The sequence below is a fragment of the Streptomyces krungchingensis genome (assembly GCF_054729265.1).
In genome coordinates this window covers 5,310,929-5,365,893 of sequence record NZ_JBPUKY010000001.1, presented here as the reverse complement: position 1 = coordinate 5,365,893, position 54,965 = coordinate 5,310,929, and the positions used below count along the sequence as shown (strand labels likewise).

Annotated in this window: 51 protein-coding genes, 6 tRNA genes and 1 other RNA gene (2 of these 58 running past the window's edge); 25 read left to right on the top strand and 33 right to left on the bottom strand. The window is 71.8% G+C overall.

The window, feature by feature from the left end; genetic code table 11:
• Window positions 1–1,448 carry the 3' portion of an MFS transporter gene (locus tag ACSYGO_RS23610; protein ID WP_460387530.1) on the top strand. The gene continues 40 nt to the left of window position 1, outside the view, so only the last 1,448 of its 1,488 coding nucleotides appear in the window; its start codon lies beyond the left edge, outside the window; it ends in the stop codon at window positions 1,446–1,448.
• Window positions 1,449–1,630: 182 nt separating this feature from the next.
• Window positions 1,631–2,404 (top strand): TetR/AcrR family transcriptional regulator, encoded by a 774-nt coding sequence (locus ACSYGO_RS23605; protein WP_359494871.1) that lies wholly within the window; start codon window positions 1,631–1,633, stop codon window positions 2,402–2,404.
• Between the two features lie 679 nt (window positions 2,405–3,083).
• On the opposite strand, the gene ACSYGO_RS23600 is transcribed toward ACSYGO_RS23605, so the two are convergent.
• The gene (locus ACSYGO_RS23600) at window positions 3,084–3,551 is read right to left on the bottom strand and encodes a PPOX class F420-dependent oxidoreductase (RefSeq protein ID WP_460387528.1); all 468 of its coding nucleotides are present in this window, start codon (window positions 3,549–3,551) and stop codon (window positions 3,084–3,086) included.
• Window positions 3,552–3,706: 155 nt separating this feature from the next.
• On the opposite strand from ACSYGO_RS23600, the gene ACSYGO_RS23595 reads away from it, so the two are divergent.
• Window positions 3,707–4,429: a GAF and ANTAR domain-containing protein gene (locus ACSYGO_RS23595; RefSeq protein ID WP_426677157.1), complete on the top strand. Its 723-nt coding sequence runs from the start codon at window positions 3,707–3,709 to the stop codon at window positions 4,427–4,429.
• Window positions 4,430–4,444: 15 nt separating this feature from the next.
• Here the strand turns inward: ACSYGO_RS23595 and ACSYGO_RS23590 are convergent, their stop codons facing one another.
• The 3 genes from ACSYGO_RS23590 to ACSYGO_RS23580 form a co-directional block, all read right to left on the bottom strand.
• A complete protein-coding gene (locus ACSYGO_RS23590; protein WP_426677158.1) occupies window positions 4,445–5,266 on the bottom strand; it encodes a YceI family protein in 822 nt (273 codons plus the stop codon).
• 91 nt (window positions 5,267–5,357) lie between these two features.
• Window positions 5,358–7,826 carry an MFS transporter gene (locus ACSYGO_RS23585; RefSeq protein ID WP_460389753.1) on the bottom strand — a complete coding sequence of 823 codons (2,469 nt, stop codon included), beginning with the start codon at window positions 7,824–7,826 and terminating at the stop codon, window positions 5,358–5,360.
• 93 nt (window positions 7,827–7,919) lie between these two features.
• The gene (locus ACSYGO_RS23580; RefSeq protein ID WP_426677160.1) at window positions 7,920–8,417 is read right to left on the bottom strand and encodes a MarR family winged helix-turn-helix transcriptional regulator; all 498 of its coding nucleotides are present in this window, start codon (window positions 8,415–8,417) and stop codon (window positions 7,920–7,922) included.
• A gap of 311 nt (window positions 8,418–8,728) precedes the next feature.
• Here ACSYGO_RS23580 and ACSYGO_RS23575 point away from each other — a divergent pair, with 311 nt between their 5' ends.
• Window positions 8,729–8,926 (top strand): hypothetical protein, encoded by a 198-nt coding sequence (locus tag ACSYGO_RS23575; RefSeq protein ID WP_388874859.1) that lies wholly within the window; start codon window positions 8,729–8,731, stop codon window positions 8,924–8,926.
• Window positions 8,927–9,026: 100 nt separating this feature from the next.
• Here the strand turns inward: ACSYGO_RS23575 and ACSYGO_RS23570 are convergent, their stop codons facing one another.
• The 9 genes from ACSYGO_RS23570 to ACSYGO_RS23530 form a co-directional block, all read right to left on the bottom strand.
• Window positions 9,027–9,809: a hypothetical protein gene (locus ACSYGO_RS23570; protein ID WP_460387526.1), complete on the bottom strand. Its 783-nt coding sequence runs from the start codon at window positions 9,807–9,809 to the stop codon at window positions 9,027–9,029.
• Between the two features lie 50 nt (window positions 9,810–9,859).
• A complete protein-coding gene (locus ACSYGO_RS23565; RefSeq protein WP_028804497.1) occupies window positions 9,860–10,756 on the bottom strand; it encodes an RNA polymerase sigma factor SigF in 897 nt (298 codons plus the stop codon).
• A gap of 244 nt (window positions 10,757–11,000) precedes the next feature.
• Window positions 11,001–11,906 (bottom strand): RNA polymerase sigma factor SigF, encoded by a 906-nt coding sequence (locus ACSYGO_RS23560; RefSeq protein WP_426677162.1) that lies wholly within the window; start codon window positions 11,904–11,906, stop codon window positions 11,001–11,003.
• A gap of 185 nt (window positions 11,907–12,091) precedes the next feature.
• Complete coding sequence (locus tag ACSYGO_RS23555) at window positions 12,092–12,385, bottom strand: Dabb family protein (RefSeq protein ID WP_095935328.1); 294 nt, start codon at window positions 12,383–12,385, stop codon at window positions 12,092–12,094.
• Window positions 12,386–12,437: 52 nt separating this feature from the next.
• Window positions 12,438–12,617 (bottom strand): hypothetical protein, encoded by a 180-nt coding sequence (locus ACSYGO_RS23550; RefSeq protein ID WP_028804500.1) that lies wholly within the window; start codon window positions 12,615–12,617, stop codon window positions 12,438–12,440.
• A 528-nt stretch (window positions 12,618–13,145) separates the two neighbouring features.
• A tRNA-Ser gene (locus ACSYGO_RS23545) sits at window positions 13,146–13,230 on the bottom strand.
• Window positions 13,231–13,297: 67 nt separating this feature from the next.
• Complete coding sequence (gene tadA / locus ACSYGO_RS23540) at window positions 13,298–13,729, bottom strand: tRNA adenosine(34) deaminase TadA (protein ID WP_037766299.1); 432 nt, start codon at window positions 13,727–13,729, stop codon at window positions 13,298–13,300.
• Between the two features lie 70 nt (window positions 13,730–13,799).
• Window positions 13,800–14,333, bottom strand: coding sequence for a tRNA adenosine deaminase-associated protein (locus ACSYGO_RS23535; RefSeq protein ID WP_426677226.1), 534 nt, complete (start codon window positions 14,331–14,333; stop codon window positions 13,800–13,802).
• A gap of 260 nt (window positions 14,334–14,593) precedes the next feature.
• Window positions 14,594–14,776 carry a hypothetical protein gene (locus ACSYGO_RS23530; protein ID WP_095935326.1) on the bottom strand — a complete coding sequence of 61 codons (183 nt, stop codon included), beginning with the start codon at window positions 14,774–14,776 and terminating at the stop codon, window positions 14,594–14,596.
• Window positions 14,777–14,914: 138 nt separating this feature from the next.
• Between ACSYGO_RS23530 and upp the strand changes: the two genes are divergently transcribed.
• Window positions 14,915–15,550, top strand: a complete 636-nt coding sequence (gene upp / locus ACSYGO_RS23525) for a uracil phosphoribosyltransferase (protein ID WP_028804504.1) — start codon at window positions 14,915–14,917, stop codon at window positions 15,548–15,550.
• Window positions 15,551–15,605: 55 nt separating this feature from the next.
• Here upp and ACSYGO_RS23520 read toward each other — a convergent pair whose 3' ends face one another.
• Window positions 15,606–16,250, bottom strand: coding sequence for a LytR C-terminal domain-containing protein (locus tag ACSYGO_RS23520; RefSeq protein ID WP_426677227.1), 645 nt, complete (start codon window positions 16,248–16,250; stop codon window positions 15,606–15,608).
• 270 nt (window positions 16,251–16,520) lie between these two features.
• A complete protein-coding gene (locus ACSYGO_RS23515) occupies window positions 16,521–16,817 on the bottom strand; it encodes a type II toxin-antitoxin system VapB family antitoxin (protein WP_003999914.1) in 297 nt (98 codons plus the stop codon).
• A 105-nt stretch (window positions 16,818–16,922) separates the two neighbouring features.
• Here ACSYGO_RS23515 and ACSYGO_RS23510 point away from each other — a divergent pair, with 105 nt between their 5' ends.
• Window positions 16,923–18,620 (top strand): helicase HerA-like domain-containing protein, encoded by a 1,698-nt coding sequence (locus ACSYGO_RS23510; RefSeq protein ID WP_426677170.1) that lies wholly within the window; start codon window positions 16,923–16,925, stop codon window positions 18,618–18,620.
• A 36-nt stretch (window positions 18,621–18,656) separates the two neighbouring features.
• Here the strand turns inward: ACSYGO_RS23510 and ACSYGO_RS23505 are convergent, their stop codons facing one another.
• The 3 genes from ACSYGO_RS23505 to ACSYGO_RS23495 all read right to left on the bottom strand — a co-directional run bounded on the left by ACSYGO_RS23505 (window position 18,657) and on the right by ACSYGO_RS23495 (window position 20,291).
• Complete coding sequence (locus ACSYGO_RS23505; protein WP_426677171.1) at window positions 18,657–18,809, bottom strand: hypothetical protein; 153 nt, start codon at window positions 18,807–18,809, stop codon at window positions 18,657–18,659.
• Window positions 18,810–18,879: 70 nt separating this feature from the next.
• Entirely contained in the window at window positions 18,880–19,254 is a 375-nt protein-coding gene (locus tag ACSYGO_RS23500) for a hypothetical protein (RefSeq protein ID WP_432175912.1), read from the bottom strand.
• Between the two features lie 443 nt (window positions 19,255–19,697).
• Window positions 19,698–20,291: an HhH-GPD-type base excision DNA repair protein gene (locus ACSYGO_RS23495; RefSeq protein ID WP_460387523.1), complete on the bottom strand. Its 594-nt coding sequence runs from the start codon at window positions 20,289–20,291 to the stop codon at window positions 19,698–19,700.
• Window positions 20,292–20,422: 131 nt separating this feature from the next.
• On the opposite strand from ACSYGO_RS23495, the gene ACSYGO_RS23490 reads away from it, so the two are divergent.
• From ACSYGO_RS23490 to ACSYGO_RS23480, 3 genes are all read left to right on the top strand, one after another.
• On the top strand, window positions 20,423–22,558 hold the full coding sequence (locus ACSYGO_RS23490; RefSeq protein ID WP_460387521.1) for a penicillin acylase family protein: 2,136 nt from the start codon (window positions 20,423–20,425) through the stop codon (window positions 22,556–22,558).
• Entirely contained in the window at window positions 22,551–23,180 is a 630-nt protein-coding gene (locus tag ACSYGO_RS23485) for a GNAT family N-acetyltransferase (protein WP_426677175.1), read from the top strand. Before ACSYGO_RS23490 ends, ACSYGO_RS23485 begins: the two co-directional genes overlap by 8 nt.
• A 63-nt stretch (window positions 23,181–23,243) precedes the next feature.
• Window positions 23,244–25,175, top strand: coding sequence for a copper resistance CopC family protein (locus tag ACSYGO_RS23480; protein WP_426677176.1), 1,932 nt, complete (start codon window positions 23,244–23,246; stop codon window positions 25,173–25,175).
• A 245-nt stretch (window positions 25,176–25,420) separates the two neighbouring features.
• Here ACSYGO_RS23480 and ACSYGO_RS23475 read toward each other — a convergent pair.
• Window positions 25,421–25,508, bottom strand: a tRNA-Ser gene (locus ACSYGO_RS23475).
• A gap of 71 nt (window positions 25,509–25,579) precedes the next feature.
• Between ACSYGO_RS23475 and ffs the strand changes: the two genes are divergently transcribed.
• The 6 genes from ffs (at window position 25,580) to ACSYGO_RS23445 (ending at window position 34,698) form a co-directional block, all read left to right on the top strand.
• An RNA gene (gene ffs, locus ACSYGO_RS23470) (signal recognition particle sRNA small type) lies at window positions 25,580–25,678 on the top strand.
• A 202-nt stretch (window positions 25,679–25,880) separates the two neighbouring features.
• On the top strand, window positions 25,881–28,112 hold the full coding sequence (locus ACSYGO_RS23465) for a DNA polymerase III subunit gamma and tau (RefSeq protein ID WP_432188923.1): 2,232 nt from the start codon (window positions 25,881–25,883) through the stop codon (window positions 28,110–28,112).
• Between the two features lie 114 nt (window positions 28,113–28,226).
• On the top strand, window positions 28,227–29,480 hold the full coding sequence (gene purD / locus ACSYGO_RS23460; protein WP_460387518.1) for a phosphoribosylamine--glycine ligase: 1,254 nt from the start codon (window positions 28,227–28,229) through the stop codon (window positions 29,478–29,480).
• 378 nt (window positions 29,481–29,858) lie between these two features.
• Complete coding sequence (locus tag ACSYGO_RS23455) at window positions 29,859–31,700, top strand: hypothetical protein (protein ID WP_460389752.1); 1,842 nt, start codon at window positions 29,859–29,861, stop codon at window positions 31,698–31,700.
• A gap of 460 nt (window positions 31,701–32,160) precedes the next feature.
• Window positions 32,161–33,687: a N,N-dimethylformamidase beta subunit family domain-containing protein gene (locus tag ACSYGO_RS23450; RefSeq protein WP_460387516.1), complete on the top strand. Its 1,527-nt coding sequence runs from the start codon at window positions 32,161–32,163 to the stop codon at window positions 33,685–33,687.
• A gap of 111 nt (window positions 33,688–33,798) precedes the next feature.
• Complete coding sequence (locus ACSYGO_RS23445) at window positions 33,799–34,698, top strand: phosphoribosylaminoimidazolesuccinocarboxamide synthase (RefSeq protein WP_426677180.1); 900 nt, start codon at window positions 33,799–33,801, stop codon at window positions 34,696–34,698.
• Window positions 34,699–34,906: 208 nt separating this feature from the next.
• Here ACSYGO_RS23445 and ACSYGO_RS23440 read toward each other — a convergent pair.
• The 8 genes from ACSYGO_RS23440 to ACSYGO_RS23405 all read right to left on the bottom strand — a co-directional run bounded on the left by ACSYGO_RS23440 (window position 34,907) and on the right by ACSYGO_RS23405 (window position 39,666).
• Window positions 34,907–34,979 (bottom strand) — tRNA-Gly (locus ACSYGO_RS23440).
• 23 nt (window positions 34,980–35,002) lie between these two features.
• Complete coding sequence (locus tag ACSYGO_RS23435) at window positions 35,003–35,659, bottom strand: response regulator transcription factor (protein ID WP_095935313.1); 657 nt, start codon at window positions 35,657–35,659, stop codon at window positions 35,003–35,005.
• A complete protein-coding gene (locus ACSYGO_RS23430) occupies window positions 35,656–36,951 on the bottom strand; it encodes a sensor histidine kinase (RefSeq protein ID WP_432175937.1) in 1,296 nt (431 codons plus the stop codon). The genes ACSYGO_RS23435 and ACSYGO_RS23430 overlap by 4 nt, the downstream gene beginning before the upstream one ends.
• A gap of 113 nt (window positions 36,952–37,064) precedes the next feature.
• Window positions 37,065–37,868 (bottom strand): ABC transporter permease, encoded by an 804-nt coding sequence (locus ACSYGO_RS23425; RefSeq protein ID WP_432188920.1) that lies wholly within the window; start codon window positions 37,866–37,868, stop codon window positions 37,065–37,067.
• Window positions 37,865–38,851: an ABC transporter ATP-binding protein gene (locus ACSYGO_RS23420; protein ID WP_460387514.1), complete on the bottom strand. Its 987-nt coding sequence runs from the start codon at window positions 38,849–38,851 to the stop codon at window positions 37,865–37,867. The genes ACSYGO_RS23425 and ACSYGO_RS23420 overlap by 4 nt, the downstream gene beginning before the upstream one ends.
• Window positions 38,852–38,979: 128 nt before the next feature.
• Window positions 38,980–39,055, bottom strand: a tRNA-Gly gene (locus ACSYGO_RS23415).
• Between the two features lie 79 nt (window positions 39,056–39,134).
• Window positions 39,135–39,206: transfer RNA gene (locus ACSYGO_RS23410), tRNA-Gly, on the bottom strand.
• A 142-nt stretch (window positions 39,207–39,348) separates the two neighbouring features.
• The gene (locus ACSYGO_RS23405) at window positions 39,349–39,666 is read right to left on the bottom strand and encodes a histone-like nucleoid-structuring protein Lsr2 (protein ID WP_028804521.1); all 318 of its coding nucleotides are present in this window, start codon (window positions 39,664–39,666) and stop codon (window positions 39,349–39,351) included.
• Window positions 39,667–40,027: 361 nt separating this feature from the next.
• On the opposite strand from ACSYGO_RS23405, the gene purS reads away from it, so the two are divergent.
• Genes purS through purL form a run of 3 tightly spaced genes read left to right on the top strand, consistent with a single transcriptional unit; the run spans window position 40,028 to window position 43,226 of the window.
• On the top strand, window positions 40,028–40,294 hold the full coding sequence (purS, locus tag ACSYGO_RS23400) for a phosphoribosylformylglycinamidine synthase subunit PurS (protein ID WP_028804522.1): 267 nt from the start codon (window positions 40,028–40,030) through the stop codon (window positions 40,292–40,294).
• Entirely contained in the window at window positions 40,291–40,971 is a 681-nt protein-coding gene (gene purQ / locus ACSYGO_RS23395; protein ID WP_426677183.1) for a phosphoribosylformylglycinamidine synthase subunit PurQ, read from the top strand. Before purS ends, purQ begins: the two co-directional genes overlap by 4 nt.
• A complete protein-coding gene (purL, locus tag ACSYGO_RS23390; protein ID WP_037766284.1) occupies window positions 40,968–43,226 on the top strand; it encodes a phosphoribosylformylglycinamidine synthase subunit PurL in 2,259 nt (752 codons plus the stop codon). Before purQ ends, purL begins: the two co-directional genes overlap by 4 nt.
• Window positions 43,227–43,284: 58 nt before the next feature.
• Here the strand turns inward: purL and ACSYGO_RS23385 are convergent, their stop codons facing one another.
• Window positions 43,285–44,778 (bottom strand): MFS transporter, encoded by a 1,494-nt coding sequence (locus ACSYGO_RS23385; RefSeq protein ID WP_426677184.1) that lies wholly within the window; start codon window positions 44,776–44,778, stop codon window positions 43,285–43,287.
• Between the two features lie 96 nt (window positions 44,779–44,874).
• On the opposite strand from ACSYGO_RS23385, the gene ACSYGO_RS23380 reads away from it, so the two are divergent.
• The 5 genes from ACSYGO_RS23380 to purM all read left to right on the top strand — a co-directional run bounded on the left by ACSYGO_RS23380 (window position 44,875) and on the right by purM (window position 49,898).
• Complete coding sequence (locus ACSYGO_RS23380; protein ID WP_426677185.1) at window positions 44,875–45,513, top strand: TetR/AcrR family transcriptional regulator; 639 nt, start codon at window positions 44,875–44,877, stop codon at window positions 45,511–45,513.
• Window positions 45,514–45,523: 10 nt separating this feature from the next.
• Complete coding sequence (locus ACSYGO_RS23375; RefSeq protein WP_460387510.1) at window positions 45,524–46,321, top strand: maleylpyruvate isomerase family mycothiol-dependent enzyme; 798 nt, start codon at window positions 45,524–45,526, stop codon at window positions 46,319–46,321.
• A 77-nt stretch (window positions 46,322–46,398) separates the two neighbouring features.
• Entirely contained in the window at window positions 46,399–47,193 is a 795-nt protein-coding gene (locus ACSYGO_RS23370) for an META domain-containing protein (RefSeq protein ID WP_426677187.1), read from the top strand.
• Between the two features lie 61 nt (window positions 47,194–47,254).
• Window positions 47,255–48,781 carry an amidophosphoribosyltransferase gene (gene purF, locus ACSYGO_RS23365; RefSeq protein WP_426677188.1) on the top strand — a complete coding sequence of 509 codons (1,527 nt, stop codon included), beginning with the start codon at window positions 47,255–47,257 and terminating at the stop codon, window positions 48,779–48,781.
• A 43-nt stretch (window positions 48,782–48,824) separates the two neighbouring features.
• The gene (gene purM / locus ACSYGO_RS23360) at window positions 48,825–49,898 is read left to right on the top strand and encodes a phosphoribosylformylglycinamidine cyclo-ligase (RefSeq protein ID WP_432175922.1); all 1,074 of its coding nucleotides are present in this window, start codon (window positions 48,825–48,827) and stop codon (window positions 49,896–49,898) included.
• Window positions 49,899–50,046: 148 nt separating this feature from the next.
• Here purM and ACSYGO_RS23355 read toward each other — a convergent pair whose 3' ends face one another.
• Both ACSYGO_RS23355 and ACSYGO_RS23350 read right to left on the bottom strand, forming a co-directional pair.
• Entirely contained in the window at window positions 50,047–50,301 is a 255-nt protein-coding gene (locus tag ACSYGO_RS23355) for a DUF3073 domain-containing protein (RefSeq protein ID WP_095935302.1), read from the bottom strand.
• A gap of 312 nt (window positions 50,302–50,613) precedes the next feature.
• Window positions 50,614–51,699 carry a Leu/Phe/Val dehydrogenase gene (locus ACSYGO_RS23350; protein WP_345657451.1) on the bottom strand — a complete coding sequence of 362 codons (1,086 nt, stop codon included), beginning with the start codon at window positions 51,697–51,699 and terminating at the stop codon, window positions 50,614–50,616.
• Between the two features lie 222 nt (window positions 51,700–51,921).
• Here ACSYGO_RS23350 and ACSYGO_RS23345 point away from each other — a divergent pair, with 222 nt between their 5' ends.
• Complete coding sequence (locus tag ACSYGO_RS23345; RefSeq protein ID WP_426677190.1) at window positions 51,922–52,770, top strand: hypothetical protein; 849 nt, start codon at window positions 51,922–51,924, stop codon at window positions 52,768–52,770.
• 568 nt (window positions 52,771–53,338) lie between these two features.
• A complete protein-coding gene (gene bldC, locus ACSYGO_RS23340) occupies window positions 53,339–53,545 on the top strand; it encodes a developmental transcriptional regulator BldC (RefSeq protein WP_003949541.1) in 207 nt (68 codons plus the stop codon).
• 468 nt (window positions 53,546–54,013) lie between these two features.
• On the opposite strand, the gene ACSYGO_RS23335 is transcribed toward bldC, so the two are convergent.
• The 3 genes from ACSYGO_RS23335 to hrpA form a co-directional block, all read right to left on the bottom strand.
• Complete coding sequence (locus ACSYGO_RS23335; protein WP_426677191.1) at window positions 54,014–54,205, bottom strand: DUF6274 family protein; 192 nt, start codon at window positions 54,203–54,205, stop codon at window positions 54,014–54,016.
• A 234-nt stretch (window positions 54,206–54,439) separates the two neighbouring features.
• A tRNA-Asp gene (locus ACSYGO_RS23330) sits at window positions 54,440–54,514 on the bottom strand.
• A 93-nt stretch (window positions 54,515–54,607) separates the two neighbouring features.
• On the bottom strand, window positions 54,608–54,965 hold the 3' end of the coding sequence (hrpA, locus tag ACSYGO_RS23325) for an ATP-dependent RNA helicase HrpA (RefSeq protein WP_460387506.1). Its footprint extends 3,587 nt past the window's final position; the window shows 358 of its 3,945 coding nt (coding positions 3,588–3,945); its start codon lies off the right edge, out of view — the gene reads right to left on this strand; the stop codon is at window positions 54,608–54,610.

Here is a 54,965-nt window from a genome sequence, read left to right as displayed (position 1 = left end):
GGCTGATCCTCGGCGTCATCTGTCTCGCGCAGCTCACCGTGCTGCTCGACAACACCGTCCTGAACGTGGCCATCCCCTCCCTCACCCGGGAGCTCGGCGCGGCGACCTCCGACATCCAGTGGATGATCAACGCGTACTCGCTGGTGCAGTCCGGGCTGCTGCTCTCAGCGGGCAGCGCGGCCGACCGCTACGGCCGCAAGAAGATGCTGATCGCGGGCCTCGCGCTGTTCGGCCTGGGGTCGCTCGTCGCCGGACTCGCCGACTCCACCCCGCAGTTGATCGCCGCGCGGGCGGGCATGGGCGTGGGCGGCGCGCTGCTGCTCACCACCACCCTCGCCGTCGCGATGCAGATCTTCACGCCCGACGAGCAGCCCAAGGCGATCGGCATCTGGAGCGCGGTGAACGCCCTCGGCTTCGCCGCGGGGCCGTTGCTCGGCGGCTTCATGCTCAACCACTACTGGTGGGGGGCGATCTTCCTGATCAACCTGCCGGTGGCCGCGCTCGGTCTCGCCGCCGTGGTCGCCCTCGTGCCGGAGTCCAAGGCCCCTCGCGGGGACCGCCCCGACCTGCTCGGCGCGCTGCTGTCCACCATCGGCATGACCGCGCTCGTCTACGCGATCATCTCCGGGCCCGAGCACGGCTGGACCTCGGGACGAGTGCTGCTGACCGCGGCGGTCGCGCTCCTGGTGCTCGGCGGCTTCGCGTACTGGGAGTCCCGGATTCCCCACCCCATGCTCGACCTGCACTTCTTCCGGGACCGGCGCTTCACCGGCGCCGTCGCGGGCGCCGTGCTCATCACCTTCGGCATGGGCGGTGCGCTGTTCCTGCTCACGCAGCACCTCCAGTTCGTCCTGGGGTACGGGCCGTTGGAGGCCGGCCTGCGGACCGCTCCGCTCGCGCTGTCCGTCGTCGCGCTGAACTTCACCGGGCTCTCGGCGAAGTGGACGGCGCGGCTCGGCACGCCCCTGTCCATCGCGCTCGGCATGGTGCTGATGTCGGCCGGACTCGTGTCCGTCGCGACGCTGGCCGGGCACGGCTACGGCGGCACGCTGCTCGGGCTGCTGCTCATCGGCGCGGGCTGTGCGGTGGCCAATCCCGCCATGGCGCACGCGATCATGAGCGCGATCCCGCGGGAGAAGGCGGGCGTCGGCGCCGGGATCAACGGCACGCTCGCCGAGTTCGGCAACGGCCTGGGGGTGGCGGTGCTCGGCGCCATCCTCAACTCGCGGTTCGCGGCGCTGATTCCGGTCGCGGCCACGTCGCTGCCGGCCGCGCTGTCCTCGGCGGGTTCGGGGGACGAGCGGGAGCGGATCACGGACGCGTTCTCGTCGGGGCTGGAGACCAGCCAGTTGGTCGGTGCGGTCGCGGTGCTTCTCGGCGGGCTGCTCGCGGCCGCGTTGCTGCGGCGGGCGGAGAGGGCAGACTCCGCGGTGGCGGTCTCCGCGTAGCGTTTTCGCGCGGCGCTCTTCGGGAGGTCTTCTTCGCGAGGTCTTCTTCGCGAGGGTGCTCGCGCGTGGCGCTGCGCGATCTCCGTAGCGGTTTCGCCGAAACGCGCGCTTAGCATCATGTGGGAGGGCGGACCGGGGAATTCCGGACCGTCCCGCGGTACGAGCTCCGAGGAAGGTGCGCCATGGTGAGGGCAGCCGACCGGGCCAAGCGTCCGGCGCGGACCAGTGTCTGGCTGGAGGGCAAGGCGTCCCGGGGCGGGTCGGCCCGCGGTGGCGGCCAGCCGTCGGGGCTCGACCGGGAGCGGATCACCGAGGCCACGGTGCGGCTGCTGGACGCGGAGGGTCTGGCGAAGTTCTCCATGCGGCGGCTGGCGGCGGAGCTGAACGTCACCGCGATGTCCGTGTACTGGTACGTCGACACCAAGGACGACCTGCTCGAACTCGCCCTCGACGCCGTCTTCGGTGAACTGGGGCTGCCGGATCCGGAGTCGGGCGAGGACTGGCGGGAGCAGCTGCGCGCGCTCGCGGTCGGGTACCGGGCGCTGCTGGTGCGTCATCCCTGGGTGTCGCCGCTCATCGGCAACTTCCTGAACATCGGGCCGTGCTCGATGTCCTTCTCGCTCTGTGTGCAGCAGGTGGTCCGCAACACCGGGCTGCCGCCGCACGGGCAGATGGGGGCGCTCTCGGCCGTCTTCCAGTTCGTCTACGGCTTCGGCACGATCGAGGGGCACTTCGTGCAGCGCTGCGCGTCGGCGGGGATGTCGCAGGACGAGTACTTCCGGCAGGCCATGAGCACGATCAGCGAGCAGCCGCAGTTCGCCGCCAACCTGGCGAGCGCCGCCGATCTCATGGAGGCGCGGGGTGGTGACACGGTCGAGGAGATGCGTGAGCGGGACTTCACGTTCGCGCTGGAGATGCTGGTCGCCGGGATCGAGACGATGGTCGCCCGGGGCTGAGCGTGGCCGTTTCGGCTCCGGGCCGGTGGGCCTGGCCTCGCCTCTGGTCCGGTGGGTGGGTCGCGCCTTCGGTGCGGTGGGTGGGTCGGGTCCGTGCCGGTGATCCGCCCGTTGCAGCCGTCGTGTGGTCCGGTGGATCAGTGCGGTGGGTTCGTGTCACCGTCCGCAACGGGCATGTGATGCACCGGCACGGCCCCTTCGGTGACAGGGCGACTGCGGGCGCGTCCGGGGCACGGCCCCTGCGGGGAGAGGGCGACTGCGGGTGCGTCCGGGTTACGGCCCCTGCGGGGAGAGGGCGACTGCGGGTGCGTCCGGGTTACGGCCCCTGCGGGGAGAGGGCGACTGCGGGTGCGTCCGGGTTACGGCCCCTGCGGGGAGAGGGCGACTGCGGATGCGAGTGGGGCTGGGGTCCACCCTCCGGTAGCTCTCGCTCTGCTCCGTCCCGCTCCGTCCCATCCCGCTCCGCTCCGTCCCGCTCCGTCCTGTCCCGCTCCGTCCCGCTCCGCTCCGACTCGCCCTCGCTCCGCCCCGTCCCGCCCCGTCCGCTTGAGGGCAGAGAGCCACCTTCCAGCCCGTCCGGCGTTTGAGGACGAGGCCGTCTAGGCCGAACGGGGGTGCGGGGGCGGAGCCCCCGGGGGTTCGGGTCGGGTAGGGGCGGAGGGGGCGAGGGAACCCGGGGTCAGTCCTGGGACAGGTGCGCGGGGAAACCGCCCGTCGCCACCGGCCCCCACCGCGTGGGGGTGACGCGAATGATCGACTTCCCCTGCTTCCGCATCGCCGCGCGATACTCGTCCCAGTCCGGATGCTCCCCAGCGATGTTCCGGTAGTACTCGACGAGCGGCTCGACGGAGTCGGGGGAGTCGATCACCTCGGCCGTACCGTCGACCTGGACCCAGGGACCGTTCCACTCGTCGCTCAGAATGATCAGGCTGACCCGCTCGTCGCGCTTCGCGTTGCGGGTCTTGGCCCGCTCCGGGTAGGTCGACACGACGATACGGCCCGAGTCGTCGACACCACAGGTCAGCGGCGAGCCCTGCGGGCTTCCGTCGGCACGGCGGGTCAGCAGGACGGCGCGGTGCCGGGGACGCACGAAGTCCAGCAACTCGTCCCGGGAGACACCGGTGTTCGTCGCGATGTTGGGAGCCATGCGGACAGCCTACGGCGCGGGCGCGGACGGCAGCCGTGGCAGCCTCCCGGCGGGTCGCGCCCGGCCGCGCCGGAACGGCTAAAGTGCTGCTCGTCCTGTGCTCGCAGTCAGGAATGTGCTGCGGAGCTCTCCTGCGCACGGCCGCTCGGCCGTGCATGCCGAAGAGGTTCGTGGTGACTGCGTCCGAGTTTTCTGAATTGTCCCGTTTTGCGGCGGGTGTTGAGCTGGCCGAAGCACTGACGGCGGCCGCTCAGCGACTGCACGAGACGCCGAGCCCCCACGGCACCCTGCGCACCGCGGCCCGGCTCGCCGTGCACCTGCTGCCCGGTGCCGAGCACGCCGGCATCTCGGTCATCGAGCGCGACACGCACCGGACCCTCGTGTGGACCGACGAGGTCGTGCGTCTGGCCGACTCCCTGAACACGGGCCGGGAGGACCATCCGTACTGGAGCCGGCTGTGGACCGCGCCCGTCGCCGGCATCGAGGACAGCGCGTCCGCGGACGGCGGGCTCGGGCTCTCCGGTCTTGGGCTGCGCTCGGTGCTGTCGCTGCGGCTGCGCGCCGACCGGCGCCGGATCACCGTACTGACGGCGTACGCGCGCAAGCCGCGGGCCTTCGACGACTCGGCCACCCGGATCGGCCGGCTGTTCACCGCGCACGTCAGCATCGCCCTGGAGTCGGCGACGGTGCGCGAACAGCTCACCGAGGCCATGCGCACCCGCGACCTGATCGGACAGGCCACGGGCATCCTCATGGAGCGGCTCGACACCGACGCGGCGGAGGCCTTCGACAGCCTGGTGCGGATATCCCAGCGGGAGAACGTCAAGCTGCGCGAACTGGCCCGGCGGATCGTCGACGCGGGCCGGGGCGACGCCTGAGCCGGGCCCGGCGGCTCAGGCGGCCGGCAGCGACTCGCCCTGCACCGCCTGGATGTCCAGCTCCACCTTGAGCGTCGTACCGATCGCCGAGATGCCTGCCTGGACCACCTGGTTGTAGTTCATGGCGAAGTCCTCCCGGTGGAGCTCGGCGGTGGCCCGGAAGGCGGCGCGCGTGCCGCCCCACGGGTCGGCGCCGGTTCCGAGGTAGGCGAGGTCGAGATCGACCGGGCGTACGACGCCGTGCATGGTGAGCTCGCCGTGCACCGTCCAGCGGTCGGAGCCGGCGGGGCTCACCCCCACCGACCGGTAGGTGATCACCGGGTACTGCTCGACGTCGAGGAAGTCCGGCGACCTGAGGTGCCCGTCGCGCATGCCGTTGCCGGTGTCGATCGACGCGGCGGAGATCGTCGCCTCGACCCGGGACTTGGCCACGTGATCGGGTGCGATCTCGATCGTGCCGGAGAAGTCGGTGAAGCGGCCGTGGACGCTGGAGATCCCGAGGTGCTGGGCCACCGCGCCGACGGAGGAGTGGGCCGGGTCGATGGTCCAGGGGCCGGGCGGCGGGAGTTCGGTGCCGCCCTGCCGGGCGAGGGTGACCTGGCCGATCTCGGCACGGCCGCTCGCCGTGACGATGGCGCTGGACGCGGCGGGCGCGTATCCGACCGCGGTGACGATCACCGTGTAGGCGCCGGGGGCCAGGGCGGTGGTGTCCTGGACGGCTCCGTCCGCGTCGGCCTCGGCCCGCACCACCTGGCTGCCCGTCGTGTCGGTCACCGTGACGACCGCGTGCGACACGGCCCATCCGTCCCGCGTACGGATCTTCGCGGTCAGTCCCATGGTCAAACTCCTCGCGATGCTGCAATGAGACCGGCCCGTGGGGGCGCACCTCCGCTCAGAGTGCGCGCGTCCCCACGGGCCGGGGTTCGAACTACTCGCCGGGGTGGGCGAGTTCGATGGTGTGGTCGTCGACGCCGGAACCGTTGACGGTCAGCGCCGTCGCCACCGGCGGGTAGCCCGTGGCGATGACGGTGTACTCGCCGCCGTCCAGGTCGGTGAAGGCGTACGCGCCGTCCGCACCGGTCCTGGCCGTGCCGACCACGTTGCCCGCCGCGTCCACCAGGGTCACGCGGGCGTCCGCGAGGGGACCGAACGGCGCCCGTACGACGCCTTGGACCTGGGCACCCGCGCTGAGCTCGACCTCGACCCGGGTGACCCCGGTGCCGCCGACCTCGACGGGCAGGGCCTGCGGACGGTGGCCCGCCGCGTTCACCGCGATGGTCACCGGGCCCGGGATCAGCTCGGCGAAGGTGAACTCGCCCTGCTGACCGGTGGTGCCGGTGGCCAGCACATCACCGCGCACGTCGGTCACGATGACCATGGCGTCCTTGACCGGGGTGCCGCTGTCGGCGGCCCGCACGACACCGCTCAGCCCGCTCGTGCCGCTCAGCAGGATGTCGTAGGCGACCGGCTCGTCGTTCACGACGATCGTCGAGGCCTGCGGCTGGAAGCCGTCGGCGGACGCGATCAGGACGTAGGAGCCGACACCGGGAGCGTCGAGCGCGTAGGAGCCGTCGAGCTGTGCGACCGAACGTCCCAGCTGGCGTCCCGCGAGCGAGATCAGCGTGACGGCGGCCTGCGGGACGGGGGAGCTCTCCGCGCCGCGGACGTAGCCGCGGACCGGTATGCCGCCGGACGCGGGCAGCGGGGTGGCCCCCTGCGTCGCGGTGGCGACGGCGGCGAGCCGCTGGGTGCCCTCGGGGGCGGTCTCCGCGTCCGACCCGGCGACGGCCGCCGCCCAGCTCGGGATCTTCTCGGCGGGGGCCTCCGCGGCGGGCGCAGCGGCGGCGGTCGCCTCGGCGGCCGGGGTGCCGGTCTGCTCGGCCGCGGCCTGGGCCAGTGCGCCCGAGGTCCGCAGCGGGACCTCCTTGATGAACAGCACGATCAGGAAGGCGATCAGCGCCATGCCGGCGGCGATCATGAAGACGTCCGCGATGCCGTGGCCGTACGCGCTCTCCATCACGGTGCGCAGCGGCCGGGGCAGCTTGTCCATGTCCGGGATGCTCGCGTCGGAGCCGGAACCGGCCAGGGAGGCGTACTTCGGGCCGAGGTCGGTCAGGCCGTCCTTGACGTAGTCCGTGATCCGGTGGGCCATGATCGCGCCGAGCGCGGACACGCCGATCGCACCGCCGAGGGAACGGAAGAACGTCACCGTGGAGCTGGCCGCGCCGAGGTCGGCCGGCGTCACCTGGTTCTGCGTGGACAGCACCAGGTTCTGCATCATCATGCCGATGCCGAGGCCCAGCAGCGCCATGAAGATCGCGATGTGCCAGTAGGTCGTGTCGTAGCGGATGGTGCCGAGCAGGCCGAGGCCCGCCGTGACCAGGAGGCCGCCGGTGACCAGCCAGACCTTCCACTTGCCGGTCTTGGTGATGACCTGGCCGGAGACCGTGGAGGAGACGAACAGGCCGCCGATCATCGGGATGGTCATGACGCCCGACATCGTCGGGGACTTGTCGCGGGCCAGCTGGAAGTACTGGCTGAAGAAGACCGTGCCGGTGAACATCGCGACACCGACGAAGAGGGACGCGAGGGACGACAGGGTGATGGTGCGGTTGCGGAACAGCCGCAGCGGGATGATCGGCTCGCTGGCCTTCGACTCGACCAGGATGAACAGCAGACCGAGGACGACCGCGCCGCCGACCATCGCGTAGGTCTGCCACGAGATCCAGTCGTACTTGTCACCGGCGAAGGTGACCCAGACCAGCAGCAGCGAGACCGCGGCGGAGATGAAGAACGCGCCGCTCCAGTCGACCTTGACCTCGCGCTTCACGACGGGCAGGTGCAGGGTCTTCTGGAGCACGATCAGCGCGATGACCGCGAAGGGCACACCGACGTAGAAGCACCAGCGCCAGCCGAGCCAGCTGGTGTCGGTGATGACACCGCCCAGCAGCGGTCCGCCGACGGTTGCGACGGCGAACGTGGCGCCGAGGTAGCCGGAGTAGCGGCCGCGCTCACGCGGGGAGATCATCGCGGCCATCACGATCTGCGCGAGGGCGGACAGACCGCCGACGCCGATGCCCTGGACGACACGGCAGGCGATGAGCATGCCGGCGTTCTGGGAGAGACCGGCCGCGGCCGAGCCCAGCACATAGATGATCAGCGCTATCTGGACGAGCGCCTTCTTGCTGTACAGGTCGGCGAGCTTGCCCCACAGGGGCGTCGCCGCGGTCATGGACAGCAGGGCGGCCGTGACGACCCAGGTGTAGGCGGACTGGCCGCCGCCCAGGTCACCGATGATCTCGGGGAGCGCGTTGGAGACGATCGTCGACGACAGGATCGCGACGAACATGCCGAGCAGCAGCCCGGAGAGCGCCTCCATGATCTGCCGGTGCGTCATCGGGGCGCCGTCGGCGGCGCCTCCGTGCTTGGCGTGAGAGCCCCGCACACCGGTTGGTGTGGTCGTTGCCATGGGCTTCCTTTTCTTACGTACTTACGCGGGTGTACGGGTGGTCAGTTCTGTTGCGTCTGTCGCATGCGGGTGCGGAGGCCGCGGTGTGGCCCGGCAGTCGCCGAAGCTCTCGCGCAGCCGGCCCATGAGCTCGATGAGCAGTCCGACCTCGTGGTCGGACCAGTCGCTCAGCCGGTCGGCGAGGAGTCGCGACGTGCGCAGGGACAACTCGTCGAGCTGCTCCTGGCCCGCGACGGTGAGGCGCAGGATGCGTGAGCGCTTGTCGGCCGGGTCGGGGAACCGTTCGATCCAACCCCGGTCGGCGACGTGCGCGACATGGCGGCTGGTCACCGACATGTCCACGGAGAGAAGCTCCGCGAGCCGGCTCATCCGCATCTCGCCGTTGTGCCCGAGCAGGGTGAGCACGGCGGCGGACCCCCCTGGGCAGTCGGGCGGCAGGATGCGGCCCATGTCCCTCTTCACGGCACCGATGGCGCTGAGCTGACGAGCCAACTCCTCGTACTGCTCCTGCCCGGCCATCGCACCTCCCGTATTCGTTGCTTAGGGCAACCATAAAAAGGTTGGTTGCCGCAGGCAAACTAAATGGGGCCCGCCGGGCTAAAAACTTGGCAAAGGTAAGTATTGGCGAACGTAAACCCGCAGGTGGGGACGGGTGCCTTCGTTTCGCCTCGCCGTGAGCCCCACGGGCGGTCCGTCGGGCCGTATCGGCGGACCCGCGCGGACAGGGGCGGACGGGGGCGGCCGGCCGCAGGGCCGGGAAGCGCGTCACGTGCGATGAAGGGGAACCCGGCACTTGGGCAGGCCCCGCGTATTCGCTAGGGTCCTGGCTCATGGCTAACACCCAGGGCCCCGAGGGCAACTACGACCCCGCGGGCAGCACCCAGATGTTCCGCGCCTTCGTCGACGAGGCCCCCCAGGGCCGGCAGCAGCAGGCGGCCGCTCCGGCGGGTCCCCGCGTCGGTCTGATCGTCGGCGTCGTCCTCGCCGTGGCGGTCGTGGCCGCCGTGGCCTGGCTCGCGCTCAAGTAGTCCGGCCGGCAGCTGTCCCGGGCCGGACGGACGGCCCGGGGAGGGCTGCGCAACGGCCCGGGCACGCCCTCGTGCCCCTGACGGCCGGGCCCGCCTCGGCCTACTTCCAGTGGACGGACACGTCCTGCGTCTCGATGTGCATGCCCAGGGGCACGCGCCAGGCGTCGACGCACACCGTCCACGTCTTGTCCTTCTTCGCGCCGGCGGCGATCGGCGTGGGGAGGTCCTCGGACGACTCGATCGTCGCCCAGTCGATCCCGAGTGCCCCGATGATGTGCGTCCCGAAGGTCACCGTGCCCGAACGCACCGCTGTCCCACCGCTGTTGCGGAAGGAGACGGTCACCTTCTCGCACCACCGCCGATCGGTGGCCTCGCGCCTGGGATCGCCCACGCCGAGCGCCGCGGGCGCCGCGGACCCGCCGGGCGCCGTGGACGATCCGGACGGGGGCGTGGCGGGCGACGACGGGCCCTGGCCGGAGGCCCCGCCCGAACCCGTGCCCGTGCGGCCCGGTCCGCCGGTCCCGGACGACGGGGTCGACGTGCTCCCGGAGTGACCGGAGGCGGCGGGGCCCGGAAGCCCGCCGGACGAGCCCGAGCCGGGCGCCGACGCCGTGACGTCCGCTCCCCCGGAGTCCGCACCCTGCTTGCCGCCGGCCGTCCCGGAACCCTCGGCCGCGCCGTCCAGCGGCATCAGTGACACGTCCCCCGTGGGGGCCACGACGGCTCCGGAGGCCCCGGGCGTCCCCCCGGCGGCCCCTACGGCGACATAACCGTCGCCGTCCCCGCCGCTCCCGCAGGCGGCCAGGACGGCACCCAGGCAGACCACGGTCGCCGAGGCGGCCACAAGGGCACCACGGCGACCGCGTATCGACTCTCGACGCATCGCGCCAGTGTGGCTGACGATCCGTCAATTATGAACCCTCGGTCGGGGCTTCAGTCCGAGATCAGGCCTTCGCGCAGCTGCGCCAGGGTCCTGGTCAGCAGTCGCGAGACGTGCATCTGCGAGATGCCGACCTCCTCGCCGATCTGCGACTGGGTCATGTTGGCGAAGAAGCGCAGCATGATGATCCGGCGCTCACGGGGCGGCAGCTTGGCCAGCAGCGGCTTGAGCGACTCGCGGTACTCCACGCCCTCCAGGGCCGTGTCCTCGTAGCCGAGGCGGTCCGCGAGGGAGCCCTCGCCGCCGTCGTCCTCGGGGGCCGGCGAGTCGAGGGAGGACGCGGTGTACGCGTTGCCGACGGCGAGGCCGTCGACCACGTCCTCCTCGGACACGCCGAGCACGGAGGCGAGTTCGGTGACGGTCGGGGAGCGGTCGAGCTTCTGCGAGAGCTCGTCGCTGGCCTTGGTGAGGGCCAGGCGCAGCTCCTGGAGGCGGCGCGGGACGCGGACCGACCACGACGTGTCGCGGAAGAACCTTTTGATCTCGCCGACCACCGTGGGCATCGCGAACGTCGGGAACTCCACGCCGCGTTCGCAGTCGAAGCGGTCGATCGCCTTGATCAGGCCGATGGTGCCGACCTGGACGATGTCCTCCATCGGCTCGTTGCGGGAGCGGAAGCGGGCTGCCGCGTACCGCACGAGCGGGAGGTTGAGCTCGATGAGGGTGTCGCGTACGTAGGCACGCTCGGGGCTGTTCTCGTCGAGCGCGGTCAGCCGCAGGAACAGGGAGCGGGACAGGGTGCGGGTGTCGATGGCTTCCGGGGCCGGGAGGGCCGTGACGGCTTCCGGGGCCTCGGCGGCAGGGACGTCGTGAAGCGCGTCGTGCGCCTCGGGCGCTGCCTCGCTCTTCGTGAGCGTGAGCACCTTCGAGCTGCCCTGGTCTGCGGACATGCCACCCCCTTTGGGTCGCGGACGGTCGCGGCAGTCGCTCCCGTCGGAGGAACGCAGCCTCCACCTGAATACCGGAGGCGGGGCCGCGGCAAACGCGCTTCCGGCAGAATGTCACATGTCGGCAACACGCTGTAGTGACATGTCGACATGGGGAGGGTGAATCGGCCCTGGAAAGAGGGGGTCTGACGGTTTTTCAGCACTCAACTGTCGGAAAAGGCGCCGTTGAGCGATTCGCTCGCGTCGGTTACGCCTCGATCCTGTTTGCGGATCGAAGACGCGCGAAGCTACGGGCGAGCAGCCTTGACACATGCATCTGCGAGACACCCAGTTCGGCGCTGATCTGGGACTGGGTGAGGTTGCTGTAGTAGCGCAGCAGCAGGATCCGCTGCTCGCGTTCGGGCAGCTGTACGAGCAGATGCCGTACGAGGTCGCGGTGTTCGACTCCGTCGAGCGCCGGGTCCTCGTAGCCGAGCCGGTCGAGCAGGCCCGGCAGTCCGTCGCCCTCCTGGGCCGCTTCGAGGGAGGTGGCGTGGTACGAGCGCCCCGCCTCGATGCAGGAGAGCACCTCGTCCTCGGTGATGCGCAGCCGCTCGGCGATCTCGGCGGTCGTCGGCGAACGCCCGAAGGCGGTCGTCAGGTCCTCCGTCGCGCTGTTCACCTGCACCCACAGCTCGTGCAGACGGCGCGGTACGTGGACGGTGCGGACGTTGTCGCGGAAGTACCGCTTGATCTCGCCGACGACCGTCGGCATCGCGAAGGTCGGGAACTGCACGCCCCGGTCGGGGTCGAAGCGGTCGATCGCGTTGATCAGCCCGATCGTGCCGACCTGGACGACGTCCTCCATCGGCTCGTTGCGGGAGCGGAAGCGGGCGGCCGCGTACCGCACGAGCGGGAGGTTCGCCTCGATGAGCGCCCCGCGTACGCGGTTGTGCTCCGGCGTACCCGGTTCCAGGGTCCTGAGCTGGCCGAAGAGGACCTGTGTGAGGGCCCGGGTGTCGGCGCCGCGGCGCCGTTCCGGCGTGACGTCCTGGGGTGGCGCCTGGGCCGGAGCCGAGGCCCCCTCCTGGGGCGGCGCAGTACTGGCCGACACGGTCAACGCCACCTCTTCATCCGTCAACTCATCCGTCAACTCTCCGTCAAAAGCGGTCATAGCATCACAAGACATGTGCACTGTGTGCAAGCACCGCATAACGCCGTGTTGAGGGTCAGTTGGGGCGCGGGACGCGAAAGGCCCCCCGCCCGTTGCGGCGCGGGGCCGGCGAGGTGGTGAGGGGGCCGAGGAGGAGGTGGAGCGTGGGCGGAGCGCGGCCGGGGAGCCGTGGCCGCCGGGAGGGCTCAGAAGGGGTAGTCGGCGATCACCCAGGTCGCGAACTCACGCCACAGGGTGACACCCGCCTGGTGGGCAGGGTGCTCCAGGTAGCGCTTGAGGGCGTCGGTGTCCTCGACGGCGGAGTTGATCGCGAAGTCGTACGCGATGGGCCGGTCGGTGATGTTCCAGTCGCATTCCCAGAACCGGAGCTCGGGGATCTGGTCGCCGAGCGCGCGGAAAGCGGCGACACCCTCGACGACGCGCGGGTCGTCGCGCTCGACGCCCTCGTTGAGCTTGAAGAGGACCAGATGGCGGATCACGGGCACTCCCTGGTGGTGCGGTTCTGTGCGCCGCCCGCGGGCCCGGTTCTTCTCAGTTCTTCGCCCCGTCGGCGATCCAGGTCATGAAGTCGCCGATGGCCTGAGCGGCACTCGATATGCCCTCGAACCCTATCTGCACGTAGTCCGCGGCCTTGGCCGGATCGGTGATGATCACGTACAGGATGAAGACCACGAGCACATAGATGGCGATCTTCTTCGAGTTCACCGCCATCGCGGCCTCCCTGTGACTTCTGCGCCCGGTGGGCCCCCTGTTGCCGGCGGCGAGTGTAACCTTCACGCCGCTTTTAAGGACCAACGGCCCGCTGGTCCAGGTCTTTTGCCGGGCCCGTCCGGGCGCTCCGCGGCCCAGGATGGAAGGAGCCCGGCGACTCGACCAGGAGTCCGCGGGGCCGGGACGGACTCCACTGCGGGGTCCGCGCCGCTGCCTCCCCGATGGCGCGGCGTGGACTTGTGGGTCCTCTCCGTCGGGGGAAGCGGCTTGTCCCCCCGATGCCGCTTCCCCCGTTCTCCTCGGGCGAGGGAAGAAAGAGCCCCGGCGACTGAGCGGCGCCGGGGCTCTTTCCGTGCGGCGGCCCGGGTGCGCGGACACGGCGGTGGGCCGTGGCGCCGGCGCGGCGGCACCGGCGCGCGGACCACGGCGGCGCGAGGTGAGGACGCGACGGCACGGTGTGCGCGGCCGGACGTCGAAGGGGTGCTGGACGCACGAAGGGCCCCGTCTTTCGACGGGGCCCTTCTCAAGCGGTAGCGGAGGGATTTGAACCCTCGGTGACTTGCGCCACACTCGCTTTCGAGGCGAGCTCCTTCGGCCGCTCGGACACGCTACCGAGGGAGACCCTACCCCAAGGTGGGCCGTGGTCCGAAATCCGTTTCCGGGGCCCGAGCGATCGGCGGTCAGCGGTCGCGGAAGAAGTCGGTGAGCAGCCGGGCGCACTCGTCCGCGAGGACGCCCTCGATCACCTCGGGGCGGTGGTTGAGCCGGCGGTCGCGCACGAGGTCCCAGAGGGAGCCGGCCGCGCCCGCCTTCTCGTCGCGGGCGCCGTACACGACCCGGTCCACCCGGGACTGCACGAGCGCGCCCGCGCACATCGTGCAGGGCTCCAGGGTGACGACGAGCGTGCACCCGGACAGCCGCCACTCGCCGACCTCGGCGGCGGCTCGGCGCAGCGCGAGGATCTCGGCGTGCGCCGTCGGGTCGTGGGTGACCTCGCGCTCGTTGTGCCCGGTCGCGAGCACCGTCGTACCGTCCGCGGACAGCACGACGGCGCCGACGGGAACGTCCCCGCCCCGGACGGCCCGGTGGGCCTCGTCCAGGGCGAGCCGCATCGCGGCCCGCCAGCGGTCGCGCACGGGATCGGGTCGGGGTGCCTGATGAGTGGTGCTCACCCGGGGGAACCTAGCGGACGGTCTCCAGGACCTCGGCCGCTCCCAGGGCGTCGGCGATCGTGCTGAGCGCGTCGCCTTCGTCCAGGGCGAGCAGTTCCTTCTCGCTCACTCCGAGGTCCGCGAGGATGTCGCGGTCCCCGACGGGGCTGTGCGACACGGCGTCGCCTGCCTCGTTCTCGTCCTCGTCGCCGTCGGAGGACTCGGGCTCGCCGTCCTCCGTGCCGTCGAGGTCGAGGGAGTCCAGGTCGGCGTCGTCGTCGCCGGGCTCCCGTCCTAGTAGTTCGTCCGTGAGCAGGATCTCGCCGTACGAGCTGCGGGACGCCGCGGCGGCGTCCGAGACGTAGATACGAGGGTCCTCCTCGCCGTCCACGCGGACGACGCCGAACCAGGCGTCCTCCTGCTCGATGAGCACGAGAACCGTGTCCTCGTCCGAGGCCTCACGGGCCAGGTCGGTCAGATCCGACAGGGTTTCCACATCGTCGAGCTCTGTGTCGCTCGCTTCCCACCCGTCTTCGGTGCGCGCGAGCAGTGCGGCGAAGTACACCGTGACTCTCCCACTGGTCATAGGCGTGCCGGTTGGGGGTCCCCCCGGCGGAGGCTGTGGGCGGGGCGTGCAGCTCCGAGCCCCACCCACTCGGAATCGTGGCAGAAACAGAGCGTTCAGGGGACGTCTTCGGCCTGCTGTGTCTGCCTCTTTTGATCGCTAACAGCGGATCGTACGCGGCCCTCGGCGTCGTGTGGGCACCTCTTCACCCGGACACGAGGTCACACGGCGTGGGCGGGACACCCGTTCGGAGCGGTCGGCTACCAGCGGAAGGTGCGCATGCGCATGGCGTGGCGCAGGCGTGCGGCCTTGGCGCGGCGGGGCTGGACCCGGTCGCGCAGTTCGCGTGCCTCGGCCAGGTCCCGGAGGAACTGGGCGCGCCGCCTCCTGCGCTCGGCGTCGGTCTCGGGCTGCTCGGCGGGCTCCTCGTCCCGGTTCCGCATAGACACACCACCCCAGGTCAGTCCCTCCCACTTTCCCTCCGACGGGCGGTTTGATGCCAGCATCCGGGCGAACGTACGGGCGGGGCCTTGCCGGGCTGGGCAGTGGCGGGGTGCCGGACCCCGGCTACTGTTGTGGACATGCGTCTCCACGTCGTCGACCACCCCCTGGTCGCCCATAAGCTCACCACCCTGCGCGACCGGCGCACCGATTCCGCGACCTTCCGGCGGCTCGCCGACGAGCTGGTCACCCTGCTCGCCTACGAGGCCACCCGCGACGTGCGCACGGAGCAGGTCGACATCACGACCCCGGTCGCCTCGACCACGGGCGTCAAGCTCTCCTACCCGCGCCCGCTCGTCGTGCCGATCCTGCGGGCGGGCCTCGGCATGCTCGACGGCATGGTGCGGCTGCTGCCGACGGCCGAGGTGGGCTTCCTGGGCATGGTGCGCAACGAGGAGACGCTGCAGGCCTCCACGTACGCCACCCGTATGCCGGACGACCTGTCCGGCCGTCAGGTGTACGTCCTTGACCCGATGCTGGCCACCGGCGGCACGCTCGTCGCGGCGATCCAGGAGCTGATCAAGCGCGGTGCGGACGACGTCACCGCCGTGGTGCTGCTCGCCGCTCCCGAGGGCGTCGAGGTCATGGAGCGCGAGCTCGCGGGCACGCCGGTGACGGTCGTGACCGCGTCGGTCGACGAACGGCTCAACGAGCACGGCTACATCGTGCCGGGGCTGGGCGACGCGGGTGACCGGATGTACGGCGCCGCGGAGTAGCCGGCGGGTTTCCAGGAGCCGCCGCGGGCCCTCGGGCCGGCGGCGGCTTCTCGCGTCAGCAGCTCTTCTTGGACGCGGAGGGCGCCGGCGTGGGCTCGGCCAGGACGGCCAGGGCCTTGTCGGCGTCCGCCTTCTTCGTCAGCGACGTGAAGGCGGTACCGATGATGAGGTCGACCTCGGTGGCCTTCGCGCGTCCGTCGGTCTTCAGCTCGGCGCCGGAGAGCTGGGTGCCGAGGACGGGGAGCACGGTCGCGTAGGCCGCCTTCGAGCCGAGCAGCAGCCCGGGGCCCTTGACCTTCTTGTCGTACGCGGCCGTCGCGTTGCCCACGTCGCCGATCTTGAAGCCGCGCTTCTTCAGCTCGTCCGCGGTCTTCTTGGCGAGCCCGCTGCGGGGCGTGGCGTTGAGGACGTTCACGGTGATCCGGCCGGGCTCGGGCACGGCCCCGGCGGCGGCGGACGTCGTGGAGGTCCGGGCGGCCGGGGACGCCTCGGCCGCGGCGCCGGTCTTCTTCGTGCAGCCCGCGGAGCTCGCCGAGGCCTTGTCGCCGCCCGTGAAGACGTCGATGAGCTGCAGGGTCCCCCACCCGATCAGCCCGAGTGCGGTGACGGAGGCGACGACGAGGAAGGCGAGCCTGCGGCGCCCTCGGGGTCGGCGCATCCGCGGGTACTTGTCCCCCGTGATCCGGTACTGGCGGCCCATGCCAGGGGGAGTCAGCATGCTCATGGGCGCAGCGTAGTGCGCCCGGACCATGATGCCTACTAAACGATCATCATACGGGGCTCAGTCCAACCCAAAAGGGTCAATGTTCGGAGCGGCACCAGGTCGACGCGGGGTTTCCCGGGGGCCGTACGGGCGCATCCGAGCCTGCGGCCGTGTCGCTCCGGGCGGCCGGATCGGCCGGGAGACGCGGACGGCCGGCGGCCGCGGCGGTCCGTGGGGCGAGCGCTCCCGCCGGACCGGCCGGTCGCGTCAGTCGAGTTCGAGCACGCGCGCGTGGAGCACCTGGCGCTGCTGGAGCGCCGCGCGGACGGCGCGGTGCAGGCCGTCCTCCAGATACAGGTCGCCCTGCCATTTCACGACGTGCGCGAAGAGGTCGCCGTAGAAGGTGGAGTCCTCGGCGAGGAGGGTCTCCAGGTCCAGCTGGCCCTTGGTCGTCACGAGCTGATCGAGGCGGACCGGGCGCGGCGCGACGTCCGCCCACTGCCGGGTGCTTTCCCGGCCGTGGTCGGGGTACGGCCGGCCGTTTCCGATGCGCTTGAAGATCACACGGAAAGCCTACCGGCCAAGAGCTTCCGGGCGCAGCCATGGCGACGGAGTGCGACGCTGGAAAAGGCGCCGTAAATCCGTGCAAATGGGGAACAGGGGTCCGATATGAGTGACAGCGAGACCGTGCCCGCGGCCACCGGACCCCGGACGGATCCCGCCACAGCCGCTCCGACGACGGGTGGCGCACCGGACGCCGCTCCCCGGACCGCGGGCACCACCCCCGAGGGGCATCCGGAGGCGGCCGGCGGCGCACCCGCGCTCCCCGAGGAGGCCCTGAAGATCGCCTCCGGGTACGCGTTCTCCGGTCCCGCCCTCGATCTGGGCGCCCTGATCTGGGACGGCCGGTGCCTGCCCGACGTACAGATCCGCGTCCCGCTGCCGATGCTCAACCGGCACGGCCTCGTCGCGGGCGCCACCGGCACCGGCAAGACCAAGACGCTCCAGCTGATCGCGGAACAGCTGTCGGCCCAGGGCGTGCCCGTCTTCCTCGCCGACGTCAAGGGCGACGTCTCCGGCGTCTCGGCACCCGGCCTGCCCGGCGCGAAGGTCCAGGAGCGCGCGGGCGAGGTCCATCAGGAGTGGGCGCCGGCCGGCTGTCCCGCCGAGTTCTACGCGCTCGGCGGCATGGGCCACGGCATCCCGCTGCGCGCCACGGTCACCAGCTTCGGCCCGGTGCTGCTGTCCAAGGTGCTCCAGCTCAACCGGACGCAGGAGCAGTCGCTCGGCCTGATCTTCCACTACGCGGACCAGAAGGGCCTGGAGCTCGTCGACCTCAAGGACCTGCGCGCGGTCGTCGCCTTCCTGACGTCGGACGAGGGCAAGCAGGAACTGAAGGGCATCGGCGGGCTGTCGACCGCGACCGCGGGAGTGATCCTCCGGTCCCTCACGGCGTTCGAGGCGCAGGGCATGAGCCCGTTCTTCGGGGAGCCCGAGTTCGACACGAGCGAGCTGCTGCGCACCGCGTCCGAGGGACGAGGCGTCGTGTCCGTGCTCGAACTCCCCGCGGTCCAGGACAAGCCGCAGCTCTTCTCGACCTTCCTGATGTGGCTGCTCGCCGATCTCTTCCACGACCTGCCGGAGGTCGGCGACGCGGACAAGCCGAAGCTCGTCTTCTTCTTCGACGAGGCCCATCTGCTGTTCAACGACGCCTCGAAGGCCTTCCTGGACTCCATCACGCAGACCGTGCGACTGATCCGTTCCAAGGGGGTCGGCGTGTTCTTCGTGACGCAGACCCCGAAGGACGTCCCCGGCGACGTCCTCGCCCAGCTCGGCAACCGCGTCCAGCACGCGCTGCGGGCCTTCACGCCGGACGACCAGAAGGCGCTGAAGGCCACCGTGAAGACCTTCCCCGACTCCGCGTACGACTTGGAGGAGGTCCTCACGGGTCTCGGCACGGGCGAGGCGGTCGTCACGGTGCTCAGCGAGAAGGGCGCGCCGACGCCGGTGGCGGTGACCCGGCTGCGGGCGCCGCAGTCCCTGATGGGGCCGGTCGAGGGGGCGGCGCTGGACCGGGCGGTGCAGGGGTCGCCGCTGTACGGGCGGTACGCGCAGGCGGTGGACCGGGAGTCGGCGTACGAGAAGCTCACGGCGGCGCAGGCCGCGCAGGCTGCGGAGCGTGACGCCGGACGGGAGGCGTCGCAGGCCGCGCGGTCCGCCGGCGGGCGGCGTCCGAAGGAGGAGGCCTCGGTCGTCGAACAGGTCGTCGGCAGTGGTCTGTTCAAGTCGCTGGCCCGGTCGGTGGGGACGCAGATCGGGCGTGAGATCACCCGGTCGATCTTCGGGACGGCCCGGCGCCGGAGGTAGGGCGGCCGCCCCGGGCAGGGGCGGCCGCCGGCTCGGTCAGTCGCCGCCCTGTTCCTTCGGGGGTGTGTGCGGGGGTGGCCCGTCGGGCAGTTGTGCGTCCGGTTCGGTCCGGGGTTCCGGCTTCGGTGCGTTGCGGAGGGCCTCCGCGCGCAGCAGGGCGCGCAGCACCGCGTAGGGGTCGCTGGGCATGGCTGTGTCCTGAGTCCTTCGTGTGTGTGCTTGTTCGCGCTGGTGGGCGACCGGTCGTGGGCCGGGACCGTCAGCAGCGCAGCACCACGCAGCGCAGGGACCGCAGGGCGGGGGAGTGCGAGGCGGGCGCGGGAGCCGGGACGAGGACGAGCCGGTGCTCCGGCTCCGGAAGTCCCGTGGCGGCGGGTACGCGCAGCGGGGAGAGCGTGCCGTGGCCCTGACGGACCGGCGGACGCAGGGCCGTGTCGAGGACGTCGTGCTCGGCGGCGCCGGGTTCGGCGGTGATGGCGGGCGCGGAGGCGGCGAGGGCCTCGGGGTGGGGGCCGGCCGCGAGCATCGCGACGACCAGCAGGACGAGGAGTCGTGCGCAGCGGCGGGCCCGAGTCCCCTCCCGCGCCCGCGCGCACCGGCGCAGCGGGTGCGGGGGGCGCGGGAAGGGCCTCATGAGAGGTCATGTCCCCCTCGGACCCCGTCACCGCACCGTTCCGGGCGGCAGAACCGCCCTGTTGGCGTACCTGCGGGCCCCGTGGCCGCCGTTTCTCCGCGTCGGGGCCGCGGATCCGGACGCCCGGGACACCCGGGATCGGGACACCCGGAATCAGGGCACCGACGGCAGCGGGTCGGCCGGCGACGGGGGCGGGTCCTGCGGTCACCGGCGGCCCGGCTGGGCTGCCGGGAACGGCAGGGTCCGGCTCAGCTGCCGGAGACCAAAAGGCCGGGCCCAGCTGCCGGGAACCGCACGGTCCGGCTCAGCTGCCGGAGACCGCGCGATCCGGCTCAGCTGCCGGAGACCGCACGGTCCGGCTCAGCTGCCGGAGACCAAAAGGCCGGGCCCAGCTGCCAGGAGCCGCGCGGTCGGGCCCGGCGCCGGGGCCCACAAGGCCGGACTCAGCTGCCGGCGGCCTTCGCGGCCTTGGCGGCGGCCTTCATCTCCTGCTTGTGCGCGCGCACCTTGGCGAGCGACTCGGGACCGGTGATGTCGGCCACGGAGCGGAAGGACTTCGCTTCGCCGTACGCGCCGGCGGCCTCGCGCCAGCCCGCGGGGCGCACCCCGAGCTGCTTGCCGAGGAGGGCGAGGAAGATCTGCGCCTTCTGGGGCCCGTAGCCGGGGAGGTCCTTGAGGCGCCGGAGCAGTTCGGCACCGGTGGCGACGTCCTTCCACAGGGCCGTGGGGTCGCCGTCGTAGTGCTCCACGAGGTACTGGCACAGCTGCTGGATGCGCTTGGCCATGGAGCCGGGGTAGCGGTGCACGGCGGGCTTGGCGGACAGCAGCGCGGCGAACTCCTCCGGGCCGTACGCGGCGATCTCGTGCGCGTCGAGGTCGTCCGTCCCCATCCGCCGGGCGATGGTGTACGGCCCCGCGAAGGCCCACTCCATGGGTACCTGCTGGTCCAGCAGCATGCCGACGAGGGCGGCGAGCGGGCTGCGGCCGAGGAGTTCGTCGGCCTCGGGCTGCTGAGCGAGGTGAAGGGTGACGTCCATGGACCGATGATCCCGCGTACGCGGTGGGGCCGCGCGGTCGCGGCCCCGGCGTACGGACTCCGCACCCCGCACGTACGATTCCGGAGCGAGTGAGTAAGGTTAGCCTAACCTGAGGAAAGTGGGGATGGTCCGTGACCGTCGAGATCCGTCGTGACGCCTGGGGCATCCCCCATCTGCGGGCCACCGGCGTGCGAGAACTCGCCCACGCGCAGGGCCGCGTCACCGCCGTGGACCGGGCCTGGCAGCTGGAGGTCGAACGCCACCGCTCACAGGGCACCTCGGCCGCGTTCCTCGGCGCCGAGGCCGTCGCATGGGACCGCCTCGCCCGGCAGGCCCGCCTCGACGACACCGCGCGACGCTGCTTCGCGGCCCTGGAGAAGAACGACCCGGAGACCGCCGACTGGATCCGCGCGTACGTCGACGGGGTCAACGAAGGGCTCGCCGAAGGGGCGGGAAGGGCACCGGAGTTCACCACGACGGGGCTCGCCCCCGGCCGCTGGGAACCGTGGAGCCCGCTCGGCGTCTGGCTGGGGACGCACATCCTGTTCGCCGGATTCCCCGCGAAGCTGTGGCGCGAGCACGTCGTACGGCGGCTCGGCGCCGACGCGGTCGCCCTGTTCGCCACGGACGGGCCCGGCACGTCCGGGAGCAACGGGTGGCTGGTGAGCGGCGCACGCACGGTCACCGGGCACGCGGTCATCGCCGGTGACCCCCACCGCTTCATCGAGGACCCGGGCGTCTACCAGCAGATCCATCTGGCCTGCCCCGAGTTCGACGTCGTCGGTCTCGCCGTCCCCGGTGTGCCCGGCATCGCCCACTTCGGCCACACCGGAACGGTCGCCTGGGCCATCACGAACGCGATGGCCGACTACCAGGACCTGTACCGCGAACGTCTGCGCCGGGCGCCCGGCGGCCCGGCCGACGGAAGCGCGGCGTCCGGCACCGCTTCCCGCGAGACCGTCGAGGCCCTGGACCCGGACGGCGCGTGGCGGGCCGTGGCACGGCACGTGGAGAGCGTCGAGGTGGCCGGCGGCGAGCCCGTCGAGGTCGAGGTGATCGAGACGGAGCGCGGGACCGTGGTCGTCGGCGGGATCGACGCGGAGGAGACCATCAGCCTGCGCTGCCCGCCCCGGGTGACGGAGGACCTCGGCTTCAGCGCGCTCCTGCCCCTGCTGCGCGCCCGCCGGGTCGCGGACGTGGACCGGGCGTTCGAGCGGTGGGCCGAGCCCGTGAACGTCGTGCAGGCCGCCGACACCGAGGGCGGTCTTCTGCACCGGGTCGCGGGACGGGTCCCGGTCCGCGGCGAGGACAACCGCACACGGGTCGTGCCCGCCTGGGAGTCCGGACACGAGTGGCACGGCTGGCACGAGATGCCGCACGGCCCGGTCGAGGACGGCCTCGCCGTGATGGCGAACCAGCGCGGCCCGGCCACCCCGCTGGGCGAGGAGTTCGCCCCGCCGCACCGCGCCCGCCGCATCCGGCAGCTCCTCGACGGGGCGCGGACGTGGTCCGCACAGGACATGCCCGCCGTGCACATGGACACCCGTCTCGCCTCCGCCGCGGCCCTGTTGGACCGCCTGTCCGGCCTCGGGGAGGACCTCGGCCCCGACGCGGTCGCGCTGCGGGACCGGCTCCTGGGCTGGGACCGGCACATGGACGCCGGCAGCGCCGACGCGGCGGCCTACGCGGCGCTGCGCGACGCGGTCGTACGGCGGCTCGCGGCGCACCCCGCGCTCGCCGTCCTCGCCGACCCGCCCGCGTACCCGGAGATCTTCCTTCCCTGGCTCGCCCTCACCCCGCGTGTCGGCTTCGCCCTCGAAAACCTGCTGCGGGCACGGGAGTTGTACGGCATCGACCGCGACGCCGTGGTCCGGGAGGCCCTGGAGGAGGTGGCCGCCCGGCGGACGTCCCGCACCTGGGGGGACACCCACCGGCTCGCGCCCTGGCGTGCCGTCCCCGGTACCCCGTACGACGAGCCGGGGCTCTCCGGCGACCACGACTGCGTGCTGTGCACGTCGGCGGTGCCCGGCGTCACCGACCTGAGCGCCCGGGGCCCCGCCGCCCGGTACGTGTGGGACCTCGCCGACCGGGACAACAGCCTCTGGGTGGTGCCGTTCGGCGCCGACGGGGTGCCCGGCTCGGAGCACCACCGCGACCAGCTTCCCCTGTGGATCGCGGGAGAACTCGCCCCCGTGTGCACGGACTGGGACCGGCTCACGGCGGACGGCGGCACGACCCGGCAGAACACGGAGGACCACGATGACTGACCGGTACGGCGACGACCGCGAGGCCGTGCACGAGCAACTGGTCGACGGCTTCGGCACGCTGCGGGTCCTGCCCCTCGACCCGCGCGCCGACCTCGACGTCGTCCACCGCTGGGTCACGCACGAGCGGGCCGTCTACTGGGGGATGAACGGGCTCACCGAGGAGCAGGTCCTGGAGACCTATCTGCACCTGGACTCCCTCGACACCCACCACGCCTTCCTCATGGTCAAGGACGGTGTGCCGGCGGCCCTCTTCCAGACCTACGAACCCGAGGCCGACCGCGTCAGCGAGTGCTACGAGGTACGGCCCGGCGACATCGGTGTCCACCTGCTGATCGGGCCCGCGGGGCCCGGCGGCGGCCGGCCGGGCTGGTCGGCCGCCCTGCTCGGCGCGTTCACGACGTACGCGCTGATCGGCCTCGACCGGCAGCGGGTCGTGGTCGAACCCGACGCCCGCAACACCAAGGCGATCGCCCGCCTGACCCGGCAGGGCTTCGTCCCCGCCGGAGAGATCGTGCTTCCCGAAATCGACCTCCCCGAGGTCTACTTGCCGGAGAAACGCGCCCGACTCGCCTTCCTGACGCGGGCGGCGGCCTTCGGAGAGGGTTCCCCGGCGCCGCGGTGAGCACCGCACCGCGCGCGTCCGTATCTGTCCGAGAGCCTGTGAACGCGGATACGGAGACGGCGTGTGAGCGGACAGCGAGACCGACGACGGCACCTCGTCCGGGGCCTGGCGCTGCTGGGCGGCGTCCTGTTGCTGGTCCTCTTCGGCGGCGTGGGCGGCGCGTCCGCGCACGCCGCGCTGACCGGCACCGACCCGCGGGACGGCAGCGTCCTGAAGACAGCGCCCCGTCAGCTGACCCTGACGTTCAGCGAGTCCGTCGGTCTGCTCGACGACTCCTTCCGTGTGCTCAGCCCCGACAACCGGCGCCTGGAGACGGGGAGGACCGCACACGCGGACGGACGGTCCGACACCGCCCGGGTGACCCTGCCGCGCGGCCTGGGCACCGGCACGTTCACCGTGGTCTGGCGGGTGGTCTCCGCCGACAGCCACCCCGTCTCCGGCGCCTTCACCTTCTCCGTCGGCAAGCCCTCCGAGACCGCCGCCGCGCTGCCGGCCACCGAGAACCCCGCCTCCAAGACCCTCTACGACACCGCCCGCTACGCCGCGTACACCGGCCTGGCCCTGCTCATCGGCGCGACGGCCTTCACGCTGGCCTGCGGCTACCCGGGCGACGTACGGCGCCAGCTGCTGACCGGCTGGTGGACCCTGCTGGCGGCCACGCTGGCGCTGCTCCTGCTGCGCGGCCCGTACGAACGCGGCACCGGCCCGGCCGCCGCCTTCGACCCGGACGTGCTGCGCGCGACGCTCACCAGCCGGCCCGGCGTGGCACTCGTGGTCCGGCTGGTGCTGCTCGGCGCGGCGGCCTTCCTCCCCGTCCGAGCGGTCCTGCGCGGGGCCGCGGCCAACGCCCCGGGCACCGGTGACGCCGGGGACGCGGGGGCGTCCCACTCACGGCGTCCCGAGCCGGGATCCGCGCCCGGACGGGAACGGGCCGTCGTCGTCCTCGGCGGGCTGCTCACCCTGGGCCTCGCCGTCACCTGGGCCGTCGCCGAGCACGCGTCCGCCGGTATCCAGGTGCCCGCGGCGATGGTGTCCTCCGTGCTGCACCTGCTCGCCATGGCCGTGTGGCTCGGCGGGCTGACCGCCCTGCTCCTCGCGCTCCACCGGCCCGCCGAGCACCTCCCCCGGACGGTCGTCGCCCGCTTCTCCCGGCTCGCCCTCGCCTCGGTCGCCGTCCTCGCCGCGACCGGCCTGTACCAGTCGTGGCGCGGCCTCGGCTCCTGGGACGCCCTGACGTCGACGTCGTACGGCCGGCTCCTCGTCGTGAAGCTGTGCGCGGTCCTGCTCCTGCTGGCGGGAGCGGCGTACTCGCGGCGGTGGACACTGCGGTGGGCGCTCGCGGCCGGCCAGGAGACGGCGGTCGGGCGGCGCGTGTCCGCCGGGGCGAAGGCCACGGTCCCGGCCGCCCGGGTGCCGGAGCCGGTCGGCGGCCCGCCCTTCACGGACACCACGGACACCACGGCCGCCCCGGGCACATCGGACGGGACCGACGCCGGCGACGGTGCGGCCGTGTACCGCCGCGGACTGCGGCGCTCGGTCCTCGCCGAGGTGACCGTCGCCGTCCTCGTCCTGGTCGTCACGACCGTGCTGACGGGCACGCAGCCGGGCCGGGCGGCCACCGAGACGGCGGCCGCGACCGTCGCCGCCGACCGCCCGACGTCGTCCACGACCCTCGTGCCCTTCGATGTCGGCACACCGGGCGGGCACGGCAAGGTGCAGATCGAGATGAGTCCCGCCGGGGTCGGCGAGAACACGGTGCAGGCCGTCGTCCTCGGCCCGGACGGAGGCATCTCGACCGTCCCCGAGCTGCGCCTCACCTTCACCCTCGCCGCGCAGAAGGTCGGCCCCATCGACGCGGAACTCACCGACAAGGGCGGCTACTGGGGAACCGACGGCGTCACCCTCCCGATCGCCGGCACCTGGACGATGAAGGTCACCGTGCGCACCACCGACATCGACCAGGTCACGGTGGAGAAGTCCGTGAAGATCGGCTGAGCCGTACGAAGGTGTGACACGCCTCACCAGGACGGCCGACATCGGGGAGCTCCGGCGGCGTCCTCAACACCAGCGGCTCCGTCACCCTGACCTCGTCCCGGGTCAGGAACAACCGGCCCACCAACTGCGCCGGCAGCGACATCACCGTCCCGGGCTGCACGAACTGAGACCCGGTTCCGGGCCGGACAACGTCGAAGGGCCCCACCTTGCGGTGGGGCCCTTCGACATCGTGCCCGGTGAGGCACTGGCGGAGGATACGAGATTCGAACTCGTGAGGGGTTGCCCCCAACACGCTTTCCAAGCGTGCGCCCTAGGCCTCTAGGCGAATCCTCCGCGGCAAACAATACAAGACGTTGAGGAGTGCTCGCGAACTCGTTCCCCCGGCCAGGATCCTGTACCCTGTGCGGAGCCCCTCACGTGGCGCTATCTGACTGAACTCCCCCAGGGCCGGAAGGCAGCAAGGGTAGGTCGGCTCTGGCGGGTGCGTGGGGGGCGCTTGCGTTTGCGGGGGTGGCGGGCCGGTGGAGGCCGCGGGCCCGGTGCGGGCGCCGGGCGGGTGTCCCGGCCGGTGGTCCGGGCGGGTGTCCCAGCCGGTGGTCCGGGCGGGCGTCCCAGCCGGTGGTCCAGGCGGGCGTCCCAGCCGGTGGTCCGGGGATGCGCTCGGGGCGGTCCGCGTTGTCGGTGGGCGCCTATAACCTCGTATGCGTGTCGTCTCTCGCGCTGTACCGCCGCTATCGCCCGGAGTCGTTCGCCGAGGTCATCGGGCAGGAGCATGTCACCGACCCGTTGCAGCAGGCGCTGCGGAACAACCGGGTCAACCACGCGTACCTGTTCAGCGGTCCGCGCGGCTGCGGCAAGACGACCAGCGCGCGCATCCTCGCCCGCTGCCTCAACTGCGAGCAGGGACCCACGCCGACCCCGTGCGGCGAGTGCCAGTCCTGCCAAGACCTGGCACGCAACGGCCCGGGATCCATCGACGTCATCGAGATCGACGCCGCCTCGCACGGTGGCGTGGACGACGCCCGTGACCTGCGGGAGAAGGCCTTCTTCGGACCCGCGAGCAGCCGGTACAAGATCTACATCATCGACGAGGCCCACATGGTCACGTCGGCCGGTTTCAACGCGCTGCTGAAGGTCGTCGAGGAGCCGCCGGAGCACCTCAAGTTCATCTTCGCCACCACCGAGCCCGAGAAGGTCATCGGGACCATCCGGTCGCGGACCCACCACTACCCGTTCCGGCTGGTCCCGCCGGGCACCCTGCGGGAGTACCTCGGCGAGGTGTGCGGACGCGAGGGCATTCCCGTCGAGGACGGGGTGCTCCCGCTGGTCGTGCGCGCCGGCGCGGGGTCCGTGCGTGACTCCATGTCCGTCATGGACCAGCTGCTCGCGGGCGCGGGCGAGGCCGGTGTGACGTACGCCATGGCGACCTCCCTGCTCGGTTACACGGAGGGGTCGCTGCTCGACTCGGTGGTCGAGGCGTTCGCCTCGGGTGACGGCGCGGCCGCCTTCGAGGTCGTGGACCGCGTCATCGAGGGGGGCAACGACCCGCGGCGGTTCGTCGCCGACCTGCTGGAGCGGCTGCGCGACCTGGTGATCCTCGCGGCCGTGCCGGACGCCGCCGAGAAGGGGCTCGTCGACGCCCCGGTCGACGTCGTGGAGCGCATGCAGGCCCAGGCCGGAGTCTTCGGTGCCGCCGAGCTGAGCCGCGCCGCCGACCTCGTCAACGAAGGACTGACGGAGATGCGCGGCGCCACCTCGCCCCGTCTCCAGCTGGAACTGATCTGCGCGCGCGTGCTGCTGCCCGCCGCGTACGGGGACGAGCGGTCCGTGATGGCCCGGCTGGACCGCGTCGAGCGCGGTGTGAGCCTCTCGGTCGGCACGGGCGCGCCCGCGATGGGCTACGTGCCCGGGCCCGAGGCGCACGGGGCGGCACCGGCCGCCCCCGTGGCCGCGGTTCCCCCGGGCGGCGGTCCGGCGGCGGCCCGAGCCGCGGTCCGCGGGGCAGGTCCCGCCGGTGCCCCGCAGGGGGCCGCGCCGGCCCCCGAGACCGTCGCGCCCGAGGCACCCGCGGCTGTCGCGGCGAGCGCACCTCCTGCCGCGCCCGCGGCCCCGCCCGCTGCCGCCCCGTCGCAGCCCCCGGCCGCCGCGCCCGCCGCCAGCGCTCCCTCGGGCGGTGCCCCCGGTGCCTGGCCCGCCGCCACGGCCGCCGGCAGCGGCCGGCGCCCCGGCGGGTGGCCGACGGCGGCCCCCGCGGGCGGCGGGCAGCCTCAGCCGCCGTCGGCTCCGGCCGCCGCCGAGTCCCCCGCGCAGGCCCCGGCCGCCGCACCCGCACCCGGCCCCGCCCCGGCCTCGGGCGGCATCGACCCCCGTCAGCTGTGGCCGAACATCCTGGAGGCGGTGAAGAACCGCCGCCGCTTCACCTGGATCCTGCTCAGCCAGAACGCGGCCGTGACCGGCTTCGACGGCACCACCCTGCAGATCGGCTTCGTGAACGCGGGCGCGCGGGACAACTTCGCGAGCAGCGGCAGCGAGGACGTGCTGCGCCAGGCGCTGTCCGAGCAGTTCAACATCCAGTGGAAGATCGAGGCGATCGTCGACGCCTCGGGCGGCTCGGCGCCGTCGGCCCCCGCGGGCCCGGGCTTCGGCGGTGGCGGCGGGTACGGCGGTGCTCCGGCCGCTCCGCGTCCGGCCGCCCAGCAGCCCTCCGCCCCGGCCCCGCGCCCCACGGGCCCGCAGGGCGGCCCGTCCGCGAGCCATGCCCCGGCCCCCGCTCCCGCTCCGACGCCGCCTCCGGCACCGGAGCCGCCCCCCGTCTCCATCGAGGACGACATCCCCGAGGACGACGACCCCGACCTCGACGAGTCCGCCCTCTCCGGCCACGACCTGATCGTCCGCGAGCTGGGGGCGACCGTGGTGGAGGAGTTCACGAACGAGTGACGGCGGGCGCACCGCGTCCGCACCCCCTTTTCTGGAGGATCCCACCAACGCCCGAGGCCCTCCGCTTCGGAAGCCCCCACAAAGGCATCGGCCCCCGGCGGTTAGGCTGACCCCGTGAAGGTCCTCGTCATCGGTAGCGGCGCCCGCGAACACGCCCTGTGCCGTTCCCTGTCCCTCGACCCCGACGTCACCGCCCTGCACTGCGCCCCCGGGAACGCAGGCATCGCGGAGGTGGCCGCGCTGCACGCGGTCGACGCCCTCGACGGTGCCGCCGTCGCCGCGCTGGCCACGGAGCTCGGCGCCGAGCTGGTGGTGGTGGGCCCGGAGGCCCCGCTCGTCGCGGGTGTCGCCGACGCCGTGCGCGAAGCCGGCATCCCCTGCTTCGGCCCCTCGAAGGAGGCCGCGCAGCTGGAGGGCTCCAAGGCCTTCGCCAAGGACGTGATGGCGGAGGCGGACGTGCCCACCGCCCGCTCCTACGTGTGCACGACGCCGGAGGAGGTCGAGGAGGCGCTCGACGCCTTCGGAGCCCCGTACGTCGTGAAGGACGACGGGCTCGCGGCCGGCAAGGGCGTCGTCGTGACCGCCGACCTGGAGCAGGCCCGCGCGCACGCCGACGCGTGCGACCGCGTGGTCATCGAGGAGTTCCTCGACGGCCCCGAGGTCTCCCTGTTCGCGATCACGGACGGCGAGACGGTCGTCCCGCTCCAGCCCGCCCAGGACTTCAAGCGCGCCCTGGACGGCGACGAGGGCCCGAACACCGGCGGCATGGGCGCGTACTCGCCGCTGCCCTGGGCGGACCCGAAGCTCGTCGAGGAGGTCGTGCAGACCGTCCTCCAGCCGACCGTCGACGAACTCCGCCGCCGCGGCACGCCCTTCTCGGGCCTCCTCTACGCCGGTCTGGCGATCACCGGCCGCGGCGTCCGGGTCATCGAGTTCAACGCCCGTTTCGGCGACCCGGAGACCCAGGTGGTCCTCGCCCGCCTGAAGACCCCCCTCGCGGGTGTGCTGCGCGCCGCGGCCGACGGCGCCCTCGCCGACCTGGCACCGCTGCGCTGGAGCGACGACGCGGCCGTGACCGTGGTCGTGGCCTCGCACAACTACCCGGACACCCCGCGCACCGGGGACCCGATCACCGGGCTCGACGACGTCGCCGCCCAGGACGCCCCGCACGCGTACGTCCTGCACGCCGGCACGAAGCGCGACGGCGACGCCGTGGTCAGCGCGGGCGGCCGGGTGCTGTCCGTCACGGCGACCGGCACCGACCTCACCGAGGCCCGTGTGCGCGCCTACGCGGCGGTCGCCCGGATCGGCCTCGACGGTTCGCAGCACCGTACGGACATCGCGGCGAAGGCCGCCGCGGAGGCCTGACCCCCGGTCGCCTCCGGGCGTCCCGGGCCGTCTTTGCCGGCCCGGGCGTCCCGCTCCGCTCGTGCGGGCCGCCGCCGTCGTGCGAGACCCTGGGCCCCGGACTCCGCAAGGAATCCGGGGCCTGATCATTGCCCACTGTCATTCACCTTTCCCCAAAGCCATTCCATCGAGTGACCGATGTTCTATCCGGCTGACGGGGACCGGGGCCCCAACTAGGGTGCGGCGAAAGCGTTCCGGCACTTGGCCCACCGGCATTGCGATGTCCGTGGCGGGTGCCACAGTGGGGGAGTGAGCAACGCCAGGACATCCGTCGGCACGGGCTGTGCGACAGCCGGTGCCGGACGGACACGTAGGGGGTGACGTCCGGTCGTGACCGGTATGGGTGTGGAGGTGGGCGCGCAGGCAGCGCGCTCCCGGGCTCTCGCCGTGCTGCGCATCCGCAGCAGAGCGCTGGCCGTCGCCCTGCTGCCCGCGGCCGTCGCCGTCGTGCTGCTCGTCGGCGGCTCCACCGGCCACATCGTCGGCGGGCACTGGGGCGTCACGCGCTGGGTCGTGACGGTCCTGGCCGTCGTCGTCCTCCTCGCGGCCGCGGGCATCGCCCTCGTCGTCGCCCGGGCCAGGCCCGCCGTCAGCCCCACGGTCCCGATCGCCGAGGAATCCGCCCCGGACCTGTACCGCATGGTCCGTGACCTGGCCGACCGCCTCGACGTGCCGGCCCCCTCCGCGATAGCGCTCACCCCCGACTGCGACAGCTGGCTGGAGGACCGTACGCATCCGGCGCACGGCCCGCCCCCCGCGGAGCGGGACGACCGGGACGGCCTGGACGCGCTGCGCGGCATACGCGGAGCCCAGGGCGTACGGGGCCTGTCCGCACGGTCGCGCCGCTCCCCCTCGGCTCCTGTCCTGGTCATCGGCTCCCCCTTCCTGTGGTGGATGCGGGTCGGCGAGCTGCGCGCGGTCCTCGCCCCGGTGGTCGCCGGGACGGGCCCGTCCGCGCAACCGGACATAGCCGCGGCCCGCCGGTTCGTCCGGGGCCTGGACGCGGCGGTGGCCGTGACCTCGGCGCCCGACGGCGGCTCCCTGTCCCGGACGGTCCGCGCGGGTGTCGGCTGGGTGACCCGTCTGCTGCTGCGCAGCTGCCGCGGCCACGCGGCCGAGATGGAGCGCGGTGTGGCGGCCGCGGCGGCCGAGCGCGCACAGGCTGTGGACTACGGCCTGCGGATCGTCGCCCAGGAACAGGTGGGCCTGGCGTACGCGGGCTGGGACCGTCTGCTGACCCGCGTCGCGCTGCCCGCCTGGCGGATGGGCCGCTGGCCGTCCCGGCTGGACGCCGGCGTGGTCGCGGCCCTCACCGAACTGTCCCGCCGCGACCGTCTGGCCGAGGGATTCGCCTCCCGCCTCGGTGAGCGCCCCGCCTGCGACCTGCTCGAAGAGCCCGGCGCGATCGACGAGGCGACCTCCCTCCTCGCCGCCCGCCTCTTCCACGGAGGCCCCGCCGAACCAGGTCCCGACTGGGCGCCGGTGGACTGGCAGGAGTACCCGGACGAGGTCGTCGACCGCAAATGGCGCACCGACGCGGCCCGCCTCCACCGGGTGCTGGACGCACTGGGCATCCGGCAGCCGGCCGACCCGGCGGCACCCGACCCGGAGGGGCCGACGCTGGCGAGGGTGATGGACCACCTCTCCGTGCCGCCGGAGGACCGGCACACGGCAGGCCCGGACACCGACGACGGCACCGTCGGGGGCCCGGCGGCGTACGCGGGGATGGGGATGGACGAGGACGAGCTCGGCCTCGGGAGCGAGCGTTCGGCCGCGCTGGCGGCCGGGCTCACCGCGGAGCTCGCCCGTGAGGAGACGGCGGCTCCGGCCGCGGCGGCCGCGGCGCCCGCACCGGGCGGGGGCGCGGAGCAGCAGGACCCGGACCGGGCCCTGTGGGACGACGGGACGCTTCCCCTCTTCCCCCTCCAGCCGCCCCGGACCGGCCGGGAACTGCTGGCCGACCACGTCACGGCGATGGTGTGCTGTTCGGCGATGGACACGGTGGGGGCGGCGCCCGGTCTCGACTGGCTGGACGGGCCCTCCCTGCTCGTCGGCGGCGAGCGGGCCGGCGACCTGGGACCGCGCGTCCGCACCCTCGTCGAGACGGGGGATCCCGACCCTCTGCGGGAGTGGCTCGCGCACCTCGGCGTCCGGCCCGAGAAGCCGGTACGCCTCGTGTGACCCGAGGGCGGCCGCTGATCCGAGGGAGCTTGCCGGCTGGACGTCGCCGGTTGCCTGCCCGGGTGCGATGATGCCCGCCGCCCCGACGGTTCCCGGCCGTTCCCGCCCGTCCGCGGCTCGCCCGGGGCGCTCTCCCGTCCGCGGCGCGCGGCTCGCCCGGGACGGCAGCGGGTGTCGGCGATTTTTCGCCCCGCGTGTCCCCGTCCGCCCGGCTCCCGCCGGCTCGGCCCGCACCCCCGGTCCGGGCGGGACGGCCTCGTCGTGACGCCCCGGACGGCCCGGAACGCGGCGGCGGGACCCGCCCGCGACCCGCACGCGCGGGCGGAGCCCGTGGTTCCACTCGCGTCAATTCGCGACGAACGGTGACGGAGTGCGTGCGTAATGTGATGTGCTGGGACCGATCGCGCACAGGGCAAGGGCTTGCGGACAGACGACGGGGGCACGAGGGAGGGGAGCAGGCATGGGGTCGGAGCAGATTCGCCGCTGGGAGTCCGGCGCGCTCGCGCACGCCGTGACGGATCCTTTCGGCCAGGGTCCCGTCCCGTGGCTCCGCGGCGACGAGCACTACTTCGACGACACCGGTCATGTCGTCCCCTGGTACATCGACCACATCGACCCGGCCCAGGGCGCCACGCTCGTGCGCGACGAGCGGGACACGAAGGCGCGAGCCGTGCGGGCCATCCCGCACCCCCGGGCCGGCGGCCCCCGCTCCGCCGACGACGTCCACCGCCAGATCAAGGGCTTCACCTCCACCGGCGCGGCGGCGCCCGGCGAGGCCATCGACTTCCACATCACCGTCGACCCGCCCCAGGAATTCAGCGTCGACATCTACCGGATCGGCCACTACGGCGGCGACGGCGCCAGCAAGATCACCACCAGCCCGCGACTGTCCGGCATCGTCCAGCCCCCGCCGCTCACCGCCGACCGCACGGTCTCCTGCCACCACTGGTGGCTGTCCTGGCGGCTCCAGATCCCGTCGTACTGGAGCATCGGCGCCTATGTCGCCGTGCTCACCACCCTCGACGGCTACCGCTCCCACGTGCCGTTCACCATCCGCGACAACCACCCCGCGGACCTGCTGCTCCTGCTCCCGGACGTCACCTGGCAGGCGTACAACCTGTACCCGGAGGACGGTCACACGGGCGCCAGCCTGTACCACGCATGGGACGAGGACGGCCGGCTGCTCGGCGAGGCGGACGCCGCGACGACGGTCTCCTTCGACCGGCCGTACGCGGGCGCGGGCCTGCCCCTGCACGTCGGCCACGCCTACGACTTCATCCGCTGGGCCGAGCGCTACGGCTACGACCTCGCGTACGCCGACGCCCGCGACCTGCACGCCGGCCGCGTCGACCCCTCGCGCTACCGCGGCCTGGTCTTCCCGGGCCACGACGAGTACTGGTCCACGCACATGCGCCGCACCGTGGAACTCGCCCGCGAGCACGGCACCTCGCTCGTCTTCCTCTCCGCCAACACCATGTACTGGCAGGTGGAGTTGGGGCCGTCCCCGTCGGGTGTCGCCGACCGCCTGCTGACCTGCCGCAAGCGCCGTGGTCCCGGAAGGCCGGCCCTGTGGCGGGAGATCGACCGCCCGGAACAGCAGATCATCGGCATCCAGTACGCGGGGCGGGTCCCCGAGCCCCACCCGCTGGTCGTCCGCAACGCGGACCACTGGCTGTGGGAGGCGACCGGCGCGCACGAGGGCGACGAACTGGAGGGGATGGTCGCCGGCGAGGCCGACCGGTACTTCCCGCGCACCCCGCTCCCCGAGCACCAGGGCCGGATCCTGCTCGCCCACTCCCCTTACGAGGACAGTGAGGGAACGGTACGGCACCAGGAGACCTCCCTGTACCGGGCCCCGTCCGGCGCCCTCGTCTTCGCATCCGGAACGTTCGCATGGTCCCCGGCGCTCGACCGTCCCGGGCATGTGGACACCCGTATCCAGCGGGCCACGGCCAACCTCCTCGACCGCATCTGCAAACGCGACTGACCGGGCACCGGGTGCCGGGCGTGCCGCGCGCCGTCCGGCACCCCCGTGGCCGGAGCAGCTCCCGGCATACGGGAGAATCGAGCCACTTGGACAGAACCACGGGGAGGAACCGTGTCCGGATTCGTCGAAAAGCCCGAGCCCCTTCAGGTGCCGGGTCTGGTGCATCTGCACACCGGCAAGGTGCGCGACCTGTACCAGAACGAGGCGGGCGACCTCGTGATGGTCGCCAGCGACCGTATCTCCGCCTACGACTGGGTGCTGCCCACGGAGATCCCCGACAAGGGCCGCACCCTCACCCAGCTCTCCCTGTGGTGGTTCGACCAGCTCGCCGAGCTGGCGCCCAACCACGTGCTGAGTGCCGAGCTCCCGCCGGGCGCCCCCGCCGACTGGGAGGGCCGGACCCTGATCTGCAAGTCGCTGCGGATGGTCCCGGTGGAATGCGTCGCGCGCGGCTATCTCACCGGTTCCGGCCTCGCCGAGTACCAGGAGTCCCGGACCGTGTGCGGCCTCGCCCTCCCCGAAGGCCTCGTCGACGGCTCGGAGCTGCCCTCGCCGATCTTCACCCCGGCCACGAAGGCCGAGGTCGGTGAGCACGACGAGAACGTGTCGTACGAGGAGGTGGCCCGGCAGGTGGGCGCCGACACGGCGGCCCAGCTGCGTCGGACGACCCTCGCCGTCTACGGCCGTGCCCGCGACATCGCCCGCGGGCGGGGCATCGTCCTCGCGGACACCAAGTTCGAGTTCGGCTTCGACGGGGAGACGCTCGTGCTGGCCGACGAGGTGCTGACCCCGGACTCCTCCCGCTTCTGGCCCGCCGACGAGTGGGAGCCGGGCCACGCCCAGCCGTCCTTCGACAAGCAGTTCGTCCGCGACTGGCTGACCTCCGCCGAGTCCGGCTGGGACCGCAGGAGCGAGCAGCCGCCGCCCGCGCTGCCGCCGCAGGTGGTGGAGGCGACCCGCGCCAAGTACATCGAGGCGTACGAGCGTCTGACGGGCACCAGCTGGTCGTAGCCCCTGCGGCGCGACTCCCGGCGGGACCCGGCGACGAGCCGGGTCCCGCCGCACGTGCGGCGGCGCTCCGGGCTCATGGCGTGCGGGTGGCGGGCCTCCGGCTCCCTGGCGCGGGCGCACCCGCGGTCCGCTCCCCGCGTAGCCACACCCGGCTCCCGGGCACACGACGAAGCCCCCGACCTGAGACAGATCGGGGGCTTCTCACCGGAGCGGACGACGAGGCTCGAACTCGCGACCTCAACCTTGGCAAGGTTGCGCTCTACCAACTGAGCTACGTCCGCATTGCGCCGTGGCGCGACAGCTACTATACCCAACCTCGCTCACGTGCGAGACGCACCGCCGCGTGCCGGTTCTCCGCCCCCAGCTTGGAGGCGGCCGACGACAGATAGTTGCGCACGGTTCCCTGGGACAGCGCGGCCCGCTCCGCGATCTCCGCGACGGGCGCCCCGTCGGCGGCGAATTCGAGCACCTCGGCCTCACGAGGCGTCAGCGGCGAGTCCCCGGCGGAGATCGCGTCGGCCGCCAACTCGGGGTCCACATAACGGTTTCCGGCGTGCACCGTGCGGATGATCTCCGCGAGCCGCTGTGCGCTGACCGTCTTCGGGACGAACCCGCGCACACCCGCCTCAAGCGCTCGCTTCAGATGCCCCGGCCGTCCGTGACTCGTCACGATGAGCACCTGGCAGCCGGGCAGTTCGGCCCGCAGGGATGTGGCCACCCTCACACCGTCCGCCCCCGGCATCTGAAGATCCAGCACGGCGACATCGGGTTCGTGGGCCCGCGCCATCGCCAGCGCCTCGGGCCCGGTCGCCGCCTCGGCGACGACGACCAGGTCGTCCTCCAGGGCGAGCAGCGCGGCGAGCGCGCCCCGGATGAGGTGTTCGTCGTCGGCGAGCAGCAGCCGTACGGGCCGAACGGATGGGGCCGGTGTGACGGGTGTGGCGGGCGGTACGGATGTCATGGGGTGACCTCACTGACGTGTCGCGGAACGGAGGACGGCGAGGCCCGTCGGTCCGGGACCGGCGGGAGTGGCACCTCGGCCGTGAGCCGGAACACCCCGTCGCCGGCGGGCCCGGCCCGCAGCACCCCGTCCACCGCCCCGAGCCGCTCCCGCAGCCCGGCGAGCCCGGATCCCGGCCGGGGCGGGGAACCGTCGCCCCGCCGTCCGGAGTCCGTCACCGCCGGTGCCCCGTCGTTCTCGACGGTGAGCGTCACCCGGCCCTCCGCCAGGCGCAGCGAGACCGCGCACCGCCCGGCGTCGCCGTGTCCGAGCACATTGGTGGTCGCCTCCCGTACGACCCAGCCGAGCGCCGACTGGACCTGCGCGGGCAGTCCGGCCGCCGAGCCGGTCACCTCGCAGTCGATGCCGGCGGCCGACAGTACGCCCTGGGCGCCCGCGAGTTCGGCACCCAGGTCGGCATCGCGGTAGCCGCGGACGACCTCGCGCACCTCACGCTGGGAGTCGCGGGCGATCCGCTGCACCTCGACCATCTGCTCCACCGCCTCGGGCCGGCCGCGCCGCGTCAGCTGCACGGCGAGCTCGCTCTTGAGCGCGATCACCGCGAGGTTGCGGCCCATCACGTCGTGCAGGTCGCGTCCGAAGCGCAGCCGCTCCTCGGCGACGGCGAGACGGGCACGGGTCTCGCGCGCCTCGTCGAGTTCGTAGACGGCGTTGAGCAGCCAGACCGAGAACGCGGCGGTGAAGGTGAGGAACCCCGCGGCGAGCAGCACCACCCCGGCCGTGACGAGCGCGGCGGGGCCGGGGAGGCCGAGAGGGAAGGAGACGGCCCCCGCGCCCAGGCCGGCGCCGAGCACCACCTGTGTCATCCGGCTCCGGTTGCGCGTGGCGAGCGCGAGGGTGCCGGCACCGAAGGCGATGACGCCGACGAAGAGCGAGGTGCCCACCCGGGCCTCGGCCTCGGTCGCCGGACGCCAGTCGGTGCCCTCCAGCGTGAGCGCGGCGAGCGCGATCACGAACGTGGCGCCGGCCAGCGCGGCCGACAGCCGCCGGGGCTGCTCCCGGTTGCCGCGGATCCAGTCCAGCGCCCGGGACGAGGTCGCCGCACACAGCGCGGAGTGGCCGCACACCAGCACGAACAGGAGCCAGGCCGGCGCAGGCGACACGTTTCCGAAGAAGGGGAGACCCAGCGTGACGGCCTCGATCACGGCGAAGGAGTGGAACGACCACCGGGTGTACGTCTCGACCTTCGCGGGCGTGCTCTTCGCCCGCCACCAGCCGTCCGGCCCGCTCATGTGCACCCCCGCGACCGGCCGTGCGGCCCGCTCGTTCCCGTCCCCGCCGTCGGCCGTCCGGCCCGGCTCGTGCGCGCCGGCCGACGCCGCTCGCGTGCCCGGCTCTCTCCCGGTCATCGCCGCGGCTCCCAGCGGAACCACCGTCGTACAGCAAACACCGCGATCGCGGTCCAGGCCACCGCCGTGCCCACGGCGCCCAGGGTGTCGTGCGTGGAGAGGTGCCCGGTCCAGCCGCCGCGGATCAGGGTGATCACCGGGGTGAGCGGGAGGAGTTCGCAGAACGAGGCCAGTCGGTCGGGCAGGGTCTCCAGCGGGACGAAGGTGCCGGAGCCGAGCAGCGACACCATCATCAGCGGCAGGGCGGCCACCTGGGCACCCTCCACGCTCCTGCTGAAGCTCGCGGTGACCGCGGCCAGCGCGGGCCAGGTCACCAGGCCCAACAGCAGTCCCAGCACGACGAGGTGGGGCGATGCCGGTGCTCCGACGTCGAGCGTCACGACGTAGGCGACGGTCAGGACCAGACACTGGGCGAGACCGATCGCCACCGACGGCAGGGCCGCCCCGGCGAGGATCTCCGCGTCGCGCGACTCCCCGGTGCGCAGTCGTTTGAGGACGAGTTCCTCCCGCCGGGCCGCGTACACGCTCACGAGCGAGCTGTAGACGGCGACGAGGAGGGAGAAGCCGATCGAGGAGGGCAGCAGCACGGAGCCGACCGTGAGCCCGGTGCCCTTCAAGTCCATTCCGTCGACCGTCGAGCGGAACATGAACGGCATCAGGAGCGGCACGGACACGGCGGTCGCCAGCGTCGCCTTGGTGCGCCCCAGCAGGGTCAGCTCGGCACGTGCGAGCGCGCGGAGCCGTGCCGCGGCCGTGGTCCTCGCCGGCGCCCGGCCGGGGCCCGCCGTCGTTGCGCTCATGCCGCCGTCTCCTTGTCCCGGTGGTCCGTGCCGTGTGCCGTCGCATCCCGGGCGATCCGCAGGAACGCCTCCTCCAGGGAGGCGGAGCGCACGTCGAGCCGGCGCAGTTCGACCTGTGCCCGGTCCGCCCACAGCAGCAGCGCGGTGGCGGTCCGCTGCGGGGTGTCGGTGCGCAGGCGTACGGCGCGACCGGTCGTCTCGTGGTCGGACACGCCGAGGCGGGCGAGCGGAGGCAGGTCTCCGAGGTGATAGCCGTCGGGCAGTTCGAAGGAGATGCGGGACGGCTGGGTGCCGGTGACCTCGGCGGGTGTGCCGGAGGCCGCGATACGCCCCTCGTGGAGGATGGCGAGCCGGTCGGCGAGTTCCTCCGCCTCCTCCAGGTAGTGGGTCGTCAGTAGCACCGTCGTGCCGCCGTCGCGCAGCGTGCGCACCAACTCCCAGGTGCTGTGTCGCCCTTCGGTGTCGAGTCCGGTGGTCGGTTCGTCGAGGAAGAGGACCTCGGGGCGGCCGAGGAGGGCGAGGGCCAGGTCCAGGCGGCGCTTCTCGCCCCCGGACAGCTGCTTCACGCGTACGTCCGCCCGCCGGGTGAGGCCGACCAGGTCGAGGGCCTGGGCCGTGGGCCGCGCCCCGCTGGTGCAGCCCGCCCACATCCGCAGAGTCTCCGCGACGGTCAGTTCGGAGGGGAAGCCGCCTTCCTGGAGCATCACGCCGATCCGGGGCCGTACCGCGGCCCGCTCCCGGTAGGGGTCGTGCCCGAGGACCCGTACCCGGCCGCCGGCCGGGGGAGCGAGGCCCTCCAGCACCTCGACGGTGGACGTCTTGCCCGCGCCGTTGGTGCCGAGGAGGGCGAAGATCTCACCGCGGCCCACGGAGAACGTGACGTGACGCACCGCCTCGAAGGCTCCCCGGCCCCGCCCGTCTCCCCCGTACACGCGCCGCAGACCAGTGACCTCGATCACGTCGCCGTGCTCGTTCGTGTTCATGGATTCAGCGTCGCCGCGGACCGGGCGGGCAGGCAGTGCGCGGTGTCATCGCTCCGCATGACAAATGTCAGTCGCCGCCGAGGCGGACACGAGAAAGGCCCCGGTCGATGACCGGGGCCTTTGCTGCGTGGAGCGGACGACGAGGCTCGAACTCGCGACCTCAACCTTGGCAAGGTTGCGCTCTACCAACTGAGCTACGTCCGCATTGCCTCCGACCGGCTCTCACCGATCGGCGCGAGCACCACCCTACCTGATCGACAAGCGCGATCGGTAAGAGGTGCAGAGCGGGTGACAGGAATTGCACACTGCGCCTTCCCCCTGGAAGGGGGATGTTCTGCTACTGAACTACACCCGCACGACTCCTCGGGGTCCGGCCTTTCGGCCTTGCCCCTCGGCGTGCTCCAGACTTTAGCTGATCAGCGGGGGGTCAGCGCAAGTCGGTTGTTCCCAGGGCCCGGTGACGGGTCCTCGCGGGTGCCCCCGGAGGACCCGTGCGGTCAGTGCGCCTCGGTGAACGCCTCGTAGACCTTCTTGGGGATGCGTCCGCGGGGCGGCACGTCCATCTTGTTGGAGCGGGCCCAGGCGCGGACGGCGGCGGGATCGGGGGTCAGCGCGGTGTGCGTGTACGCCTTCCCGGACTTCGCCCGCTTGCGGCCGGCCTCGACGTAGGGCGCGAGCGCCTTACGCAGTTTCTTGGCATTGGCTGGATTGAGGTCGATCTCGTACGACTTGCCGTCGAGTCCGAAGGCGATCGTCTCCGCCGCTTCTGAGCCGTCGATGTCGTCAAAGAGAGTGACCACGACACGCTGCGCCACGAATATCGGTCCCTTCGTGCGGCACCTCTGCGATCAACGGTCATGACGTGCGCGGACGTCACGGAGTTGTCGGGGAGATGTCGACTGTCCGGCTGTTATTGGGCAAAGTATCGGCTATTGCCAATTCCTTTGTACAGTGCCCGGCATTGCATTGTGAAGCCCGACTAAAACCTTGCGCGTGTCCGAAGGCAATGGGCCCCTGCCGTTCTTCTGCGGTTTTTCCCAGGATTTTCCGTGCAGGTCCCCGCGTCGATGCGGGATCGTGATGGGGGTCACGTAGGATTCTACGAATCTACGCGAGTAGAAATTTTGTGCGGGTAGTCTGAAGGGACCTGCTCAGCACCACACACCGGGAGTGCCAGTGGCACGCGTCGTAGTCGACGTCATGCTCAAGCCGGAGATCCTCGACCCCCAGGGCCAGGCGGTGCAGCGTGCACTGCCGCGCCTCGGTTTCGAAGGTGTCTCCGACGTACGTCAGGGAAAGCGATTCGAACTGGAAGTGGACGGACCGGTGGACGACGCCGCGCTCGCCCGCATCCGTGAACTCGCGGAATCCTTCCTCGCCAACACCGTGATCGAGGACTTCACCGTCAAGGTGGAGGACGAGAAGGTGGGGGCCGGAAAGTGACCGCTCGTATTGGAGTCGTCACCTTTCCCGGCAGCCTCGACGACCGCGACACGCAGCGCGCGATCAAGCTCGCCGGTGCCGAACCCGTCGCTCTCTGGCACAAGGACAAGGACCTCAAGCAGGTCGACGCCGTCGTGCTGCCGGGCGGTTTCTCGTACGGCGACTATCTGCGGGCGGGCGCCATCTCGCGCTTCTCGCCCGTGATGGAGACCGTGATCGAGCAGGCGAAGTCCGGAATGCCGGTCCTCGGTATCTGCAACGGCTTCCAGATCCTCACCGAGGCGCACCTCCTCCCGGGCGGGATGCTCGGCAACGACCACCTCCACTTCATCTGCCGCGACCAGAAGCTGCGGGTGGAGAACGCGGAGACCTCCTGGACCGCCGACTACACGGCCGGCCAGGAGATCCACATCCCGCTGAAGAACATGGACGGGCGGTACGTCGCCGACGAGCGCACGCTCGACATGCTGGAGGCCGAGGGCCGGGTCGCCTTCCGCTACCTGGACTTCAACCCGAACGGTTCGCTGCGGGACATCGCCGGCATCACCAACGAGGCCGGGAACGTCGTCGGCCTCATGCCGCACCCCGAGCACGCCGTCGAGCCGCTGATCGGCACCGGTGGTACCGACGGCCTCCCCTTCTTCACCTCGATCCTCAAGAAGCTGGTCAACGCATGAGCCGCACGCCTCTGGACACGGTCGAGAACGCGGCCGCGACCCCCGACGTCGAGCTGCCCTGGGCCGAACTCGGTCTGAAGAAGGACGAGTACGAGCGGGTCGTGGAGATCCTCGGCCGCCGTCCGACCGGCGCCGAGCTCGCCATGTACTCGGTCATGTGGTCCGAGCACTGCTCGTACAAGTCCTCCAAGGTGCACCTGCGCCAGTTCGGCGAGAAGGCCCCGCAGTCCGACGCCCTCCTCGTCGGCATCGGCGAGAACGCCGGTGTCGTCGACGTCGGCCAGGGCTACGCGGTGACCTTCAAGGTCGAGTCGCACAACCACCCGTCGTACGTCGAGCCCTACCAGGGCGCGGCCACCGGCGTCGGCGGCATCGTGCGCGACATCATCGCGATGGGCGCCCGCCCGGTCGCGGTCGTCGACCCGCTGCGCTTCGGCGCCGCCGACCACCCCGACACCAAGCGCGTCCTGCCCGGCGTGGTCGCCGGCATCGGCGGCTACGGCAACTGCCTGGGCCTGCCCAACATCGGCGGCGAGGTCGTCTTCGACGCCTGCTACCAGGGCAACCCGCTGGTCAACGCCGGCGCCATCGGCGTCATGCGGCACGAGGACATCCACCTCGCCAAGGCCTCCGGCGCGGGCAACAAGGTCATCCTCTACGGGGCCCGCACCGGCGGCGACGGCATCGGCGGCGCCTCCATCCTCGCCTCCGAGACCTTCGACGACGCGAAGCCCTCGAAGCGTCCCGCCGTCCAGGTCGGCGACCCCTTCCAGGAGAAGCTCCTCATCGAGTGCACCCTGGAGGCCTTCCGGGAGAAGCTCGTCGTCGGCATCCAGGACCTCGGCGCCGCCGGTCTGTCCTGCGCCACCTCGGAGCTGGCCTCGAACGGCTCCGGCGGCATGCGCGTCACCCTCGACGACGTACCGCTGCGCGACTCCACGCTCTCGCCCGAGGAGATCCTCATGAGCGAGTCGCAGGAGCGCATGTGCGCGGTGGTCGAGCCGGCGAAGGTCGACCGCTTCCTGGAGATCTGCGCGAAGTGGGACGTCATCGCCACCGTCATCGGTGAGGTCACCGACGGCGACCGCCTGGAGATCTACTGGCACGGCGGCAAGATCGTCGACGTCGACCCGCGCACGGTCGCGCACGAGGGTCCGGTCTACGAGCGCCCGTACGCCCGTCCGTCCTGGCAGGACGCCCTCCAGGCCGACGACGCGAACAAGCTCCCGCGCCCGGAGACCGCCGAGGAGCTGAAGGACCAGGTCCGCAAGCTGGTGGCCTCCCCCAACCAGGCGTCCAAGAAGTGGATCACCTCGCAGTACGACCACTTCGTGCAGGGCAACACGGTGCTGGCGCAGCCCGAGGACTCGGGCATGATCCGCATCGACGAGGAGACCGGGCTCGGCGTCGCCATCGCGACCGACGGCAACGGCCGGTACGCGAAGCTCGACCCGTACGCGGGTGCGCAGCTCGCTCTCGCCGAGGCGTACCGCAACGTCGCGACGACCGGTGCCAAGCCGCTCGCCGTCTCCGACTGCCTGAACTTCGGCTCGCCCGAGGACCCGGCCGTGATGTGGCAGTTCGCGGAGGCCATCCGCGGGCTCGCCGACGCCTGCCAGCAGCTCGGCACCCCGGTGACCGGCGGCAACGTGTCCCTGTACAACCAGACGGGCGAGGCGGCCATCCACCCGACCCCGGTCGTCGCCGTCCTCGGCGTGATCGACGACGTGGCCCGACGCACGCCGGTCGCCTTCCGGGAAGAGGGCCAGCTCCTCTACCTGCTCGGCGACACCCGCGAGGAGTTCGGCGGTTCGGCCTGGTCGCAGGTGATCCACGACCACCTCGGCGGTCTGCCGCCGCAGGTCGACCTGGAGCGTGAGCGGCTGCTCGCCGAGATCCTGATCTCGGCCTCCCGCGACGGCATGATCGACTCCGCGCACGACCTGTCCGACGGGGGTCTGGTGCAGGCCGTGGTCGAGTCGGCGCTGCTCGGCGGGAAGGGCGCGCGTCTGGTCGTGCCCGACGGTCTGGACGCGTTCACCTTCCTCTTCTCGGAGTCGGCGGGCCGCGCGGTCGTCGCCGTCCCGCGTTCGGAGGAGCTCCGCTTCACCGACATGTGCGGCGCGCGGGGTCTGCCCGTCACCCGCATCGGTGTCGTCGACGGCGACGCGGTCGACGTGCAGGGCGAGTTCGCGCTCTCGCTGGAGGAGCTGCGCGAGGCCCACGAGGCGACCATCCCGGCGCTGCTCGCGTAGCCCGCAGGCGGTCGCATACGCCGGAAGGCCCCGCCCGTTCCCACGGGCGGGGCCTTCGTCATGCCGTGACCGATTCGGTGTGCTTCGCGGAGGACCCGGCGACCGTCTGCGTGCGGTGGGGCCTCGGGAGCCTGAGCGCCAGCACCGCGGCCAGGCCCATCAGCGCGGCACCGCCCCAGAAGACGAACCGGGTCGCGTCGACGAAGGCGTGCACCCCGTCCGCGTGGGCGGCTCCGGTCAGCCGGGCCAGCGCGCTGATGTCGCCGCCGGGGCCGTGCGCCGCGTACAGGCGGGCCAGCACGGTGCCGAAGACGGCGGTGCCGAGGGCGTTGCCCAGGGTCTGGAAGAAGCGGATGCCGGTGGTGGCGACGCCCAGCTGGTGGCGTGGGGCGGAGTCCTGCACCAGCAGGATCAGCTGGCCGACGAGCTGGCCGAACCCGGCGCCGGCCAGCAGGAGCTCCCCGCGGACCAGCCACAGCGAGGTGTGCGGTCCGGTCGTGGTGGCCAGCAGGGCGAAGGCGACGGCGGTGGTGACCGTGCCGCTGACGGTGAAGGTGCGCGCGGACCAGCCGCGGGCGCCGAGCGGGCCGGCGAGCAGCCCGACCGCGGTGAGGCCGACGGCCAACGGGACCAGGTAGAGGCCCGCCGAGGAGCTGCTGATGCCGCGGGCGACCTGGAGGTAGACGAGCACGTAGTAGATGGCGCACATCATCGCGCCGCCGAGGATCGCCTGGACGGCGAAGCCGAGGCGCACCTCGCGGACGCGGAACAGGGAGAGCGGGAGCACCGGTTCGGGTGCCCGGGTCTGCCGCCACAGGAAGAGGGCGAGGGTCGCGACGGCCGTCACGATCAGGACGACGACGGCGGGGGAGGTCCACGCGTACCGGTTGCCGCCCCAGTCCGTGACCAGGAGCAGGGCGCTGGAGAACGCCGCGGCGAGCAGCGCGCCCGGGTAGTCGACCGGGCGGCGCACGTGCTCTCCGGGGAGCTTCAGCGCGAGGGCGGAGGCGGTCAGGACCACCAGGCCGATCGGCAGGTTGACGTAGAAGATCCAGCGCCAGTTCGCGTGGTCGGCCAGCAGGCCGCCGATCCAGGGGCCGATCGCCATGGCGCCGCCGGCGACGAGTCCGCCGGCGTTGCCGCCCTTGCCCGCGCCCTTCTCCTCGGGGCCCTTGAGGTGGGCGATGACGACCATGGTGACGCTCATCAGCCCGCCTCCGCCGAGGCCCTGCACGGCACGGGCCGCGATGAGCTGGGCCATGGACTGGGCGGCGCCGCACAGGGCGGAGCCGAGCAGGAAGGCGGCGATGGCGCCGGTGAAGACGCGCTTGGGGCCCAGGGTGTCGCAGAGCTTGCCGTAGAGCGGGAGCATCGCCGCCGAGGCGAGGGCGTAGGCGCTGACCAGCCAAGGAATCTTGTCGATGCCGTGGTCGGGGTCGAGGTCCCGGACGATCGGGACGGTGGCGGCGGACACGATCTGGAGGTCCAGGAGGGCCAGGACGATCGTCACGAGGCAGACGAGGAAGCCGACTTTGCGCTGGGTCTCGGTCATGGGGACCAGCGTGGACCGCATCTGTGTACCGAGTCAATGTTTTTGCTCGGATCATTTTTCGGCCTGGCTCAAATTTCGCCTTGGTACAGTGCCGGTATGGCCGAAGCGATGGGACTGCGCGAACGCAAGAAGATCCAGACGGCGAAGCGGATCTACCGGATCGCCGTCGCGCTGTTCGTCGAGCGCGGCTTCGACAACGTGTCCGTGCAGGAGGTCGCCGACGCCGCCGAGGTGTCGAAGATGACCGTCTTCAACTACTTCGGCTCCAAGGAGGACCTGGTCTTCCGGCCCATGGAGGAGCACTTCGGCGACGCCGCCCGGGCCGTGCGCGAGCGGCACCCCGGCGAGTCCGCGGTGGACGCCGTGCGCCGGCAGTTCCTGGAGATGGTCGAGACCCGTGACCCGGCGGTCGGCCTGCACGCCGAGCCCTTCGCCGGCCAGGTGCGCCGACTGGTCATGGAGACCCCGGTCCTGATGGAACGCGCCGTCCTCGGCGCCCAGAAGGGCACCCGCGACCTGGCCGCGCTCCTCGCCGAGGAGACCGGGGACCCGATGCTCGCCGTCATCGCCGCGGCCACGCTGAGCGCCGCCCGCAACGCCCTCATCGAGGAGCACCACGACCGCATCGCCGCGGGCGAGAGCCCGGACGCCGTCGCCGCGGACGCCGCCGAGCGTGCCCGGCACGCCTTCGCCCTGATCGAGAACGGCCTGAGCGGATACGCCGTGAAGGCATAGGCTCGCGCTCATGCCCCCGGCCAAGAAGCGCGTGCGCACGTACGACCCCGTCAAGATCCGCGCGGCGGTCCTCGCCCAGTTCGGGAACGTACGGCAGGGCGTCGACTCCCTGACGCCGGGGCAACTCGCGCTTCCCACCGGGCTGGGCGACTGGAGCGTGCGGGAACTCGTCGCGCACATCGGGACGGCCCTCGGCGCGGTGGGCGTACTGCTCGGCCGCCCCGAGCCGGCGCGGCAGGACGGCACGCTGCTCGACTGGCCGTCCGCCATCCACGCCGACTCCCCGGCCATCGCCGCGTACGCCCATGAGCTCGCCGAACGGACCCCCGACCTCGCCGCCCACCTGGCCGACACCGAGCGGCACTTCACCGCGCTCCTCGCCGGACACCCCGGCACCCGGCTGCTCGACACCAGCGCCGGCGCCCTGCCGCTCGCCGACTACCTGGTCACCCGCACCGTGGAACTCGTCGTCCACACCGACGACCTGAACCGCGCCGTGCCCGGACTCGACATCCCGTTCGACCGCCAGGCGCTCGCCGCCTGTACCCGGCTGCTCGCGGACACCCTCGCGGTGAAGGCGCCCGGCGCGTCCACGGAGGTACGGATCCCGCCGTACGCCGTCGTGCAGTGCGTGGAAGGCCCCCGGCACACCCGCGGCACCCCGCCGAACGTCGTCGAGACCGACCCGCTGACCTGGATCCGGCTGGCGGCCGGACGCACGGAGTGGAAGGCGGCCGTCGCGGACGCGAAGGTCAGCGCGAGCGGGGAGCGGGCGGATCTCGGCGCCCTGCTGCCCCTCATGAGCTGAGCCCCTGCCGTCCTCCAGGGAGGCCCGCCGTCACCCCCGAGGGGAACCGACCACCCCACCCCTCCCGTCACATCGGCATGGACAAGCAGCGACTGACCCTCACCGCCCTGACCCTGCTCCCCCTCGCGGTGGCCTGCGGCACGGAGCCGGGCAGCGGCAGCAACTCCGTGGGACCGGGCTCGTCACCGGTCACCGGCGTCCACTGGACCGTCGACAGCCTCACCGTGGACGGCACGACGACGAAGGCGCCCGCGAGCGCCTACCTGCGGATCGGCGCGGACGGCCGCGTCAGCGGCAACGCCGGCTGCAACAGCTTCGGCTCGACCGCCACCGTCCAGGGCGACCGCGTGGACTTCGGGGACGTCAGCATGACCGACATGGGCTGCCAGAAGGCACCCATGGCCTTCGAGCAGCGCCTCGGCCGCGCGATCGCCGACGGCGGGCTCACCAGCGAGGTCAAGGGCGACAAGCTCACCCTCACCACCCGTGACGGTGACCGCGTCAACCTCACCAAGGAGCAGGACGCCCCCCTCTACGGCACGAAGTGGACCGTCTCCGCGCTCGGCGACGCGAATGTCTCGCAGTCCCTACCCAAGGGGGCCGACGCCTACTTCGTGCTCGACAAGAAGGACGGCACGCTGTCCGGCCGCCTCGGCTGCAACCACGTGTCCGCCGAGGCCACCGTCCGCGACGGCCACCTCACCCTCGGCAGGGCCAAGACCACCCGCATGATGTGCGACGGCTCACTCATGGCCACCGAGAAGACCCTCCTGGGCCTCTTCGACAGCACGGTCCGCTACGACTTGGATCACCGGACCCTCACGCTGACCAGCACAAACGGCACTGTCGTCAGTGCCGTGACCGAGCGGTGACCCATCAGGGTCCCGTATCCCCAATTCGGACCAGTGGTCGATCTCGCCTACACTCGGAGCCGTGCCACGTGGTGACGGTCGACTCAATCATGATCTGCTCCCCGGTGAGAAAGGCCCCCAGGACGCCTGCGGCGTCTTCGGAGTCTGGGCTCCGGGCGAAGAGGTCGCCAAGCTCACTTACTTCGGGCTCTACGCCCTCCAGCATCGGGGCCAGGAATCCGCGGGAATCGCGGTCAGCAACGGCTCCCAGATCCTCGTCTTCAAGGACATGGGCCTCGTGTCCCAGGTCTTCGACGAGACCTCCCTCGGTTCGCTCCAGGGTCACATCGCGGTCGGTCACGCCCGCTACTCGACCACTGGCGCCTCCGTCTGGGAGAACGCCCAGCCGACGTTCCGTGCGACCGCGCACGGCTCCATCGCGCTCGGCCACAACGGCAACCTCGTCAACACGGCTCAGCTCGCCGAGATGGTCGCCGACCTGCCCAAGCAGGAGGGCCGCACCACGCGCGTGGCGGCCACGAACGACACCGACCTGCTGACCGCGCTGCTCGCGGCCCAGGTGGACGACGACGGCAAGCCGCTGACCATCGAAGAGGCCTCCGCCAAGATCCTCCCGCAGGTCAGGGGCGCCTTCAGCCTCGTCTTCATGGACGAGCACACCCTCTACGCGGCCCGCGACCCGCAGGGCATCCGCCCGCTGGTCCTCGGCCGTCTGGAGCGCGGCTGGGTGGTCGCCTCCGAGTCCGCCGCCCTCGACATCTGCGGTGCCAGCTACGTCCGCGAGATCGAGCCGGGCGAGTTCGTCGCCATCGACGAGAACGGCCTGCGCACCTCTCGGTTCGCGGAAGCGAAGCCCAAGGGCTGTGTCTTCGAGTACGTCTACCTGGCGCGCCCCGACACCGACATCGCCGGCCGGAACGTGTACCTCTCGCGTGTCGAGATGGGCCGCAAGCTCGCCAAGGAAGCCCCTGTCGAGGCCGACCTGGTGATAGCGACCCCGGAGTCCGGGACGCCCGCCGCGATCGGATACGCGGAAGCCTCCGGCATCCCGTTCGGTGCCGGTCTGGTGAAGAACGCCTACGTCGGCCGGACCTTCATCCAGCCCTCGCAGACGATCCGCCAGCTCGGCATCCGTCTGAAGCTGAACCCGCTCAAGGAAGTCATCAAGGGCAAGCGCCTGGTCGTCGTCGACGACTCGATCGTGCGCGGCAACACCCAGCGCGCCCTGGTCCGCATGCTCCGCGAGGCGGGCGCCGCCGAGGTCCACATCCGGATCTCCTCGCCCCCCGTGAAGTGGCCCTGCTTCTTCGGTATCGACTTCGCGACCCGCGCCGAGCTGATCGCCAACGGCATGACCATCGAGGAGATCGGCGTCTCGCTGGGCGCGGACTCCCTCTCGTACATCTCCATCGACGGCATGATCGAGGCGACCACCATCGCCAAGCCGAACCTGTGCCGGGCCTGCTTCGACGGCGAGTACCCGATGGAGCTCCCGGACCCCGAGCTGCTCGGCAAGCAGCTCCTGGAGACCGAGCTGGCGGCGGGTCCCGCCGCCACGGCCGCGGCTGACGCCATCCGTCGCCCGTAAGCGCCGCAGAGCCCCGTTTCACCAACCCGAAAGATCCCAGGCAATGTCTGAGACCAGTCCTTCCGGTGCTTCCTACGCGGCTGCCGGCGTCGACATCGAGGCGGGCGACCGCGCCGTCGAGCTGATGAAGGAGTGGGTGAAGAAGACGCAGCGCCCCGAGGTCCTGGGCGGCCTCGGCGGTTTCGCCGGCCTCTTCGACGCCTCGGCCCTCAAGCGCTTCGAGCGCCCGCTGCTCGCCTCCGCCACCGACGGTGTGGGCACCAAGGTCGACATCGCCCGCCAGATGGGCGTCTACGACACGATCGGCCACGACCTGGTCGCGATGGTCATGGACGACATCGTGGTGTGCGGCGCCGAGCCGCTCTTCATGACCGACTACATCTGCGTCGGCAAGGTCCACCCGGAGCGCGTCGCCGCGATCGTGAAGGGCATCGCCGAGGGCTGTGTCCTCGCGGGCTGCGCCCTCGTGGGCGGCGAGACGGCGGAGCACCCGGGCCTGCTCGGTCCGGACGACTTCGACGTCGCGGGCGCCGGCACCGGCGCGGTGGAGGCGGACCAGCTGCTGGGCGCGGATCGCATCCGTACGGGTGACGCGGTGATCGCCATGGCGGCCTCCGGTCTTCACTCGAACGGGTACTCGCTGGTCCGGCACGTCCTCTTCGACCGGGCGAACCTGAGCCTCGACCAGCACATCGAGGAGTTCGGCCGCTCGCTCGGCGAGGAGCTCCTGGAGCCCACCAAGATCTACTCGCTGGACTGCCTGGCGCTGACCCGGACCACCGAGGTGCACGCCTTCAGCCACGTCACCGGCGGTGGACTCGCGGCCAACCTGGCCCGTGTCATCCCGGACGGCCTGCACGCGGTCGTCGACCGCGGTACCTGGACCCCCGCCCCGGTGTTCGACCTGGTGGGGAAGCGGGGCGAGGTCGAGCGGCTGGAGCTGGAGAAGACCCTCAACATGGGCGTCGGCATGATCGCGATCGTCCCCGAGGAGTCCACGGACGTCGCCCTCGCCACCCTCGCGGACCGCGGTGTGGACGCCTGGATCGCCGGTGAGATCACCGAGCGCGGCGACCACGCGACGGGCGCGGAGCTGGTCGGCGACTACGCGAACTGAGGCCCGTCGGGCAGCACGAAACCCGGTCCGGCGCTGACGGCCCGGACCGGGTGAGGTGCACAGGTGCAGTTGCTACGAGATGTCCGCTAGGCGAGATCTACGAGAAATCCGCTACGAGAGATCGCGGGAACTGCGAAGGACGCTTGCGTCAAGCGCCGCGACGCTGCGACTGGGGACCGGACTGATCGTCCTCGTCCTCGTCGTCGTCGTTGTAGAGATCCGCGTACTGGGCGTACGGGTCGTCTTCCTCGTCGTCGTCCTCGAACGGCTCGCCATTCGGCGGCTGGTTCGAAGTCGAAGCGCCCAGCTCGTTGGCCAGACGCGACAGGTCAGTCCCGCCGCTGTTGTACTTCAGCTGGCGGGCGACCTTCGTCTGCTTGGCCTTGGCCCGGCCGCGCCCCATGGCTCGACCCCCTCGGTGACGGGGCTCGACGGCCCCAGAGTCTTGACACGCGTTCATGATCTGGAACGGGCTCTCCGTGGAGAGACCGGTCCGTAGGGCTTCCACGGTACCTGAGCCCGCGCCCATACGGTACGTCGCCCGCAGGACGCGCCTTCGCCCAGAACCCGCGAGGTGCCCCGTCCCCGCTGGTCAACCGCGATTTTAACCTCTTCTTGGCGCACGACCCGCCGACAGACGTGAGAGTTCTCTCTAAGCGTTCCGTCGGCGGGTCCCTGACAAGTGCCCGAGGGGGCGGAATGTGCGGTTCCGGGGTCAGCGGCGCCGCGCCTCGGCCATCCTCTGCTCGGCGATCCGGTCGGCCGCGGCGGCCGGCGGAATCCCGTCTTCCTTCGCACGTGCGAATATGGCCAGCGTGGTGTCGAAGATCTTCGACGCCTTCGCCTTGCACCGGTCGAAGTCGAAGCCGTGCAGCTCGTCGGCGACCTGGATGACACCGCCCGCGTTGACGACGTAGTCGGGGGCGTACAGGATCCCGCGGTCCGCGAGGTCCTTCTCGACGCCCGGGTGCGCCAGCTGGTTGTTGGCGGCACCGCACACGACCTTGGCGGTGAGCACTGGCACGGACAGATCGTTCAGCGCGCCGCCCAGCGCGCACGGCGCGTAGATGTCGAGGCCCTCGGTGCGGATGAGTGCCTCGGTGTCGGCGACTGCCGTGACACGGGAGGGGTGCCGCTCCAGGATCCGCTGCACGGACTCGGGCCGCACATCGGTGATCACGACCTCGGCGCCGTCGTCGAGCAGGTGCTGCACGAGGTGGTGCCCGACCTTGCCGACACCGGCGACGCCGACCTTGCGGCCGCGCAGGGTGGGGTCGCCCCACAGGTGCTGGGCCGAGGCCCGCATGCCCTGGAAGACACCGAAGGCGGTGAGCACGGAGGAGTCGCCGGCGCCGCCGTTCTCGGGCGAGCGGCCGGTGGTCCAGCGGCACTCGCGCGCCACGACGTCCATGTCGGCGACGTAGGTGCCGACGTCACAGGCGGTCACGTACCGGCCACCGAGCGAGGCCACGAACCGTCCGTACGCGAGCAGCAGCTCCTCGGACTTGATCCGGTCCGGGTCGCCGATGATCACGGCCTTGCCGCCGCCGTGGTCGAGACCGGCCATGGCGTTCTTGTACGACATCCCGCGCGACAGGTTGAGGGCGTCGGCGACGGCCTCCTCCTCGCTCGCGTACGGGTAGAAGCGCGTACCGCCGAGGGCGGGGCCCAGGGCGGTGGAGTGGATGGCGATGACGGCCTTGAGGCCGGTGGCGCGGTCCTGGCAGAGCACGACTTGCTCGTGGCCGCCCTGGTCCGAGTGGAACAGGGTGTGCAGGACGCCGTCGGTTACGTCGGTCACTGTGGTGACTCCCAGGTAATAAGCGGCGGTTGAGTGCGGAGCCCGTGCGGGTGGCGGGCTCCGTGGGCATGAGGGTAGAGCCTGCACCCGCCCGCTATCGGTGCAGTGTTCAGGATCACCTACCTGTGGCGTACAGCCATGGTTCGATTTGCATAGATTTCTCGTCAGGTCGTGCGTGGATTTCGCTGGTTTTCCCGGGTGCCGACGGGGGAGGGAGCAGGCGTGCCGAAGGTGTCCTCCGTGATCGTCCCCTATGCGTCGTACCTACGGGTGTACGAACCGCTGGCCGCCTTTCCGGAACCGGAGCGCGGTCGCTGGGCGCGCTACGCCCGCCGCGCCGACCGCCCCTCGTACCAGGACGAACTGCGCCGCTCGCTGGCCGACTTGCTGCCCACCCCGCCCGTTCCCGTCCCGGTGCACGAGAGCGGGGACGCCTTCGTGCTGGAGGTCGACGGGGTGGTGTGCGTCTGTCCCTGGCAGACCCGGCTGCGCGGCTGGCTGGCCCTGGGCGACCTGGCCGAGGAGTTCCCGGCACCCGTGCTCGACGCGGTCCTGCCGCCCCTGGTGCGCCACCAGGCCACCCAGGACTACGAGCGCTGGCTGGCCGCCAATCCCGACGCCCGCCCGTGGATCCGCACCGCGACCTGGCAGGTGCCGCTGAACTGGTTCGTGCTGGTCTCCGACGAGGAGCGGGAGTACGAGAAGGGGGCGGGGCCCGGCGGGGCCAAGCCGGTGCTGCGCTACCGGACGCCGATGGTGCAGGCCCGGCGGCGGACGGCCCGGGCCCTGAAGACGCTCAAGGACACCCTCGACGACGGCCCCCTGATCGAGGGCCTGGTGGACGTGGGGCGCTGGCTGGAGGAGTTCCACCCGCGTTCGCTGGTGGAACTGGACTACGGGGGGCTCGTGCACGCCCTGCCGGCCGGTCACCTGGAGGGCGACCACTCGGCCGCGGACGTCGCCGAGGGCATCGAGGCGCTGCGCGCCGGGGACGGCGCCACGGCGGGCGAGGCGTACGGGCGGCTGGTGGAGCGCTGGCGCGCGGTCCGGGACCGGCGCTCCGCGAACTGACGCACGGCGGGCGAAGGGTCCGCCCGGGGCGGTCTCCACGGGTGTGATCTGCTTCTCATCGGCCGGGTGTCGAACTCGCGTATGGTCCTCACACGCTGAAGAACCCTCACCTCAGGACGTAGGTCCTGATCCGGGCTTATGCGTCAAGCGTGTGTCAAGGGTGACGGACGGCACTTACCTGACTCTTGCATCGCTTGCCCCTCCCCATGCCAAAATAGGACAAGGAGTCCGGGGGAGGACTCTATCCGCCCACGTATGGGTGGAATCTCAGCATTGCACGCTATGGGGGGTCTGATGACTCCTGATCGCCCTGTGACTGATCGTCACAGTGGCGTGACTGTCCGCTATGGCATGGTCCATCGGCTTCCGTCGCTGATGAACACCTGGGAGGGCAATTCCATCGGTTTGGCCGACGCGGCTGGACAGATGGTGTAGTTGTAGTGCCGAGGACAAGCCGTTCGTCCTATAACCGACTCGACTCGCGTCCACCATTTCGGGCAACGCGGGTCAAGGTGCAGAATTTAGAGGAAAGAACCGAGAAGGTTCGGTTCTCCCGAGGAGGCCGCTCATGACCGCTCGCACCCCTGATGCCGAGCCGCTGCTGACCCCGGCTGAGGTCGCCACGATGTTCCGCGTCGACCCCAAGACGGTCACGCGGTGGGCGAAGGCCGGCAAGCTCACGTCCATTCGCACGCTCGGCGGGCACCGCCGTTACCGCGAGGCTGAGGTCCGCGCACTGCTCGCGGGTATCCCGCAGCAGCGCAGCGAGGCCTGAACAACTACATAACCGGGCAAATCGGCAGGTCCCCCAACCCGTCGAGGCGTCCACACCAAAGCTCCAAGCGACGCGGGTTCTGCCCCAACAGAGCCCACGCCCAGGCTTTCTAGGCAAGTGACAAGGGTGCGTCGTCGATCGCGCTGGACTCCGCCGGGTCCAGCGCGATCTTTTTTGTGCCATGACCACGCCCCGGCGGCCGGCCTGTGAGCAGCCTTGTCGGAGTCTGGGGGGCGGTGTCGGATCTCCTGTGCGAGCCCCCGATCAGTGGTGCAATTGCACATATTAAATTGACCAGTTGTAGGTGGGGTGTAAGTTCCGCACTTCTGAAAACTTATGCGGTGACTCCCGTCACATGCCACAGTCCTTGTTACACGCGAGCCTTCTGAGCTAAGGGAGTTGGGGCCGTGTGCGCCGGGGCGCACGCCCAGCGTGCCATCGGGTGGTGACCGCGTCGCACGCCTTTGGTCACGCCTTCGAGGGGCTTTCGTCCTCGACGGCGCTCTCGATGTCCTCCTCGCCGCGCGGGCCGGGCTCCATGGCCAGTCGCAGGAGCTGGTGACAGATCGGGCAGTGCCGCGTCAGATGGCGGTACCCGGAGGCGGCCGACAGGTGGGCGCGGAGCAGTGCTCGCGTCTCGTGCCTAGCGGACGCCGCCATACGCACCTCCAGGGGGTCGAGGGCCCTGGTTTCCGGGGTACCGGCGGAATGTGACGCCGTCAAGAGACGGTGCGCCCTCGCGGTCGCCCTCCGGGCCGCGTACGGCCGCCGTGGACGCGTACGGGCCCGCCGTGGGCGCTCGCCGGTCTCCGGGCTCCGGGGCGTGCCGGCGGGCCCGCCGCTGCCCGCACATGCGAAAGGCCCGGAGCCGAAGCTCCGGGCCTTTGTCCACTGCGGTCCTGACGGGATTTGAACCCGCGGCCTCCACCTTGACAGGGTGGCGAGCACTCCAAACTGCTCCACAGGACCAGGTTTCGCAGTGCGATTCGTGCGTTGCGCTGCGAGAAGAGACTGTACAGGAGGGTGAGCCCGGGGTCGAACTCACCCAGCGTGCAGGCTCGATTACGGTGCTGCCGCGTCGATCGCCTTCACGATCCGCTTGTCGGAGACGGGATACGCCGTGCCGAGCGCGTGGGCGAAATAGCTGACCCGGAGCTCCTCGATCATCCAGCGGATGTCCAGGACCTGCTGCGGGACCGGACGGCCCTGCGGCAGCTGCTCCAGCAGCCACGCGTACTCGTCCCGCATCTCGTGGACCTTCTCCATGCGCGTGGTGTCCCGCTGCACGTTCGTCGGCATCTGCTGGAGCCGGCGGTCGGCGGCGACCAGGTAGCGCATCAGGTCGGGCAGCCGGCGCAGCCCGGTCTCCGTGACGAAGCCGGGCTTCACGAGGGCGTCCAGCTGGCCGCGCACATCCGTG

What these genes read in the sequence shown, in the direction of transcription:
- ACSYGO_RS23605 (WP_359494871.1), top strand. Translation starts at nt 1,631, where the DNA reads ATGGTGAGGGCAGCCGACCGGGCCAAGCGTCCGGCGCGGACCAGTGTC.
- ACSYGO_RS23600 (WP_460387528.1), bottom strand. Translation starts at nt 3,551, where the DNA reads ATGGCTCCCAACATCGCGACGAACACCGGTGTCTCCCGGGACGAGTTG.
- ACSYGO_RS23595 (WP_426677157.1), top strand. Translation starts at nt 3,707, where the DNA reads ATGCCGAAGAGGTTCGTGGTGACTGCGTCCGAGTTTTCTGAATTGTCC.
- ACSYGO_RS23590 (WP_426677158.1), bottom strand. Translation starts at nt 5,266, where the DNA reads ATGGGACTGACCGCGAAGATCCGTACGCGGGACGGATGGGCCGTGTCG.
- ACSYGO_RS23585 (WP_460389753.1), bottom strand. Translation starts at nt 7,826, where the DNA reads ATGACGCACCGGCAGATCATGGAGGCGCTCTCCGGGCTGCTGCTCGGC.
- ACSYGO_RS23580 (WP_426677160.1), bottom strand. Translation starts at nt 8,417, where the DNA reads ATGGCCGGGCAGGAGCAGTACGAGGAGTTGGCTCGTCAGCTCAGCGCC.
- ACSYGO_RS23575 (WP_388874859.1), top strand. Translation starts at nt 8,729, where the DNA reads ATGGCTAACACCCAGGGCCCCGAGGGCAACTACGACCCCGCGGGCAGC.
- ACSYGO_RS23570 (WP_460387526.1), bottom strand. Translation starts at nt 9,809, where the DNA reads ATGCGTCGAGAGTCGATACGCGGTCGCCGTGGTGCCCTTGTGGCCGCC.
- ACSYGO_RS23565 (WP_028804497.1), bottom strand. Translation starts at nt 10,756, where the DNA reads ATGTCCGCAGACCAGGGCAGCTCGAAGGTGCTCACGCTCACGAAGAGC.
- ACSYGO_RS23560 (WP_426677162.1), bottom strand. Translation starts at nt 11,906, where the DNA reads ATGACCGCTTTTGACGGAGAGTTGACGGATGAGTTGACGGATGAAGAG.
- ACSYGO_RS23550 (WP_028804500.1), bottom strand. Translation starts at nt 12,617, where the DNA reads ATGGCGGTGAACTCGAAGAAGATCGCCATCTATGTGCTCGTGGTCTTC.
- tadA (WP_037766299.1), bottom strand. Translation starts at nt 13,729, where the DNA reads ATGCGGCTCGCCCTGGACGAGGCCCACCGGGCCGTCCGGGGCGGGGAC.
- ACSYGO_RS23530 (WP_095935326.1), bottom strand. Translation starts at nt 14,776, where the DNA reads ATGCGGAACCGGGACGAGGAGCCCGCCGAGCAGCCCGAGACCGACGCC.
- upp (WP_028804504.1), top strand. Translation starts at nt 14,915, where the DNA reads ATGCGTCTCCACGTCGTCGACCACCCCCTGGTCGCCCATAAGCTCACC.
- ACSYGO_RS23520 (WP_426677227.1), bottom strand. Translation starts at nt 16,250, where the DNA reads ATGGGCCGCCAGTACCGGATCACGGGGGACAAGTACCCGCGGATGCGC.
- ACSYGO_RS23510 (WP_426677170.1), top strand. Translation starts at nt 16,923, where the DNA reads ATGAGTGACAGCGAGACCGTGCCCGCGGCCACCGGACCCCGGACGGAT.
- ACSYGO_RS23505 (WP_426677171.1), bottom strand. Translation starts at nt 18,809, where the DNA reads ATGCCCAGCGACCCCTACGCGGTGCTGCGCGCCCTGCTGCGCGCGGAG.
- ACSYGO_RS23500 (WP_432175912.1), bottom strand. Translation starts at nt 19,254, where the DNA reads ATGAGGCCCTTCCCGCGCCCCCCGCACCCGCTGCGCCGGTGCGCGCGG.
- ACSYGO_RS23495 (WP_460387523.1), bottom strand. Translation starts at nt 20,291, where the DNA reads ATGGACGTCACCCTTCACCTCGCTCAGCAGCCCGAGGCCGACGAACTC.
- ACSYGO_RS23485 (WP_426677175.1), top strand. Translation starts at nt 22,551, where the DNA reads ATGACTGACCGGTACGGCGACGACCGCGAGGCCGTGCACGAGCAACTG.
- ACSYGO_RS23455 (WP_460389752.1), top strand. Translation starts at nt 29,859, where the DNA reads ATGGGTGTGGAGGTGGGCGCGCAGGCAGCGCGCTCCCGGGCTCTCGCC.
- ACSYGO_RS23450 (WP_460387516.1), top strand. Translation starts at nt 32,161, where the DNA reads ATGGGGTCGGAGCAGATTCGCCGCTGGGAGTCCGGCGCGCTCGCGCAC.
- ACSYGO_RS23435 (WP_095935313.1), bottom strand. Translation starts at nt 35,659, where the DNA reads ATGACATCCGTACCGCCCGCCACACCCGTCACACCGGCCCCATCCGTT.
- ACSYGO_RS23430 (WP_432175937.1), bottom strand. Translation starts at nt 36,951, where the DNA reads ATGAGCGGGCCGGACGGCTGGTGGCGGGCGAAGAGCACGCCCGCGAAG.
- ACSYGO_RS23425 (WP_432188920.1), bottom strand. Translation starts at nt 37,868, where the DNA reads ATGAGCGCAACGACGGCGGGCCCCGGCCGGGCGCCGGCGAGGACCACG.
- ACSYGO_RS23420 (WP_460387514.1), bottom strand. Translation starts at nt 38,851, where the DNA reads ATGAACACGAACGAGCACGGCGACGTGATCGAGGTCACTGGTCTGCGG.
- purL (WP_037766284.1), top strand. Translation starts at nt 40,968, where the DNA reads ATGAGCCGCACGCCTCTGGACACGGTCGAGAACGCGGCCGCGACCCCC.
- ACSYGO_RS23385 (WP_426677184.1), bottom strand. Translation starts at nt 44,778, where the DNA reads ATGACCGAGACCCAGCGCAAAGTCGGCTTCCTCGTCTGCCTCGTGACG.
- ACSYGO_RS23380 (WP_426677185.1), top strand. Translation starts at nt 44,875, where the DNA reads ATGGCCGAAGCGATGGGACTGCGCGAACGCAAGAAGATCCAGACGGCG.
- ACSYGO_RS23375 (WP_460387510.1), top strand. Translation starts at nt 45,524, where the DNA reads ATGCCCCCGGCCAAGAAGCGCGTGCGCACGTACGACCCCGTCAAGATC.
- ACSYGO_RS23370 (WP_426677187.1), top strand. Translation starts at nt 46,399, where the DNA reads ATGGACAAGCAGCGACTGACCCTCACCGCCCTGACCCTGCTCCCCCTC.
- purM (WP_432175922.1), top strand. Translation starts at nt 48,825, where the DNA reads ATGTCTGAGACCAGTCCTTCCGGTGCTTCCTACGCGGCTGCCGGCGTC.
- ACSYGO_RS23355 (WP_095935302.1), bottom strand. Translation starts at nt 50,301, where the DNA reads ATGGGGCGCGGCCGGGCCAAGGCCAAGCAGACGAAGGTCGCCCGCCAG.
- bldC (WP_003949541.1), top strand. Translation starts at nt 53,339, where the DNA reads ATGACCGCTCGCACCCCTGATGCCGAGCCGCTGCTGACCCCGGCTGAG.
- ACSYGO_RS23335 (WP_426677191.1), bottom strand. Translation starts at nt 54,205, where the DNA reads ATGGCGGCGTCCGCTAGGCACGAGACGCGAGCACTGCTCCGCGCCCAC.